Origin of the sequence: Novosphingobium sp., from assembly GCF_036803765.1 — a bacterium.
Lineage (GTDB): Bacteria > Pseudomonadota > Alphaproteobacteria > Sphingomonadales > Sphingomonadaceae > Novosphingobium.
In genome coordinates, this window is sequence record NZ_DAIRTS010000010.1 from 56,117 (window position 1) to 110,424 (window position 54,308).

57 protein-coding genes (1 of these 57 cut by a window edge) are annotated in these 54,308 nt (G+C 67.1%); 17 read left to right on the plus strand and 40 right to left on the minus strand.

The genetic code is table 11. The features are described 5' to 3' along the window. The 4 genes from rpoD to V7Q48_RS08755 form a co-directional block, all read right to left on the minus strand. On the minus strand, positions 1–759 hold the beginning of the coding sequence (gene rpoD, locus V7Q48_RS08740; protein ID WP_333837573.1) for an RNA polymerase sigma factor RpoD. 1,242 nt of this gene lie to the left of the window's left edge; only the first 759 of its 2,001 coding nucleotides appear in the window; it begins with the start codon at positions 757–759; its stop codon lies beyond the left edge, outside the window. Between the two features lie 84 nt (positions 760–843). After that, positions 844–2,721: a DNA primase gene (dnaG, locus tag V7Q48_RS08745; RefSeq protein ID WP_333837574.1), complete on the minus strand. Its 1,878-nt coding sequence runs from the start codon at positions 2,719–2,721 to the stop codon at positions 844–846. Positions 2,722–2,841: 120 nt separating this feature from the next. Then, the gene (locus V7Q48_RS08750) at positions 2,842–3,234 is read right to left on the minus strand and encodes an endonuclease domain-containing protein (RefSeq protein ID WP_333837575.1); all 393 of its coding nucleotides are present in this window, start codon (positions 3,232–3,234) and stop codon (positions 2,842–2,844) included. 115 nt (positions 3,235–3,349) lie between these two features. After that, entirely contained in the window at positions 3,350–3,802 is a 453-nt protein-coding gene (locus V7Q48_RS08755; RefSeq protein WP_333837576.1) for a GatB/YqeY domain-containing protein, read from the minus strand. A gap of 159 nt (positions 3,803–3,961) precedes the next feature. On the opposite strand from V7Q48_RS08755, the gene carA reads away from it, so the two are divergent. The 3 genes from carA (at position 3,962) to greA (ending at position 9,123) form a co-directional block, all read left to right on the plus strand. Further along, positions 3,962–5,137 carry a glutamine-hydrolyzing carbamoyl-phosphate synthase small subunit gene (carA, locus tag V7Q48_RS08760; RefSeq protein WP_333837577.1) on the plus strand — a complete coding sequence of 392 codons (1,176 nt, stop codon included), beginning with the start codon at positions 3,962–3,964 and terminating at the stop codon, positions 5,135–5,137. A gap of 75 nt (positions 5,138–5,212) precedes the next feature. Continuing rightward, positions 5,213–8,527 (plus strand): carbamoyl-phosphate synthase large subunit, encoded by a 3,315-nt coding sequence (carB, locus tag V7Q48_RS08765; RefSeq protein ID WP_333837579.1) that lies wholly within the window; start codon positions 5,213–5,215, stop codon positions 8,525–8,527. A 119-nt stretch (positions 8,528–8,646) separates the two neighbouring features. Beyond that, positions 8,647–9,123: a transcription elongation factor GreA gene (gene greA, locus V7Q48_RS08770; RefSeq protein ID WP_333837581.1), complete on the plus strand. Its 477-nt coding sequence runs from the start codon at positions 8,647–8,649 to the stop codon at positions 9,121–9,123. A gap of 73 nt (positions 9,124–9,196) precedes the next feature. Here the strand turns inward: greA and V7Q48_RS08775 are convergent, their stop codons facing one another. From V7Q48_RS08775 to V7Q48_RS08795, 5 genes are all read right to left on the minus strand, one after another. Further along, positions 9,197–9,418 (minus strand): DUF4170 domain-containing protein, encoded by a 222-nt coding sequence (locus V7Q48_RS08775; RefSeq protein ID WP_333837582.1) that lies wholly within the window; start codon positions 9,416–9,418, stop codon positions 9,197–9,199. Positions 9,419–9,535: 117 nt separating this feature from the next. After that, a complete protein-coding gene (locus tag V7Q48_RS08780) occupies positions 9,536–10,075 on the minus strand; it encodes a hypothetical protein (protein ID WP_333837583.1) in 540 nt (179 codons plus the stop codon). Further along, a complete protein-coding gene (locus V7Q48_RS08785) occupies positions 10,072–10,404 on the minus strand; it encodes a hypothetical protein (RefSeq protein WP_333837585.1) in 333 nt (110 codons plus the stop codon). The genes V7Q48_RS08780 and V7Q48_RS08785 overlap by 4 nt, the downstream gene beginning before the upstream one ends. Further along, positions 10,401–10,823 (minus strand): hypothetical protein, encoded by a 423-nt coding sequence (locus V7Q48_RS08790; protein WP_333837586.1) that lies wholly within the window; start codon positions 10,821–10,823, stop codon positions 10,401–10,403. The genes V7Q48_RS08785 and V7Q48_RS08790 overlap by 4 nt, the downstream gene beginning before the upstream one ends. A gap of 57 nt (positions 10,824–10,880) precedes the next feature. Beyond that, positions 10,881–11,504, minus strand: coding sequence for a hypothetical protein (locus V7Q48_RS08795; RefSeq protein ID WP_333837588.1), 624 nt, complete (start codon positions 11,502–11,504; stop codon positions 10,881–10,883). 262 nt (positions 11,505–11,766) lie between these two features. Between V7Q48_RS08795 and eno the strand changes: the two genes are divergently transcribed. Then, positions 11,767–13,047, plus strand: a complete 1,281-nt coding sequence (eno, locus tag V7Q48_RS08800; protein ID WP_333837590.1) for a phosphopyruvate hydratase — start codon at positions 11,767–11,769, stop codon at positions 13,045–13,047. 502 nt (positions 13,048–13,549) lie between these two features. On the opposite strand, the gene V7Q48_RS08805 is transcribed toward eno, so the two are convergent. The 5 genes from V7Q48_RS08805 to trpB are packed head-to-tail and all read right to left on the minus strand — an operon-like array spanning position 13,550 to position 18,217. Next, entirely contained in the window at positions 13,550–14,872 is a 1,323-nt protein-coding gene (locus tag V7Q48_RS08805; RefSeq protein WP_333837591.1) for a bifunctional folylpolyglutamate synthase/dihydrofolate synthase, read from the minus strand. A gap of 43 nt (positions 14,873–14,915) precedes the next feature. Further along, positions 14,916–15,764: an acetyl-CoA carboxylase, carboxyltransferase subunit beta gene (accD, locus tag V7Q48_RS08810; protein ID WP_333837593.1), complete on the minus strand. Its 849-nt coding sequence runs from the start codon at positions 15,762–15,764 to the stop codon at positions 14,916–14,918. After that, the gene (gene trpA / locus V7Q48_RS08815; protein ID WP_333837667.1) at positions 15,761–16,561 is read right to left on the minus strand and encodes a tryptophan synthase subunit alpha; all 801 of its coding nucleotides are present in this window, start codon (positions 16,559–16,561) and stop codon (positions 15,761–15,763) included. The genes accD and trpA overlap by 4 nt, the downstream gene beginning before the upstream one ends. After that, positions 16,561–16,950 (minus strand): endonuclease domain-containing protein, encoded by a 390-nt coding sequence (locus V7Q48_RS08820; RefSeq protein WP_333837596.1) that lies wholly within the window; start codon positions 16,948–16,950, stop codon positions 16,561–16,563. Before V7Q48_RS08820 ends, trpA begins: the two co-directional genes overlap by 1 nt. A gap of 52 nt (positions 16,951–17,002) precedes the next feature. After that, positions 17,003–18,217 carry a tryptophan synthase subunit beta gene (gene trpB / locus V7Q48_RS08825; protein WP_333837599.1) on the minus strand — a complete coding sequence of 405 codons (1,215 nt, stop codon included), beginning with the start codon at positions 18,215–18,217 and terminating at the stop codon, positions 17,003–17,005. A gap of 404 nt (positions 18,218–18,621) precedes the next feature. On the opposite strand from trpB, the gene V7Q48_RS08830 reads away from it, so the two are divergent. Then, positions 18,622–19,080 (plus strand): outer membrane protein, encoded by a 459-nt coding sequence (locus V7Q48_RS08830; RefSeq protein ID WP_333837600.1) that lies wholly within the window; start codon positions 18,622–18,624, stop codon positions 19,078–19,080. A gap of 69 nt (positions 19,081–19,149) precedes the next feature. Here V7Q48_RS08830 and V7Q48_RS08835 read toward each other — a convergent pair whose 3' ends face one another. The 5 genes from V7Q48_RS08835 to V7Q48_RS08855 form a co-directional block, all read right to left on the minus strand. Continuing rightward, on the minus strand, positions 19,150–19,794 hold the full coding sequence (locus tag V7Q48_RS08835) for a phosphoribosylanthranilate isomerase (protein WP_333837601.1): 645 nt from the start codon (positions 19,792–19,794) through the stop codon (positions 19,150–19,152). A 24-nt stretch (positions 19,795–19,818) separates the two neighbouring features. Then, positions 19,819–20,589, minus strand: coding sequence for an SIMPL domain-containing protein (locus V7Q48_RS08840; RefSeq protein WP_333837602.1), 771 nt, complete (start codon positions 20,587–20,589; stop codon positions 19,819–19,821). A gap of 82 nt (positions 20,590–20,671) precedes the next feature. Further along, positions 20,672–21,190 (minus strand): GNAT family N-acetyltransferase, encoded by a 519-nt coding sequence (locus V7Q48_RS08845; RefSeq protein WP_333837603.1) that lies wholly within the window; start codon positions 21,188–21,190, stop codon positions 20,672–20,674. A 4-nt stretch (positions 21,191–21,194) separates the two neighbouring features. Then, positions 21,195–21,878 (minus strand): orotidine-5'-phosphate decarboxylase, encoded by a 684-nt coding sequence (gene pyrF, locus V7Q48_RS08850; RefSeq protein ID WP_333837605.1) that lies wholly within the window; start codon positions 21,876–21,878, stop codon positions 21,195–21,197. Positions 21,879–21,882: 4 nt separating this feature from the next. Beyond that, complete coding sequence (locus V7Q48_RS08855; RefSeq protein ID WP_333837606.1) at positions 21,883–22,368, minus strand: LapA family protein; 486 nt, start codon at positions 22,366–22,368, stop codon at positions 21,883–21,885. 99 nt (positions 22,369–22,467) lie between these two features. Here V7Q48_RS08855 and V7Q48_RS08860 point away from each other — a divergent pair, with 99 nt between their 5' ends. Then, the gene (locus V7Q48_RS08860; protein WP_333837608.1) at positions 22,468–22,971 is read left to right on the plus strand and encodes a hypothetical protein; all 504 of its coding nucleotides are present in this window, start codon (positions 22,468–22,470) and stop codon (positions 22,969–22,971) included. 147 nt (positions 22,972–23,118) lie between these two features. Beyond that, positions 23,119–23,556, plus strand: coding sequence for a hypothetical protein (locus V7Q48_RS08865; RefSeq protein ID WP_333837610.1), 438 nt, complete (start codon positions 23,119–23,121; stop codon positions 23,554–23,556). A gap of 65 nt (positions 23,557–23,621) precedes the next feature. Here V7Q48_RS08865 and V7Q48_RS08870 read toward each other — a convergent pair whose 3' ends face one another. Next, positions 23,622–24,080 (minus strand): MaoC family dehydratase, encoded by a 459-nt coding sequence (locus tag V7Q48_RS08870; protein ID WP_333837612.1) that lies wholly within the window; start codon positions 24,078–24,080, stop codon positions 23,622–23,624. A 51-nt stretch (positions 24,081–24,131) separates the two neighbouring features. Then, positions 24,132–25,232: a redox-regulated ATPase YchF gene (gene ychF, locus V7Q48_RS08875; protein WP_333837613.1), complete on the minus strand. Its 1,101-nt coding sequence runs from the start codon at positions 25,230–25,232 to the stop codon at positions 24,132–24,134. A 185-nt stretch (positions 25,233–25,417) separates the two neighbouring features. Between ychF and V7Q48_RS08880 the strand changes: the two genes are divergently transcribed. Continuing rightward, a complete protein-coding gene (locus tag V7Q48_RS08880; protein WP_333837614.1) occupies positions 25,418–26,956 on the plus strand; it encodes a tetratricopeptide repeat protein in 1,539 nt (512 codons plus the stop codon). A gap of 62 nt (positions 26,957–27,018) precedes the next feature. On the opposite strand, the gene V7Q48_RS08885 is transcribed toward V7Q48_RS08880, so the two are convergent. The 6 genes from V7Q48_RS08885 to V7Q48_RS08910 form a co-directional block, all read right to left on the minus strand. Then, entirely contained in the window at positions 27,019–27,381 is a 363-nt protein-coding gene (locus V7Q48_RS08885) for a PEP-CTERM sorting domain-containing protein (protein WP_333837615.1), read from the minus strand. A gap of 190 nt (positions 27,382–27,571) precedes the next feature. Next, positions 27,572–28,141 carry an aminoacyl-tRNA hydrolase gene (pth, locus tag V7Q48_RS08890; RefSeq protein ID WP_333837618.1) on the minus strand — a complete coding sequence of 190 codons (570 nt, stop codon included), beginning with the start codon at positions 28,139–28,141 and terminating at the stop codon, positions 27,572–27,574. A 132-nt stretch (positions 28,142–28,273) separates the two neighbouring features. Continuing rightward, the gene (locus V7Q48_RS08895; protein ID WP_333837620.1) at positions 28,274–28,882 is read right to left on the minus strand and encodes a 50S ribosomal protein L25/general stress protein Ctc; all 609 of its coding nucleotides are present in this window, start codon (positions 28,880–28,882) and stop codon (positions 28,274–28,276) included. Between the two features lie 212 nt (positions 28,883–29,094). Next, complete coding sequence (gene ppdK / locus V7Q48_RS08900) at positions 29,095–31,758, minus strand: pyruvate, phosphate dikinase (protein WP_333837622.1); 2,664 nt, start codon at positions 31,756–31,758, stop codon at positions 29,095–29,097. Between the two features lie 72 nt (positions 31,759–31,830). Further along, complete coding sequence (gene glyS / locus V7Q48_RS08905) at positions 31,831–34,146, minus strand: glycine--tRNA ligase subunit beta (protein WP_333837623.1); 2,316 nt, start codon at positions 34,144–34,146, stop codon at positions 31,831–31,833. A 136-nt stretch (positions 34,147–34,282) separates the two neighbouring features. Continuing rightward, on the minus strand, positions 34,283–35,188 hold the full coding sequence (locus V7Q48_RS08910) for a glycine--tRNA ligase subunit alpha (protein WP_333837624.1): 906 nt from the start codon (positions 35,186–35,188) through the stop codon (positions 34,283–34,285). 100 nt (positions 35,189–35,288) lie between these two features. On the opposite strand from V7Q48_RS08910, the gene V7Q48_RS08915 reads away from it, so the two are divergent. Then, positions 35,289–36,197 carry a TraB/GumN family protein gene (locus V7Q48_RS08915; protein ID WP_333837626.1) on the plus strand — a complete coding sequence of 303 codons (909 nt, stop codon included), beginning with the start codon at positions 35,289–35,291 and terminating at the stop codon, positions 36,195–36,197. A 5-nt stretch (positions 36,198–36,202) separates the two neighbouring features. Here the strand turns inward: V7Q48_RS08915 and V7Q48_RS08920 are convergent, their stop codons facing one another. The 3 genes from V7Q48_RS08920 to argJ are packed head-to-tail and all read right to left on the minus strand — an operon-like array spanning position 36,203 to position 38,853. After that, positions 36,203–37,018 (minus strand): inositol monophosphatase family protein, encoded by an 816-nt coding sequence (locus V7Q48_RS08920; RefSeq protein ID WP_333837627.1) that lies wholly within the window; start codon positions 37,016–37,018, stop codon positions 36,203–36,205. Beyond that, positions 37,015–37,620, minus strand: coding sequence for a glutathione S-transferase family protein (locus tag V7Q48_RS08925; RefSeq protein WP_333837628.1), 606 nt, complete (start codon positions 37,618–37,620; stop codon positions 37,015–37,017). The genes V7Q48_RS08920 and V7Q48_RS08925 overlap by 4 nt, the downstream gene beginning before the upstream one ends. Positions 37,621–37,626: 6 nt before the next feature. Further along, complete coding sequence (gene argJ / locus V7Q48_RS08930; protein WP_333837630.1) at positions 37,627–38,853, minus strand: bifunctional glutamate N-acetyltransferase/amino-acid acetyltransferase ArgJ; 1,227 nt, start codon at positions 38,851–38,853, stop codon at positions 37,627–37,629. Between the two features lie 139 nt (positions 38,854–38,992). Between argJ and V7Q48_RS08935 the strand changes: the two genes are divergently transcribed. From V7Q48_RS08935 to V7Q48_RS08950, 4 genes are all read left to right on the plus strand, one after another. Further along, a complete protein-coding gene (locus V7Q48_RS08935) occupies positions 38,993–39,616 on the plus strand; it encodes an energy transducer TonB (protein ID WP_333837632.1) in 624 nt (207 codons plus the stop codon). 99 nt (positions 39,617–39,715) lie between these two features. Beyond that, on the plus strand, positions 39,716–39,982 hold the full coding sequence (locus tag V7Q48_RS08940) for a hypothetical protein (protein WP_333837634.1): 267 nt from the start codon (positions 39,716–39,718) through the stop codon (positions 39,980–39,982). Positions 39,983–40,114: 132 nt separating this feature from the next. After that, entirely contained in the window at positions 40,115–42,853 is a 2,739-nt protein-coding gene (gene secA, locus V7Q48_RS08945) for a preprotein translocase subunit SecA (protein WP_333837635.1), read from the plus strand. Between the two features lie 22 nt (positions 42,854–42,875). Next, a complete protein-coding gene (locus tag V7Q48_RS08950; protein ID WP_333837638.1) occupies positions 42,876–43,076 on the plus strand; it encodes a hypothetical protein in 201 nt (66 codons plus the stop codon). 190 nt (positions 43,077–43,266) lie between these two features. Here the strand turns inward: V7Q48_RS08950 and rlmN are convergent, their stop codons facing one another. Then, positions 43,267–44,508 (minus strand): 23S rRNA (adenine(2503)-C(2))-methyltransferase RlmN, encoded by a 1,242-nt coding sequence (gene rlmN / locus V7Q48_RS08955; RefSeq protein ID WP_333837670.1) that lies wholly within the window; start codon positions 44,506–44,508, stop codon positions 43,267–43,269. 305 nt (positions 44,509–44,813) lie between these two features. Between rlmN and V7Q48_RS08960 the strand changes: the two genes are divergently transcribed. Beyond that, positions 44,814–45,500, plus strand: coding sequence for an outer membrane protein (locus V7Q48_RS08960; RefSeq protein ID WP_333837639.1), 687 nt, complete (start codon positions 44,814–44,816; stop codon positions 45,498–45,500). A 63-nt stretch (positions 45,501–45,563) separates the two neighbouring features. Here the strand turns inward: V7Q48_RS08960 and V7Q48_RS08965 are convergent, their stop codons facing one another. Genes V7Q48_RS08965 through bla form a run of 7 tightly spaced genes read right to left on the minus strand, consistent with a single transcriptional unit; the run spans position 45,564 to position 49,492 of the window. Then, entirely contained in the window at positions 45,564–46,058 is a 495-nt protein-coding gene (locus V7Q48_RS08965; RefSeq protein ID WP_333837640.1) for a hypothetical protein, read from the minus strand. After that, complete coding sequence (locus V7Q48_RS08970; RefSeq protein ID WP_333837641.1) at positions 46,034–46,237, minus strand: hypothetical protein; 204 nt, start codon at positions 46,235–46,237, stop codon at positions 46,034–46,036. The genes V7Q48_RS08965 and V7Q48_RS08970 overlap by 25 nt, the downstream gene beginning before the upstream one ends. Next, the gene (locus tag V7Q48_RS08975) at positions 46,237–46,425 is read right to left on the minus strand and encodes a DUF4169 family protein (RefSeq protein WP_333837642.1); all 189 of its coding nucleotides are present in this window, start codon (positions 46,423–46,425) and stop codon (positions 46,237–46,239) included. Before V7Q48_RS08975 ends, V7Q48_RS08970 begins: the two co-directional genes overlap by 1 nt. After that, complete coding sequence (locus tag V7Q48_RS08980) at positions 46,425–47,087, minus strand: histidine phosphatase family protein (RefSeq protein ID WP_333837644.1); 663 nt, start codon at positions 47,085–47,087, stop codon at positions 46,425–46,427. Before V7Q48_RS08980 ends, V7Q48_RS08975 begins: the two co-directional genes overlap by 1 nt. Next, positions 47,084–47,572 (minus strand): transcription elongation factor GreB, encoded by a 489-nt coding sequence (gene greB, locus V7Q48_RS08985; protein ID WP_333837645.1) that lies wholly within the window; start codon positions 47,570–47,572, stop codon positions 47,084–47,086. Before greB ends, V7Q48_RS08980 begins: the two co-directional genes overlap by 4 nt. 31 nt (positions 47,573–47,603) lie before the next feature. Next, positions 47,604–48,560 (minus strand): 50S ribosomal protein L11 methyltransferase, encoded by a 957-nt coding sequence (locus V7Q48_RS08990; RefSeq protein WP_333837646.1) that lies wholly within the window; start codon positions 48,558–48,560, stop codon positions 47,604–47,606. After that, positions 48,557–49,492 (minus strand): subclass B3 metallo-beta-lactamase, encoded by a 936-nt coding sequence (bla, locus tag V7Q48_RS08995; protein ID WP_333837647.1) that lies wholly within the window; start codon positions 49,490–49,492, stop codon positions 48,557–48,559. Before bla ends, V7Q48_RS08990 begins: the two co-directional genes overlap by 4 nt. 170 nt (positions 49,493–49,662) lie before the next feature. Here bla and sdhC point away from each other — a divergent pair, with 170 nt between their 5' ends. The 3 genes from sdhC to sdhA are packed head-to-tail and all read left to right on the plus strand — an operon-like array spanning position 49,663 to position 52,311. Next, positions 49,663–50,088 carry a succinate dehydrogenase, cytochrome b556 subunit gene (gene sdhC, locus V7Q48_RS09000; RefSeq protein WP_333837648.1) on the plus strand — a complete coding sequence of 142 codons (426 nt, stop codon included), beginning with the start codon at positions 49,663–49,665 and terminating at the stop codon, positions 50,086–50,088. Between the two features lie 30 nt (positions 50,089–50,118). After that, positions 50,119–50,502: a succinate dehydrogenase, hydrophobic membrane anchor protein gene (gene sdhD, locus V7Q48_RS09005; protein ID WP_333837649.1), complete on the plus strand. Its 384-nt coding sequence runs from the start codon at positions 50,119–50,121 to the stop codon at positions 50,500–50,502. Between the two features lie 3 nt (positions 50,503–50,505). Beyond that, complete coding sequence (gene sdhA, locus V7Q48_RS09010; RefSeq protein ID WP_333837650.1) at positions 50,506–52,311, plus strand: succinate dehydrogenase flavoprotein subunit; 1,806 nt, start codon at positions 50,506–50,508, stop codon at positions 52,309–52,311. A gap of 81 nt (positions 52,312–52,392) precedes the next feature. Here the strand turns inward: sdhA and V7Q48_RS09015 are convergent, their stop codons facing one another. Both V7Q48_RS09015 and ypfJ read right to left on the minus strand, forming a co-directional pair. Then, a complete protein-coding gene (locus V7Q48_RS09015; RefSeq protein WP_333837651.1) occupies positions 52,393–52,989 on the minus strand; it encodes a hypothetical protein in 597 nt (198 codons plus the stop codon). Positions 52,990–53,048: 59 nt separating this feature from the next. Further along, positions 53,049–53,963 carry a KPN_02809 family neutral zinc metallopeptidase gene (gene ypfJ, locus V7Q48_RS09020; protein ID WP_333837652.1) on the minus strand — a complete coding sequence of 305 codons (915 nt, stop codon included), beginning with the start codon at positions 53,961–53,963 and terminating at the stop codon, positions 53,049–53,051. Positions 53,964–54,308 lie beyond the last annotated feature (345 nt).

Here is a 54,308-nt window from a genome sequence, read left to right on the forward strand (position 1 = left end):
CTCCATCTGCGCGAGGCTGAGGGTGTTGTCCTCTTCCTCTTCCTCGGCGGGACGGGCGCGGCGTTCACGCAGTTCGTCGTCCTCGTCCTCGGCCTCTTCCTCCTCGACGTCTTCCTCTTCCTTGAAGGTCGGGCCGGCGGTGGCTTCGCTGATCTCGCCGTCGGCTTCCTCGCCGTCCTCGGACAGGTTCTCGGGCTGCGGCTCCTTCGACAGCATCGCGTCGAGATCGAGGATCTCGCGCAGCTGCATCTCGCCGGCGTTCAGCGCCTCGGACCACTGGATGATCGCGTGGAAGGTGATCGGGCTCTCGCAAAGGCCCATGATCATGGTGTCGCGGCCGGCCTCGATGCGCTTGGCGATGGCGATTTCGCCCTCGCGGCTGAGCAGTTCGACCGCGCCCATCTCGCGCAGGTACATGCGTACCGGGTCGTCGGTACGCTCGATGGTTTCCTTGCGCTTTTCGACGACCGGGCGGTCGTCCATCCCGGAATCGGAATCGTCCGGCTCTTCGGCTTCGCGCTCTTCGGGATCGACCGCGTCCTCGTCGCTCTCGACGATGTTCACGCCCATTTCGGAGATCGCGGCCATGATGTCCTCGATCTGCTCGGAGGACATCTGGTCTTGCGGGAGCGCTTCGTTCAACTCGTCGTACGTGATGACCCCGCGCCGCTTGGCGCGTGCGATGAGCTTCTTGATCGAAGCCTCGTTCAGGTCGATCAGCGGCGCGTCACCGCTATCGTTCTTGTCGTTGGAAGCCATTAACCCCGATACCACCCTATGACCGTGCCGCCTTGGGACCGTGTGCCGGCCACCGACGAGGCGGCCGAGTCCAATAGGTTCCTATTATAACGATGCACGAGTGCGACCCATTTGCCCCAACCGGGCCAGCAACGCCAGCCTTCGTTGTAGCAATCGTTGCTGTTCGGCGAAGCTTTCGTCGGATAATTCCGTTTCGAGCCGCTCCGTCGCTTGCGCCAGCGCCGTTTCCACCGCCGGAAGATCTACAATCAGCTCGATCGCCTCGGCCAGTTCACCCTGCGCGGTTGCGCTGCCGGGCGAGAGAAAGCCGAATCGCAGACCGTCGTAGTGCTCTGCCGACGGCACCTGGAGCTGCCGCTGGTCCAATATGGGGCGCAGCGCCGTGCTTTCAAGCGGGGCGCCGCTCTCGGCATAGACCAGCAGCGCATCGAGCAGCGCCGCCTGCGCCGGGTCGGCGGGGTGGATCCGCGCCAGCGCCTCGCCATGCCGGGCAAGGGCGGCGGGATGCGTCACCAGCCCGGCGAGGACTGCCGCCAGCAGCGCATAGCCCGATCCGACCTTTTGTTGCAGGCGGCTGGCGGCCTCGGCGGGCAAGGGCGGTGGACCAGGCTTCCACGGCCCGCGCCCGCCGCCTTGTCGCTGGGCAGAGGGGCGCTGGCCGGCGGGGCGGGGGGTGAAGGCGGGGCGTTCCTTGCGCGCAAAGACCAGCTCGCCGAAGCGGTCGAGCAGTTCGCGGCGATAGAGCGTCTTGATGTCGGGGTGCTGGATCGTCTCGCAATGCTGGAGCAGCCGGGCCTTGAGGCCGGCCTTGTCTTCCGGCGTCGCCAGGGGCGCTGCGTCGCGCTCGCCTTCCCACAGCACTTCGACCAGGCTGCGCGCGGTGCCGAGCAGGCCCAGCATGGCGTCGCGGCCCCGTTTCTTGACCACGTCGTCGGGGTCCATGCCGTCGGGGAGGGTGACGATGCGCAGCGAATGGCCGGGGCGCAGCAGCGGAAGAGCGCGCGTGACGGCGCGCATCGCCGCGCGCTGTCCCGCAGCATCGCCGTCGAAGCAGAGCGTCGGGCATTCGGTCACGCGCCACAGCCGCTCGATCTGGTGTTCGGTCAGCGCGGTGCCCAGCGGTGCGACCGCTTCGGCGATCCCTGCCGCGGCAAGCGCCACCACGTCCATGTAGCCCTCGACCACGACGATGCGCGAGGCCGAGCGCGCCGCGGGCGCCGCGCGGTGCAGGTTGTAGAGCGTGCGGCCCTTGTCGAACAACGGCGTATCGGGAGAATTGAGGTACTTGGGTGCGTCGGTCTTGTCGGCAGTCAGAATGCGCCCGCCGAACGCGATCACGCGTCCGCGCTGGTCGGCGATCGGCAGCATCAGGCGCCCGCGGAAGCGGTCGTAAGGCGTCTTGCCCTCGACCGCTATCTGCAGCCCGGCCTCGATCAGCATCGCTTCGGGAAACTGCGCCAGCGCCTCCTTGAGGGCGGTGCGGCTGTCGGGCGCATAGCCGAACCCGAACTCGCGCTGCACGCGGTCGGGAAACCCGCGCGAGGCGAGATAGGCACGCGCCTGCTCGCCGCCCGGACCCTTGAGGCTGGCGACGAAGAAATCCTGCGCGGCCTGCATCACGTCGTGCAGCGACTTCTGCGCCTCGGCGCGCTTGGCCGCCTGCCGGTCGAGCGCGGGCATTTCCATTCCCGCCTCGGCCGCCAGTTCCTTGACCGCCTCTATGAACGGCAGGCCCTGGTGGTCGGTCATCCAGCGGATCACGTCGCCATGCGCGCCGCAGCCGAAGCAGTGGTAGAAGCCCTTCTCGTCGTTGATCGTGAAGCTGGGCGTCTTTTCGTTGTGGAACGGACAGCACGCCTTGAACTCGCGCCCGGCTTTCTGGACGCGCACCGACCGCCCGATCACGCCCGAGAGCGCGATGCGGCTGCGCAGTTCGTCCAGCCATTGTGGGGTGAGACTCATGGGGTGGGGGCTTCTCTGCCACAGGCGCTCGCCCCGTTTCTCCCACAAGCGGGAAGGGGGCGGGTTGCGCTGTATTCTCCCCTCCCGCCTGCGGGAGGGGTTGGGGGAGGGCATGTTACGTCAAAAATCACCCTCTACCCCCAGCTCACGCAGCACCCGCATCACTTCCAGGACCACGCCATCACGGTTGTTCATCACCTCGGTGTTCCAGAACCGCACCACGCGCCAGCGTTCACTTTCCAGGTACGCCGTGCGACGCACATCATATGGCTCTGCGACCGCATGGGTGGCACCGTCGATCTCGATCACCAACCGCGGCGTGCGTGCAGCAAAGTCGCAAATATAGGGGCCGACCGGAAACTGGCGATTGAACCGTACACCCAGCACCTGCCGGCTGCGCAGCGCCTGCCACATATGGCGTTCCGGCGTGGTGGCGTTGATCCTCAGCTGGCGGGCGCGGGCGGTGGGGCGTTGGTCACCCTTGTCGTTCGCGCGATGCCAGGCGGAGCTCATGGTATCCAACATGCCCTCCCCCGACCCCTCCCGCAAGCGGGAGGGGAGTTGGTAGCGCTGTATTCTCCCCTCTCGCAGGCGGGAGGGGTCGGGGGAGGGAATGTTATAAAAAATCTCAGCCCAGCGCCGCCTTCACCAGGCCGCTGGCCTTGCCCATGTCGATCTGCGTGCCGTGGCGCGCCTTCAGTTCGCCGACCACGCGGCCCATGTCCTTCATGCCGGTGGCGCCGAGTTCGTCCTTGATCGCTGCGATCGCGGCCTTGACCTCGTCTTCCGACATCTGCGCGGGGAGGAATTCCTCGATCACCACCAGCTCGGCCTTCTCGATGTCGGCCAGTTCCTGGCGGCCGCCCTGTTCGTAGAGCGTGATCGATTCGCGGCGCTGCTTGACCATCTTCTGCAGGACGTCGATCACCAGCGCGTCGTCGTCGGGCACGCTCGCGGCGGTGCGCAGCTCGATGTCCTTGTCCTTCAGCTTGGCGAGGATCAGGCGGACGGCGGCGAGGCGGCTCTTGTCGCCGGCCTTCATGGAAGCCACTTGCGCGGCCTTGATCGTGTCACGGATCATCTGGGGTTCCTGTGGGTGAAAAGCGGCCGGAAAAGGCCGCAAAGGAGTCCCTCTAGGACAAACTTTCTTGAACCGCTAGGTTGACGCTGCGACCATTGGGGCGTAGCGGCCGGGCCTTAGCAACATCGCCAGAACCCCTGCCAACGGAGCGCCCCCATAATGGCCGACCCCGCCCTTTCGCTTGCGTCCCAACCAGAAGGAGCAACGGGTGTTCTCGTCCTTGCCGATGGTTCGGTGGCCTGGGGCCGCGGCTTCGGCGCTGTCGGTGCCGCCGTGGGGGAGGTGTGCTTCAACACGGCGATGACCGGCTATCAGGAAGTGATGACCGATCCGAGCTACGCCGCGCAGATCGTCACCTTCACCTTCCCGCACATCGGCAACGTCGGCACCAATGCCGAGGACATGGAAAGCCATGGCGTCCCCGGCGCGGTCGGCTGCGTTGTGCGCGAGGATGTCACCGCTCCCGCCAACTTCCGCGCCGAGGGCACCTTCCAGGAATGGATGGAGCGCCAGGGCCGCATCGGCCTGTCGGGCATCGACACCCGCGCGCTGACCCGCCGCATCCGCGTCTCGGGCGCACCCAACGCGGTCATCGCGCATAGCCCCGACGGCACGTTCGACCTGCCCGCGCTGCTCGAACAGGCGCGTGGCTGGCAGGGCCTCGAGGGCCTCGACCTCGCCCGCGTCGTTACGCGCGAGGGCAAGCACGACTGGCAGGGTTCGATCTGGCGCCTGGGTGAGGGCTATACCCGTCCCGAGGGCACCGGCCGCCCGCACGTCGTGGCGATGGACTTCGGCGCCAAGGACAACATCTTCCGCAACCTGGTCAAGGCCGGCGCCGACGTCACGGTGGTTCCCGCCCAGACCAGCTACGACGCGATCATGGCGCTCAATCCGGCGGGCGTGTTCCTGTCGAACGGCCCGGGCGACCCGGCGGCGACCGGCGCCTATGCCGTGCCGGTGATCCAGCAGCTACTGGCCGCAGACGTGCCGATCTTCGGCATCTGCCTCGGCCACCAGATGCTCGGCCTTGCCGCCGGTGCCCGCACCACCAAGATGAACCAGGGTCACCGTGGCGCCAACCACCCGGTCAAGCGCAATGCCGACGGCGTGGTCGAGATCACCTCGATGAACCACGGCTTCGCGGTCGACAACACGCCCGGCGCGCTGCCCGAGGGTGTCATCGAGACGCATGTCTCGCTGTTCGACGGCTCGAACTGCGGCATCGCCATCGCCGGCAAGAAGGCCTTCGGGGTGCAATATCACCCGGAAGCCTCGCCCGGCCCGCAGGACAGCTTCTACCTGTTTGAAAAGTTCGTGAGCATGCTGGGCTAAGTCCCCGCATCCGTTTGTGAACTCCTCCGCCGTGCCCGGCACGGTCGACGCCAGATACAAGACAAAGGCCCTCGTATGCCCAAGCGCACTGACATCTCCTCGATCCTGATCATCGGCGCCGGGCCGATCGTCATCGGCCAGGCCTGCGAGTTCGACTATTCGGGCACGCAGGCGGTCAAGGCGCTCAAGGAAGAGGGCTACCGCATCATCCTGGTCAACTCGAACCCGGCCACGATCATGACCGACCCGGACATGGCCGATGCGACTTATGTCGAGCCGATCACGCCCGAGGTGGTCGCCAAGATCATCGCCAAGGAGCGCCCCGACGCGGTGCTGCCGACGATGGGCGGGCAGACCGCGCTCAATACCGCACTGGCGCTGGCGCAGGACGGAACGCTCGAAAAGTTCGGCGTGCTCATGATCGGCGCCGACGCCGAGGCGATCGACAAGGCCGAGGATCGCCAGAAGTTCCGCGACGCGATGGACAAGATCGGGCTGGAATCGGCGCGCTCTGGCGTGGCGCACACCGTCGAGGAAGCGCTTGCGGTGCTCGAGACCACGGGTCTTCCCTCGATCATCCGTCCCAGCTTCACGCTCGGCGGCACCGGCGGCGGCATCGCCTACAACAAGGACGAGTTCATCAAGATCGTCCGTGGCGGCTTGGAAGCCTCGCCGACCACCGAAGTCCTGATCGAGGAATCGCTCCTCGGCTGGAAGGAATACGAGATGGAAGTCGTCCGCGACCGGAACGACAATGCCATCATCATCTGCTCGATCGAGAACGTCGACCCGATGGGCGTCCATACCGGGGACTCGATCACCGTCGCGCCGGCACTGACGCTGACCGACAAGGAATACCAGATCATGCGCAATGCATCGATCGCGGTCCTGCGCGAAATCGGTGTTGAAACAGGCGGTTCGAACGTACAGTTCGCAGTCAATCCCAAGGATGGGCGGCTGATCGTCATCGAGATGAACCCGCGCGTGTCGCGCTCGTCGGCGCTGGCGTCGAAGGCCACCGGCTTCCCGATCGCCAAGGTCGCGGCCAAGCTCGCGGTCGGATACACGCTCGACGAGATCACCAACGACATCACCGGCGCCACCCCCGCCAGCTTCGAGCCGACGATCGATTACGTCGTCACCAAGATCCCGCGCTTCGCCTTCGAGAAGTTCAAGGGCTCCGAGCCGCTGCTCTCGACGGCGATGAAGTCGGTCGGCGAGGTCATGGCAATCGGCCGCAACCTCAAGGAATCGCTGCAGAAAGCGCTGCGTGGCCTCGAGACCGGGCTCGACGGCTTCAACCGCTACGAGGCCCTCGAAGGCGCCAGCCGCGACGAGATCAACGCCGCGCTGAGCCGCGCCACGCCCGAGCGCCTGCTCGTCGTCGGCCAGGCCTTCCGCGAAGGTTTCACGGTCGAGGACGTCCACGCCGTCACCAAGTACGAGCCGTGGTTCCTGCGCCACATCGCCGAGATCATCGCCGAGGAAGAGGTGATCAACACCAACGGCCTGCCGCGCGATGCCGCCGGCATGCGCCGCCTCAAGGCCATGGGTTTTTCGGACAAGCGCCTTGCCAAGCTGGCGGTCGCGTCGGTGTCGCTCGCCGGTGGTCCCAACCACGCGCGTTCGGGCCTCGTCCACGATGTCGTCTCGGCCATGGCCGGCGCGACGAGCGAGGCCGAAGTGCGCGCGCTGCGCCACAAGCTGGGCGTGCGCCCGGTGTTCAAGCGCATCGACAGCTGTGCGGCCGAGTTCGAGGCGGTCACGCCCTACATGTACTCGACCTATGAAGGCGGGCTTTTCGGCGAGCCGGAGAACGAGGCGGCGCCCAGCGATCGCCGCAAGATCGTGATCCTCGGCGGCGGTCCCAACCGCATCGGCCAAGGCATCGAGTTCGACTACTGCTGCTGCCACGCCTGCTTCGCGCTCGAGGAAGCCGGGTTCGAGACCATCATGGTCAACTGCAACCCGGAGACCGTCTCGACCGACTACGACACGTCCGATCGCCTCTATTTCGAGCCGCTGACCGCCGAGGACGTGCTCGAGATCCTCGACATCGAGCGGTCGAACGGCGAACTGGTCGGCGTGATCGTCCAGTTCGGTGGCCAGACGCCGCTCAAGCTGGCGCAGGCGCTCGAGGATGCCGGTATCCCCATCTTGGGTACGTCGCCCGACGCGATCGACCTTGCTGAGGACCGTGAGCGCTTCGCCGACCTCGTCGAGCGGCTCAAGCTCAAGCAGCCGGCCAACGGTATTGCGCGTAGCCGCGACGAGGCGATCGCGGTGGCCAACCGCATCGGATATCCCGTGCTGATGCGCCCCAGCTACGTGCTCGGCGGCCGCGCGATGGAGATCGTCGACAGCCAGGCGCAGCTCGAGGATTACATCGCCACCGCCGTTCAGGTCTCGGGAGACAGCCCGGTGCTGATCGACCAGTACCTGCGCGATGCGATCGAGTGCGACGTCGACGCGCTGGCCGACGGCGAAACCGTGCGCGTCGCGGGCGTGCTGCAGCACATCGAGGAGGCGGGCATCCATTCGGGTGACAGCGCCTGCACGCTGCCGCCCTACAGCCTGCCGGCCGATATCGTTGCCGAGATGGAACGCCAGGCGGTCCTGCTGGCCGAGGCGCTGACCGTGCGCGGGCTCATGAACATCCAGTTCGCGGTCAAGGACGGCGAGGTCTACCTTATCGAGGTCAACCCGCGTGCCAGCCGCACCGTGCCTTTCGTCGCCAAGGCCGTGGGCCAGCCGATCGCCAAATACGCCGCGCGCGTCATGGCCGGCGAGCGCCTCACCGACCTGCCGGAAATCCGCCGCGAGATCGACTACATGGCGGTCAAGGAAGCGGTGTTCCCCTTCGCGCGCTTCCCCGGCGTCGACCCGGTGCTCTCGCCCGAGATGAAGTCGACCGGCGAAGTCATGGGCATCGACGACACGTTCGCGATGGCCTTCGCCAAGTCGCAGCTGGGCGCCGGCGTGCGCTTGCCGCAGGCGGGCACGCTGTTCGTCTCGGTCAAGGACACCGACAAGCCGGTCGTCCTGCCCGCCGTGCGCAAGCTGTCGGCGCTGGGCTTCACGATCGTCGCCACGGGCGGCACCGCCCGCTACCTCGCGGACGAGGGCGTGAGCGTGGAACAGGTCAACAAGGTGGCCGAAGGGCGCCCGCATATCGTCGACCGCATCATCGACGGCGATATCGCGCTGATTTTCAACACCACCGAGGGTTGGCAGAGCCACAAGGACTCCCAGTCGATCCGCGCTTCGGCGCTCAACGCCAAGGTGCCCTACTTCACCACGGCGGCGGCGTCGGTTGCTTCGGCCGAGGCGATCGAGGCCATGCGCAGTGCCGAACTTGAAGTGAAGTCGTTGCAAGACTATTATCGCTGATCGTCCCAGGGTTCTCCAACACACTGCAGGCGCATCGTGCCGGGCTGGCGTCAGCCCGGCAGGGGAACGATTTTCCCGTGAACCCGCATAGGGCAGGGATTGAAAGAGAAGGAATACGGATGGCCAGTGTCGAAAAGCTGCCGATGCTCCAGGAAGGCTACGAAAAGCTGACCGGCGAGCTCAAGCTGCTGCGCGAGGAGCGTCCCAAGATCGTCGACGCCATCGAGGAAGCGCGCGCGCACGGCGACCTTTCCGAGAACGCCGAATATCATGCGGCCAAGGAACGCCAGGGCCAGGTCGAGGCGACGATCGCGGATCTCGAGGACAAGATCAGCCGCGCGCACATCATCGACCCGACCACGCTGTCGGGCGACCGCATCGTGTTCGGGGCGACCGTCACGCTGCTCGACGAAGATGAGAAGCCGATCCGCTACCAGATCGTGGGGCAGGCCGAGGCCGACGCCAAGCGTGGGCGGATCAGCTACAGCTCGCCGCTCGGCCGCGCGCTGATCGGCCGCAAGGTCGACGAGGAAGTCGAAGTCACCGTTCCGTCGGGCGACAAGTTCTACCTCGTGCAGAAGATCGAATTCATCTGATCGACGGCAGAACGCACGAAAAAGGCCCCGGAAGCGCAATGCTTTCGGGGCCTTTTTCGTTTGCGGGGACGTCTCAGGCTTCGGCCTGGGCCGGGTCCAGCAGCTTGTGCAGGTGAACGACCACGTAGCGCATTTCCGCGTCGTCGACCGTGCGCTGCGCAGCGGCGCGCCACGCTTCCTCGGCAGCGGCATAGTTGTCGTAGACACCGACGAGGTCGATGGCGTTGAGATCGACGAAATCGAGGGTCTGCGGGTCCTTGACCCGGCCACCCATGACGAGGTGAAGTTTAGGCATAGTGGCGCTTCCTGGAAAGGATGAGCCACAGCCGATGGCAAACTGCCAGCCTTTGCGCAAGACCATTGCGCTTGGTTGCAGATGCAATAAGCGCAATGGTCCCTTCGCGTTGCCGGATCAGCGCCTCACTTTCGTCGCGATGTCGTGGGCGCGGGCCAGCGCAGCCTCGGCGGCGTTGCGTGCGAACGATGCCGCAAAGTCTGCGAGGTCGCCGGCCTTGCGGCGGGCTTCACCCGCGCCCTCGACGATCTTGCTTCCGGCCTCGCTGCCGGCATCCTTGATGTCGTGCGAGGCTTCGCGCCCGGCCTCTGCCGCCTTGCCGGCATAGCTGACCGCAAGTTCGGCGGCCATGGCTGCCAGCGCACTGGCCTTGCGACCCAGGTTGCTGTGGTCGATCCGGTCGACGATGGTGGGGGCAGGGCGGCGACGTGTCGCCAGACCGCCGAGCACCACGCCCAGCGCGATGCCGCCGGCCAGCGCTGCCAGCGGATGCTGCTCGACGAGATCGCGCGCCGTGGTGCCAAGGCTGACCGCCTTGTCCCGCGCAGCGCCGGCCGCCGACGCAGCGCGCTCGCCGATGGTGGCCTCGGTGTCGTGGATCGCATCGCTCACTTCGGGGAGCGTGTCGTGTGCGGCGTCGTGAATGGTATCGGTCATTGCCAGAAATCTCCAAAACGCTTGCGGCGCGGGCGCATCCAGCGCGGGCGCTGCGTCCAAATCCAGTCGGCGAACTCGCCCAGCGGTTCGCGCAGCGACCATACGGCGAGCAGGCCGATCGTGATGCCGATTGCAGGGCCAGTCTCGCGGATGACGCCGCCAGCGCCATCGACCGCATCGACCATTTCGTGAACGACGCGATCGCGGAAGCGAATGCCCAGGGGCCTTGAGACCAGATCCGACTTCAGTCCGGACAACTGGTCGCGCAAGCCTTGCCAGGCATCGGCGCGGGTCTGTGCTGCGGCGAGCAGATCATGTTCGGCACTCATTCAGCGCCCTCCCGTGCCACGACCGCCCGATCCGGGCCTTCACCGACGACGACCGAGCGGGCCTGCCGGAACGCGGTGACGGCGGACCGGAAACAGAGGAAGCTGAGCAGGGCCAAGCCCAACCCAACGACGGCCAGGGCGCCCCAGGCGGTGATCAGGGGAGCAAGGGCGATGAGCAGGCCCACCACCAGCGCCACCAGGGTGAGGCCGCCGAAAGCTGCTGCAAGCGCGAGAAACGCTACGACGCGCTTGCCACGGCTCCATCCAAAGCCGACCCGTGCCTTCTGGTAGGCGATCTCGGCCATGACGAGGTCTTCGCCATGGCGCAGGATCGCCTCCAGCCGGGCGCCGAGCGAGCCGTTGGTTTCGGCCTTCGCCGGATCATCCTCGGCCGCCCGGTAAGCGTCCTGTTCCGTCATGCGTCAGCCCCTTCCGTCCCGCAACGTCGTTCGAACCCCGGACGGGGCTGCCCTTGATCAGGCATCCTTGCTGTCGCTGCCCCGGAACAGGCGAGCGAGCACGTAGCCTGTCACAGCCGCGATGCCGAGGGCGGTCGCGGGGCTCTTGCGCACGAACGACTTCAAGTCCTCGCCGAGTTCCTCGAAGTTCTTGACGTTGAGGGTGTCGGCAGTTTCAGTCACGCTCTGTCCGGCAGCACGGGCATAGTCGCCATACTTCACGCCCAGCTTTTCATCGATCATGCCGGCCGAGCCGGAGATCGCGTTGCCGACGGCGGTCAGCGCGTCGCTGGCGCGGGCCTTGCCTTCGTGCGCGAGTTCGATGCCCTTGTCACGGGCCTGTGCGGCCATGGCCTTGGCCTCGTCGCTCCACTCGGCAGCGGTGTCGGTGGCCTTGTCCTTGTAGGCCTGGCCCTTTTCGGCGGCTTCGGCCTTCAGCGTTTCGGCGCCGGCCTTGGCATCCTCGACGGCCTGGGCGAAGCGGGTCTTGGCCTTGTCGGCCAGATCACGCGCCGTGGCGGCGAGGTCGGTGGTCTTGGCGTCGACTGCTTCGGTCGCCTTGGTGCCGGCATCGACCAGGTCGTTGCCCGCGTCCTTCATGGCGGCGGTGGTGCCGTTGGTTTCGGGTGCGGTGTCGGCCATGAGAATCCCTTTCTCTTTCGACAAATTCGTATGCCACAATCGTATGCCATGGCGGGCAAGGCGATGTGCAGGCGGAGCAGGTGTTGCACTGCGGCATATTTGCCGTTCTACGCCATCCTGCAAGCCAACGCGGCTTGCTTGCCAAGGTTCCACTCGATAGGAGCGCGGCAGGCAGGCGCTGTCCAGTGAAACTTGCGCCGTCGTTCGCTGCGCGTGGCGGGCCGTGTCGGCCCTGCTGCCGCAAGCCAGGAGGAAGCCGATCATGACCGCGATCATCGATATCCACGCCCGCGAAATCCTCGACAGCCGGGGCAACCCCACCGTCGAAGTCGACGTTCTCCTCGACGATGGTTCGTTCGGCCGCGCCGCCGTGCCCTCGGGCGCATCGACCGGCGCACACGAAGCCGTCGAACTGCGCGACGGCGACAAAAGCCGCTACATGGGCAAGGGCGTGACCAAGGCGGTCGAGGCCGTCAATGACGAGATCGCCGACGCCATCCTTGGCCTCGACGCCGAAGACCAGCGCGACATCGACCATACGATGATCGCCCTCGACGGCACCGAGAACAAGAGCCGGATCGGCGCCAACGCCATCCTCGGTACCTCGCTCGCGGTGGCCAAGGCCGCAGCCGACGCGCGCGGCCTGCCGCTCTACGCCTATGTCGGCGGTGTCTCGGCGCATGTCCTGCCCGTGCCGATGATGAACATCATCAACGGCGGCGAACATGCCGACAACCCGATCGACTTCCAGGAATTCATGATCATGCCCGTCGGTGCGCCGACGCTGGCCGAAGCGGTGCGCTGGGGCTCGGAAGTGTTCCACACCCTCAAGAAGGGCCTGTCGGAAAAGGGCCTGGCGACGGCGGTGGGCGACGAAGGCGGCTTCGCGCCCAACCTTGCCAGCACGCGCGACGCACTCGACTTCATCATGGCCTCGATCGAGAAGGCCGGGTTCAAACCGGGCGAAGACATGGTGCTCGCGCTCGACTGTGCCGCCACCGAGTTCTTCCGCAATGGCAAGTACGAGATCAGCGGCGAGGGCCTCTCGCTCAGTCCCGAAGCCATGGCCGACTACCTCGCCGCGCTGTGCGATGCCTATCCGATCAAGTCGATCGAGGACGGCATGGGCGAAGACGACTTCGAGGGCTGGGCCGCACTGACCTCCAAGGTCGGCAAGCGCGTCCAGCTGGTCGGTGACGACCTGTTCGTGACCAACCCGAAGCGCCTGCAGATGGGCATCGGCAAGGGCCTGGCCAACTCGCTGCTGGTCAAGGTCAACCAGATCGGCACGCTGACCGAAACGCTCGAGGCGGTCAGCATCGCCCAGCGCAACGGCTACACCGCCGTGATGAGCCACCGTTCGGGCGAGACCGAGGACGCGACGATTGCCGACCTCGCGGTTGCCACCAACTGCGGCCAGATCAAGACCGGCTCGCTCGCGCGTTCGGACCGGCTCGCCAAGTACAACCAGCTGATCCGCATCGAGGAAGAGCTGGGCCAGGCCGCACACTTCGCCGGCGCTGGCTGCTTCGGCCGCCTCTGACACTGTTTGCTGCGCGGGGAGGGTAGCCTCTCCGCGCGGTCGCTTTCGTAAAACGGCACGCCTGGGATGACCGGGCGTGCCGTTTCGTTTTTGCTGCGGGCAGTCGGACCTGCGAGGCTTACAGATGGGGGTAGGCCTCACAAGAAAGCTGGACCCCGGATCAAGTCCGGGGTGACGAACTGATAGATTTACATTTCTACCGTCACCCCGGGCTTGACCCGGGGTCCAGCTGTATCTCCAGAGCCCTACCGCAGTAGTACCCTGGTCCGGAATCTCGCCATTGCGGCGCAAGACGTCGCCGGCCAGATAGAGCGACCCGACAATCAGCACGTCTCCGCCTGCCGGCAGCGCGGCGAGCGCGCCTGCAACTGAGTAGGCGTAACAAGAAAGCTGGACCCCGGGTCAAGCCCGGGGTGACGAGGATATGGTCAGATAGGCGCACCCCGTCACCCCGGGCTTGACCCGGGGTCCAGCTGTATCTCGAGAACTTCGGCCGCGTACCCTAGTCCGGAATCTCGCCATTGCGCCGCAAGACGTCGCCGGCCAGATAGAGCGATCCGACGATCAGCACGTCGCCGCCTGCCGAAAGGGCGGCGAGGGCGCCTGCAACGTTGTCGAAGCTGCGCACCGGCAGCGCGCTGTGGGCGGCGAAGTCCTCTGGCCGGTGGGCGTCGTGACCCGGTGCCGGCACCACCGAGATCGACAGCGCATGCCCCCCCAGCGGCGCGAGGATGGCGCCGGGATCCTTGTTCGCCAGCATGCCGATGATGACGTGGACGGGCGGTTGGGCGGCGAGATGACGCGCGATGGCAAGGCCCGCATCGGGGTTATGCCCACCATCGAGCCAGACGGTCCGCCCCGGGACGAGCGCGGTCAGCGGCCCATCGCCAAGACGCTGCAGGCGCGCCGGCCAGCGCGTGGCGGCAATGCCGCGCGCCATGGCCTCGGGCGATACAGCGACGACGCTCTGGTGCCGCAGCATTGCGACCGCCAGGGCCGCGTTCTCCGCCTGGTGCATCCCGGCCAGCGCCGGCAGTGGCAGGTCCAGCGATCCTTGCGCATCGCGATACGCGATTGCCTCCGCCACGGTCATCTCCCACGCGCTGCCACGTGCGAACACCGGCGCGCCATGACTGGCGGCAGTCTCGGCCACGGTCGCGGCGATCGGGTCGGCATAGCGCATCGTCACCAGGGGGACGCCGCGCTTGGCGATACTGGCTTTTTCGAAGGCGATGCGCGCGAGCGGCGAGGCTTGCGCCGAAGCCGGCAGGCCCGGATCGTCCGTCAGCAGAAAAGCCTCGTGATCGAGGCCCAGCGTCGCGACGCCGGTGGCGGCGGCAGTCGGGAGGATGTTCGTGGCATCGAGGCGGCCGCCCAGCCCGGTCTCGATGACGCAGGCGTCCGCCGGCACGCGCGCAAAGGCCAGAAACAGCGCGGCGGTGGTAACCTCGAAGAAGCTCGGCTCGAGATCGCTGCCGGCCGCATCGAGTGCGGTCTCCAGCAATTCGGCGAGCAGCGCGTCGTCGATCAGCGTGCCGGCCAGGCGGATGCGCTCGTTGTAGCGCACCAGGTGCGGCTTGGTCGCGGTGTGGACCTTGAGCCCTTGCGCCTCGAGCATGGCGCGAAGGTAGGCGCAGGTGGAACCCTTGCCGTTGGTGCCGGCAACATGAAACACGGGGGGAAGGTGGTTCTGCGGATCGCCCAGCCGGCGGCACAGCTCGCGCACCGTATCGAGGCCGAGACGCCCCTGCGGCAAAGACAGCGCGCCCAGCCGGTCAAGCTGGGCCTGCACGGCCGCATTCTCCGAAATCGCGAAGTCCTTCACCCGCGTCTCTCCCCCCGCGTGCGTTCCGCCGGTCTTGTGCCGGTCAGGCGGCTCTGGCGGCCGTCAGGTAATCGATCACCTCGGCTAGCGTGGCGCGCAGCTGGTGGCGATGGGTGACCATGTCGATCATGCCGTGGGCATGGAGATACTCGGCACGCTGGAAGCCTTCGGGCAGCTTCTCGCGGATCGTGTCCTGGATCACGCGCTGGCCGGCAAAGCCGATGAGCGCACCCGGCTCCGCGATCTGGACATCGCCGAGCATCGCGTAGCTGGCGGTGACGCCGCCGGTGGTCGGATCAGTCAGCACGACGATGTAGGGCAGGCCGGCGGCATGCAGACGGCTGATCGCCACGGTCGAGCGCGGCATCTGCATCAGGCTGAGGATGCCCTCCTGCATGCGCGCACCGCCGGCGGCGGTGACGATGATGTAGGGCGCCTTTTCGCGGATCGCCCGCTCGGTGCCGGCGATGAAGGCATTGCCCACCGCCATGCCCATCGAGCCACCCATGAACGCGAATTCCTGAACGCCGACGACGGCCTTCTTGCCCTCGATCCGGCCAACCGCGGTGGTCAGCGCATCGGGGTGCGGGTTCGCGGCGCGCGCGGCCTTGATGCGGTCGGTATACTTCTTGGTGTCGCGGAACTTGAGCGGGTCTTCCTTGACCTTGGGGGCCGGAAGCAGCTCGAATCCTGCGTCCATCAGCTGGTTGAGGCGCGCGTCGGCACCGATGCGGCCGTGATGGTCACAGCGCGGGCAGACCGACTGGTTGTCCTCGTACTCCTTGGTGAACAGCATCTCGCCGCACGAAGGGCATTTGGTCCACAAGTTGTCGGGCGTGTCGCGCTTGGGCGTGAAGGGGAGCGCGTTGCGAACGCGGTTGAGCCAGCTCATGCGATTTCCTTTCGGGCGGCATGCACGGCGGCGCTCAGCGCGGAGGTCAACTCACGCACGGGGCCGGCGGCATCGGCGCCATGTTGCGCCACGAGGTCGACCAGGGCCGAGCCGACGACGACCCCGTCGGCCACGGCGGCAATGCCACCAGCCTGTTCGGGGGTACGCACGCCGAAGCCCACGGCCACCGGAATCGTGGCAGTCTGCTTGATCCGCGCCACTGCCGCCTCGATCGAGGCGAGAGCGGCGGACTGTTTGCCGGTGATCCCGGCGACGGAGACATAGTAGAGGAACCCGCCCGAGCCCTCGAGCACCGCGGGCAAGCGCGCGGCATCGGTGGTCGGCGTGGCGAGCCGGATCGGCGCGATGCCACGGCTGCGCAACGCGGGGCCGAGTTCGGGGTCTTCCTCGCTCGGGATATCAACGCAGATCACGCCGTCGACGCCGGCATCGGCGCAGGCCTGCGCGAACCATTCGGCGCCGCGGGTGATCATCGGGTTGGCGTAGCCCATCAGCACCAGCGGCACTTGCGGGTGCCTTGCGCGGAAACCCTTGGCGATCGCCAGGATGTCGGCGGTCTTGGTACCAGCGGCAAGTGCGCGCAGGTTGGCGTTCTGGATCGCCGGGCCATCGGCCATCGGATCGGTGAACGGCATGCCCAGCTCGATCACATCGGCGCCGCCTTCGACCAGCGCATCGAGAATGGCAGGCGTCGCCTCGGGCGTCGGATCACCACCGGTGACGAAGCAGACGAGCGCGGTGTGGCCCTTGGCAAAGGCGGCTTCCAAGCGCGACATCATGCCCTCTCCCCTTGAGGGGAGAGGGTTGGGAGAGGGGCTGTCCGCGCCTTTGCCAATGCCTGCGAAAGCATGATCAAAACACCTTCCATATTCTTCATCACGTCATCGTTCGAAAAGCGCACTACGTGATAACCCAGCCGATGCAAAGCCACCGTGCGGATTGCGTCCGCCTCGCCCGTAGAACCGTGGCTTTCGCCGTCGATCTCAACGACGATCCGGGGATCGTTGGCGGCAAAATCGGCGATGTAGTGGCCAATGACCTTCTGGCGCCGGAATTTGACGCCCTCGAAGCGCCCGGCCCGCAAAGCAAGCCACATCCGGGTTTCGGGTTCGGACATGTGCTTGCGATTGTCGCGCGCATAGGCGGTCAATCGCGGGTCGCGCATGTCGAGCCCCTCTCCCAACCCTCTCCCCTGAAGGGGAGAGGGCTGTTGCCCGTCAGAGCTTCACCCCAAGATGCTCGGCGACCGAGAAGATGTCCTTGTCGCCGCGTCCGCACAGGTTGGCGAGGATGATCTGGTCCTTGTCCATGGTCGGCGCCAGCTTGCGCACGGCGGCGATGGCATGGGCGGGCTCCAGCGCCGGGATGATGCCCTCGGTGCGGCAGAGCAGCTGGAACGCGTCGAGCGCCTCGGTGTCAGTCACCGAGGTGTATTCTACGCGGCCGATGTCGCGCAGCCAGGCATGTTCGGGGCCGATGCCGGGATAGTCGAGGCCTGCGCTGATCGAGTGGCCCTCGGTGATCTGGCCGTCCTCATCCTGCAGCAGGTAGGTCTTGTTGCCGTGGAGCACGCCGGGGCGTCCACCCGCCAGCGAGGCGGCATGTTCCTTGTCGAGCCCGTGGCCCGCAGCCTCGACGCCGAGCATCTTGACCGAGGCGTCGTCGAGGAAGGGGTGGAACAGGCCGATCGCGTTCGATCCGCCACCGATCGCGGCGACGAGCACGTCGGGCAGGCGACCGGTGCGGGCCAGCATCTGCGCGCGCGCTTCGCGGCCGATCACGCTCTGGAAATCGCGGACCAGCTCGGGATAGGGGTGCGGGCCGGCCGCCGTGCCGATGATGTAGAAGGTGTCGTGGACATTGGCGACCCAGTCGCGCAGCGCCTCGTTCATCGCGTCTTTCAGGGTGCCCGCGCCCGCCGTCACCGGCACGACTTCGGCGCCGAGCAGCTTCATGCGGAACACGTTGGGCGCCTGGCGCGCAACGTCGGTCGCGCCCATGTAGACCACGCAGGGCAGGCCGAAGCGCGCGCAGACCGTGGCGGTCGCGACGCCATGCTGGCCGGCGCCGGTCTCGGCGATGATGCGGGTCTTGCCCATGCGCATCGCCAGCAGGATCTGGCCGATGCAGTTGTTGATCTTGTGCGCGCCGGTGTGGTTGAGCTCGTCGCGCTTGAACCAGATTTGCGCGCCGCCCAATTCCTCGGTCAGTCGTGGCGCGAAATAGAGCGGGCTCGGGCGACCGACATAGTGTTCCAGCAAGTCGTCGAACTCGGCCTGGAAAGCCGCGTCGGCCTTGGCCTTGCGGTATTCGGTCTCGAGATCGAGGATCAGCGGCATCAGCGTTTCGGCGACATAGCGGCCGCCGAACTGGCCGAAGTGGCCACGGTCGTCGGGCTGGTTGCGGAAGCTGTTCGGGGTCTGGACAGTCATGGCATGCCGCTTGGCAGAGCCCGCCGCGCTTGTCCAGATTCGTGCCCCTTGGGCCACACCGCATGGCTGCAATGCGCGCGACCTGCGCGGCAGGACCGAAATCGATCGGCCATTCATCGTGGCGCAAGGAAGGCGATCCTACCCGGGCACCGCTACGTCGTGAAGGCGGTCTCGGTCTGGGGCCGCCTTTTCTCGTCTGTTGCAAGCCAGTATTGTTTCGTAAGTCGACCGAAATATTTGCTGACAAGCTTTCTGGATATTCAGAAACTGTGGCATTTTTGTCATGCGTTCTATTGTCTTGGCGTGTGAAGCTCGATTGAGACTTGTCCGTGACTGCCCTTGACCCCTAACCGCTGGGCCGACGGCCGCCCCGATACGGTGGCCTCAATTCAAGGAGGTTTATCATGCGTCTCATTCTTCTCGCCCTTGCCGGCAGCCTGGTGGCAGCAGCCCCGGCCATGGCCAATGAGACCCGTGTCGAAGCGCACACCGGCGTGATCTGGAACCACGGCACGACCGACGCCACGGCTGGCGTCGCCGCGGGCTACGACTTCAACCTGGGCCCGGCTTTCGCCGGCGCCGAAGTTTCGGCCGACAAGATCCTCAACGGCAGCACCAACAAGGTTTCGGTCGGCGTGGTCGGTCGCCTCGGCGCGGGCTTCCTCGGCACCAAGGCCTATGCACTCGGCGGCTATGCCACCGAACCCTGCAGCGGCTGCGCGGGCGCCTGGCAGGTCGGCGGCGGCATCCAGAAGTCGTTCCTGATGAAGTTCTACGGCAAGCTGGAATACCGTCACTACATGTCGGACGACAACTTCCCCAACGCCGATGCGGTCACCGTGGGCGCGGGCGTGAAGTTCTGATCGCCCGGCCCTTGCAGACCCGATGATCGCGACGGGCGGTGCCACTGCGGCGCCGCCCGTTTTTCATGATCACCCGGCGCGGGCCGCGCGGCAGAAGGCGGCGATCCGGCCCTCGTCCTTGACTCCGGGCGCGCTTTCCACGCCCGACGAGACATCGACCAACCCGGCGCCGGTGCGGGTGACGGCATCGGCGACGTTTTCGGGGGACAGCCCTCCGGCCAGCCCCCAGGCGGTCGCGCCGCGATAGGCCGCAAGCAAGGACCAGTCGAACACCAGGCCGAGGCCGCCGGGCATCGCCGCGCCCTTGGGCGCCTTGGCGTCGAACAACAGCAGGTCCACCGCCCCGGCATAGCGTTCCGAGGCGGCAATGTCGGCGGCAGAGGCGACCGAGAGCGCCTTCCACACCGGAACGCCGAATTGGGCGCGCAGGCGGGCAGCGCGCTCGGGCGTTTCCTTGCCATGAAGCTGGAGGACGTCGAGCCGCGCCGCCTGCATGGCTGCGGCAATCGTGGCGTCGTCCGCGTCGACAAACAGGCCGACGAGCCGGGTGCGGCCATCGTTGCGCGCCGCCAGCGTGGCGGCCTGCGTCATCGTGACGTTGCGCGGAGAGGCCGGGAAAAACACCAGCCCCGTATAGTCGACGCGCGCGGCGATAACGGCGTCGAGGGTCGGGGCGGTGCTGATCCCGCAGATCTTGATGGCAGGGGCTGGCATAGCCCCTGCCATGTGGCGTTTTGCTTAAAGCGGTGCAAGCTCGAAGGTGATGGTGACCTGTGCGGTGAGGTCGAGTTCGCCGGCTGCGACCGGGCTCGGTGCGGGCGAGGACATCATCATCTTGTCCGCGCGCGCATAGAGCATCGGCGGCTGGGCCGAATAACCGCCGGCTTCCGAGATGGTCAGCACGCGCACGACCTTGAGGCCGGCCGCGCGGGCATAGAGTTCGGCACGGGCGCGGGCCTTGGTCACGGCGTTGACCCGCGCTTCGTCCATCGCGGCGTCGGCCTTGTCGAGCTGGAAGCTCGGGCCATCGACCTGGTTCGCGCCGGCCTTGACCAGCGTGTCGATCGTCTGGCCGTAGCGGGCGAGGTCGCGCTGCTTGACCTGGACCTGGTTGGTCGCGCGATAGCCGACGATCACCGGGTCGCCCTCGGTGGTGCCGTCGGGCAGGCGGCGCGGCTGGCCATAGACCGGGCTGACCGAGAGGTTGCTGGTCTGGATGTCGCGCGCGGCGACGCCGGTGGACTTCAGCGCGGCGAGCGTGGCGTTCATCTGACGGGCATTGGAGGTCAGCGCCTCGCTGGCGGTCTTGCCTTCGGTGGTGACGCCGGCGGTGAACACAGCCAGGTCGGGAACGCGCGTGCTGCGCCCCTCGGCGGAAACGGTCAGCACGGAATCCCCGGCGGCGACAACCGGTGCGGTCTGCAGCGACTGCGCGCTGGCGGCGCCGGGAAGGGCAAGGGCGGCCAGCGGCAGGGCGGCGGCGCTGGCGGCAAGAAGAATACGCTTCATCGGTGATGGTCTCCCTTGGTGATGGCACGCGGTGTGGACGAGCCGACGTTTCCGCGCGCTGAACCGATGCGCCGACAACCGTTCAGGCAATCCGTCGTTCCAAGACGACCATGTCGAACGCGACAGGGAGGGCATAGGGAAAGGGGCGTCGCTCCCCGGTCTGGACATAGCCGCGACGCTCGTACCAGGCGATGAGGTCGACGCGCGGTGCGATGACCGTCATCTCGATCGACCGCGCCGCGAACGCCGCGATGGCGACGCGCTCCGCCTCGTGCAGCAGCGCGCGGCCGATGCCGCCGGCCTGCTGCACCGGGTCGACGCAGAACATGCCGAGATAGGCCACCCCGCCATCACGCCTGGTCAGGCTGAGCGTTCCAACCAGCGCTGGTTCCCCACCATCCGCCATGTGCTCCGCCAGCACGACGCGCATGTCGGGTGAGGTCAGCGCGTCGCTCAGCTCCGCGTCCGAAGTGCGCTCGTCATGCAGCAGGTCTGCTTCGTGCGTCCAGCCCCGGCGGGCCGTATCGCCGCGATAGGCGCGCTCGACCAGCTGGCGCAGCGCCGGCAGATCGTCCGGCGTCCCGAAACGGAACCGCAGCATAGCCTCAGAGCGTGGCTTCGATCGCGCGCGCGGCGGCGACCGGGTCCTCGGCGCGGCTGATCGGGCGGCCGATGACCAGCACCGAGGCGCCGGCATGGCGCGCCGCACGCGGCGTCACGGTGCGCTTCTGGTCGCCGAGCGCGGCGCCGCTGCCATCCGCGGGGCGCAGGCCGGGCACGACGAGGTAGCCGTTCTTCCAGCGGCGGTGGATGTCGCCCACTTCATGGCCTGAGCAGACGATGCCATCCAGGCCCGCTTCCTGCGCAAGGTCGGCCAGACGCAGGACCTGGTCGTGCGACGATCCCGACACGCCCGTGCGCGCCAGATCGCGATCATCGAGGCTGGTCAGGACGGTGACGGCCACGACCTTGCAGTTCTCGCCGGCGGCGGCCTTGGCATCTTCCATCATCGCGCGCCCGCCGGCCGCGTGGATCGTCACGATCGCCGGCTGGAGGACGTGGATCGACTGCATCGCGGCGGCGACGGTGTTCGGAATGTCATGCAGCTTGAGGTCGAGGAAGATCGGCAGCCCGATCTTGGCCATCTCGTGGACGCCGTGGTGGCCATGGGCGCAGAAGAATTCGAGGCCGAGCTTGAGCCCGCCGACATGCCCCTTGACCTTTTGGCCCAGCGCGATGGCGGCGTCGAGGCGGGGGGTATCGACGGCGAGGAAGATCGGGTTGCTCACGGTGTCACAGATCCGTCTGGGCCGCATCGAATGCGGCATCGTGGGTGGGATGGGCGCCCGGCGTCGGGGCGATGCTGGATTCGAGCGCGGCGATGCGCCGCTTCAGTCGCCAGCGACGCACGCGACCTGCGAGCCAGGGCGGAAGGAATCCGGCCAGGAAGAAGACCAGCGCGACGAACCCGACCGGCCACTCGAAGTGCAGGTATCCCGGGCCCAGCGGCCAGAAGTTCACGCGGGCCGGATCGGCGTTCATGGCGATGAACCCGGCGAAGGCGGCAAGCAGCAGCAGCCAGAGAACCATGCGAAGTTGCTTCATCGGTGGCGGCGCGTCCCTGTATCCTAGCGGCGTTTTCTGGCGGCGTTTGTGGACGGCATCGCTGCCGGTCGAACGGTCCTTATCGCCCATGCCCGCCCGGCGGCAAGCCGCAGGCAGATCATGGTCGGGGCGAAACCATAGGGAGATTGCCACAGGAGCGCCAGCCTGAACCACGAACCATCATGGTCGGTCGGCTTGCGCACCCCGCAGGTGCCGTGCATCGTCGCGGCGGGGCCCTTCAAGCCGCCCCCGACCCTGGAGATTGCCATGCGCGTGCCCCTGCTTTCCCTCAGCCTTGCCGTCGCCCTCGCAGGTCCGCTCGGCGCGTGCAGCAAGCCGCCCCGGCAGAGCGACGAGGCCGCGATCGCGCAAGTCGAGGCCGCGCAGAAGGAGCGGGCACCGGTGCGCCCGATCACTCCGCAGCCGATCCTCTATCCCGACATCACGAAGGCCAAGCTGCTCGACGCGGGATGTGCCTTCGTCGCGGATGGCGGCGGCATGGGCGCGGTGTTCATGGGGCAGGGGGATCGCGGCGCGATCAAGCTGGCAGACGCCATCGTGATCCTTGCGGCCGACAAGGGCAGTGCGCGCCTGCCCCAGACGGCGTGGTCGCGCTATTCGGGGCGTGACTATGCACTGACGCTGACCCGGATCGACGGCAGCGACGCGAAGACCCAAGGCACGGTGGAAAGCTTTGCAGGGCAACTGGTGATCACCGATCCCGACGATCGCCCGGTCTATTCCGCCCACGGTACGGTGCAATGCCGGCCTGGCTGACCAAATCAGCGGCAATGTTGCGAAACAATTGCGCATTGCCGCAGATAATAACCGTTCTGGCGATCATTGGTGGGCTTCGCCGTAGACTCGCGACGCCTTGTCGCGCCACTGGGTCGGTGGGGGCGCCAATGATTAAGGGACTTTCCTATGACCAAGGGTCGCCATATCGTACTTCTTTCCGCAATCCTGCCCATGGCGCTGGCAGGTTGCGCGACAACCGGATCGGTGAAGCGTGCCCAGGCTGCGGCAGATAACGCGCAAGTGCGGGCGGACGAGGGGCTGACTGCCGCACAGCGGGCGCAAGGATCGGCCGATCAGGCGAACGGTGCCGCATCGCAGGCGCAAGGGACCGCCAACAACGCGCTGGCTGCGGCGCAGAACGCGGGTTCCGCCGCCCAGGCCGCGACGATGGCCGCGCAGGCATCGGGTGGGCGCCAGACCGAACTGGAATCGCGCCTTGCCAAGCTGGAGCGCTGGAAGTGGGCCCAGACCCACAAGAAGAAGGGCAAGAAGCGCCACCACGCCAAGCGTCATGCGGCCAAGCAGCCGTCGAACGTGATGCCGGCGACCGCGCGCCAGATGTAATCGCGAAGGAAAGGGCAGGAGTGAATATCCTGCCCTTTTTCATGCCGGACAATGGGGCGCCGGCTTCAGTCCGTACCGGATGCGTCGCGGGTGCGGACCATGGCATTGCTCTCCATCGACAGCACCATGACGTCGTCCTGGTTGAAGACGCGGGTCACGGCGCGGAACAGGCCCATTTCCGGGCGCGAGCGGCTGCGGCGCTTCTCGAGGATTTCGGTCTCGACCCGCAGTGTGTCGCCGGGATAGACCGGGTGAGTCCAGCGCAACTGGTCGATGCCGGGGGAGCCGAGGCCTTGATGCCCGGCGCGGTCCTGTTCCTCGACGATCATTCCCATCGTCATGGCGCAGGTGTGCCAGCCGCTGGCCGAGAGCCGGCCGAAATGCGTCTTAGCCGCCGCCTCTTCGGAAAGATGGAACGGCTGCGGGTCGTACTTCGCCGCGAACGCGATCACTTCGTTGCGGGTGACTTCGCGGTGGCCGAACCGGCTGACCGCACCGATCTCGAGATCTTCATAATAGCGCATGGCGCGGAGCCTGCCTTGGCTCGCGCCATGCGTCAACCGATCGGTTAAATTTCAGACGTTGAACTTGAAGTGCATCACGTCGCCGTCCTTGACGACGTATTCCTTGCCTTCCTGGCGCAACTTGCCCGCGTCGCGCGCAGCGGACTCACCGCCCAGGCTGACGAAATCGTCATAGGCGATGGTTTCGGCGCGGATGAATCCGCGCTGCATGTCCGAGTGGATCTCGCCGGCGGCATCGGGGGCCTTGGCGCCCTGATGCACGGTCCAGGCGCGCGCTTCCTTAGGGCCGACGGTGAAGAACGTCAGCAGATGCAGCAACTCGTAACCGGCGCGGATCACGCGGTTGAGCCCGGTCTCGGTCAGGCCGAGCTCCGCCAGGAACGCGAGGCGTTCCTCGTTGTCCATGCCGATGAGGTCGGCCTCGATTGCGGCAGAGACCACCACGGCCTCGGCGCCTTCGGCCTTGGCCTTTTCGAATACCTTGGCCGAAAACGCATTGCCTTGCGCCGCGCTCTCTTCCTCGACGTTGCAGACGTAGAGGACCGGCTTTGCGGTGAGCAGCTGGGCCTGGCGGAACAGGCGCTCTTCCTCGTCGTCCTTGGGCTGCGTCAGGCGGGCAGGCTTGCCCTGGCGCAGCAGTTCGAGCGCCTGGCCGAGCACCGAGGCCATGGCCTTGGCTTCCTTGTCGCCGCTGGTCGCCTTCTTGGCGGCGGCCGGCACGCGCTTTTCCAGGCTTTCGAGGTCGGACAGCATCAACTCGGTCTCGACCGTGTCGGCGTCCGACAGCGGATCGACCTTGTTGTCGACGTGCTGGATGTCGTCGTTCTCGAAGCAGCGCAGGACGTGGATGATCGCGTCGACTTCGCGGATGTTGCCGAGGAACTGGTTGCCCAGGCCTTCACCCTTCGATGCACCGCGCACCAGGCCGGCGATGTCGACGAAGCCCAGCTGCGTCGGGATGATCTTCTGGCTGCCGGCGATCTTAGCTAGGGTGTCGAGCCGGGCATCGGGCACGCCGACGTTGCCGACGTTGGGCTCGATCGTGCAGAACGGATAGTTGGCGGCCTGCGCCGCCTGCGTCTCGGTCAGCGCGTTGAACAGCGTCGACTTGCCGACATTGGGAAGCCCGACGATCCCGCAACGAAAACCCATTTTCCAGTCCTTGGCTTTGACGAGGGGGCCGCGAATTCGCAGCGCCCCGATCCGATGTGCTTTGCGGCCCGCGATGATGGCTGGCGCCCGCAAGGTCAAGGGGCAGGGTGCGCCCCGGCCGGGATTTGCCGCGGCGGTTCTCGATCTTCACCGAAGTTTCAGGGCTTGCTGGCACTCCGGCCAGGATGATCCGCCGTCCTCCTGCCCTCGTTCTGGCCCTGACACTCGCGCTCGCACCGATGCTTTCGGCCTGCTCCGAAAGCCCGGCCACTCATGCCACGGCCGCGCGGCGCGCCTATGATGCCATGGATTACCCGACGGCGCGGATCGAGGCCCTCGCGGCGCTCGATACCGGCAAGCTGGACGATGCGGCCATGCGTGATCTTCTGGCGTTGCTGGCGCGCACGCAGCTGCGCCTCGGCGATGGCGATGGCGCCCAGACGACCGTGGCGCGGCTTGAGGCGAGCGGTCAGCACGGCGCCGCCGTCAATCGCATGAAGGCGGAAGCGGCGCTGCTGCGCAACCTGCCGCAGCAGACGCTGGCGATGCTGGGCAACGATCCCGATGCTGACGCGTGGCGCCTGCGCGCCGCCGCGTACCAGGCGCTTGGGCAGGGGCCCTCGGCCGTCGATGCCTTCCGCCGCGGCATGGCGGCCGGAGACAACGTCCAGCTCGCGCGCGACTATGCCACGTTCCTGATGACGGCGGAGGATATCCCTGCTGCCGAGCGTGTTCTGGCGCGCCTGCGACGCATCGATCCAGGCGGGCTCGATGCCGCGATGGTCGAAGGCATGCTGTACCAGAAGCAGGGCCGCCTCGATGCCGCGGCGACGACGTACGATCGCGCCATCGCCGCGCATCCCAAGCGGATCGAACCCCTGCTCGAACGGGCCAATGTCGCCGACATGCAGGACCAGCTCGATCGCGCGATTGCGTTCGCCGGCCGCGCAGCGCAACTGGCGCCGTCGGATCCGCGCGTCCTTGCCCTGCAGGTGCAGTTCGCCAGCGAGAAGGGTGATTGGGATGCGGTGCGCCGGTTGCTGGCCCCGCGCGAGGCGGACCTCGATCCGCGCACGCCCGAAGGACTGGCTTATGCAGAGGCGCTGCTGCGACTGGGGCATCCCGAGCAAGCGCGGGTGATCTTCGCACGCGCGCTGCTGCTTTCGCCGCAAAATCCCTATGCGCGGATGATGCTGGCCGAGGCGCAACTGGCGGGCGACGATGCGGCCAACGCGTTGAAGACGGTGCAGCCTCTTGCCGATTCGCTGCTGGCCGGTGCGCGCGAACTGGAGCTGGCACAGCGCGCGGCGCGCGCGGCGGGTGATCCGCGCGCCGACGCGCTCGCGCAGCGCATGCGCTCCGCCCGATTCGACGACAACCAGCGCCTCGCCCGTACCGGCGAAGCAGCAATGGTGCGGCGCGATTGGCCCGGCGCGATCGAGGCCTATCGCGCGCTGCTGGCACAGGGCGACGACGGCGAGGTCCTCAAGCGGTTGGCCGTGGCCTGCAGCAATGCCGGGCGCCATCGCGAGGCGATTGCCTATGCCGACCGCGCGCTCGCTACCGCGCCGCGCGATCCGGACATGGTCCATGCGGCGGGGCTGGTCCGTCTCAACGCCGGGGAGGACCTCGCCACCGCGCGCCAGCTGCTGCGCCGCGCCAGCGACAGCGAGCCCGGCAACGCCCTGTTCCGCGCCGATCTGGCGCGCGCCGGGGCAGGCTGAAGACGCGAGAAGGCCGCCGGTTGCTCGAACCGGCGGCCTTGTATCTGCCAAATGTCAGCCGATCAGCGGCGACGGCGCCGGCGCGCGATGGCGAGGCCCGCCAGGCCGGCAGCCATGAGGCCCAGCATGCCGGGCTCGGGCACTGCGGTGCTGCCGCCGGTCGAACCACCTGTGCTGGTGGAGCCGCCCGTGCTCGTCGATCCACCGGTGCTCGTCGAGCCGCCCGAAGTCGTCGATCCGCCGGACGTGGTCGTCCCGCCAGAAGTGGTGCTGCCACCCGACGTCGAGCTGCTGCCCCCGCACTTGGCAGCGCCGGCCGAGTGGCCGCAGCCGCAGTAGTGCGAATGGAAGAACGTGGCGTGCGCGGGCGCTGCTGCCATGGTGGCGGTGAGCATGGCGGCGGCGAGGGCTGTGAAACGCTTCATCGATGGGTCCCCTGTTCAACGGACGATGGTGTGGCCCAAGGTCTTGGTCGTCAAAGGCCCTGGTTGACGAAGCCCAGAGCAAAACCGGTGCCACTCGCGCATTCTCTAGCATCTGGGTGGTTAATGCATGTTTTCGCAGGGGCGCTTGTAAAGATGCTCGACGCGGATAGTAACATTTTGACTTGGTTGGTTAATCCTGCTGACGCATGGCGACATCGTTCATGAAGCGGGTGTCGTCGCCAGCTGCCAGCCGGTCGGCTTCCCCAGCCACCGCGCCCAGCATGGTCACGAGGTCGTTCTGCTCGGCCTTGGCGAAGGGGCCAAGCACGTAGCCGGTGACCCGATCCTTGTGCCCGGGATGGCCGATGCCAAGGCGCACGCGGCGAAACTCGGATCCGCTATGCTGGTCGATCGAGCGCAGCCCATTGTGGCCGGCATGCCCGCCGCCCTGCTTCACCTTCACCTTGAACGGCGCGAGATCGAGTTCGTCGTGGAACACGGTCAGCGCCTCGGTGCCGAGCTTGTAGAAGCGCAATGCCTCGCCCACCGCGCGGCCGCTTTCGTTCATGAAGGTCGCGGGCTTGAGCAGGATGACCTTCTGCGTGCCGATCCGCCCTTCCTGGACCCATCCCTGGAACTTCTTCTGTACCGCGCCGAAGCGATGGACCTCGGCGATCGTGTCTAGCGCCATGAAGCCCACGTTGTGGCGGTGCAGGGCATATTGCGGACCGGGATTGCCCAGGCCGACCCAGATTTGCATGGCATGTCGCTCCGGTGAAGGGGAGGGGTGCGCCGCCTATGGCGCGGCCGTGGCCAAAAAAGAACCCCTCCCGGGCGGGGAGGGGTTCCTTGGTTCGTCACTGCACCGGCACTGGCGCCGGTGAGCGGCCGATCACGCCTCGGGGGCGGCCGGGGCTTCTTCTTCCTCGGTCAGCACCGTCGGGGTGGCGATCGTGGCAATGGTGAAGTCGCGGTCGGTGATCGCCGAACGCGTGCCGGCGGGCAGGGTCACGGCGCTGATGTGCACCGAGTCGCCCACTTCGAGACCGGCGAGATCGACGACGATCTCATCGGGGATCTTGCTGGCTTCGCAGACCAGTTCCAGCTCGTGGCGAACCACGTTGAGCACGCCACCCTGCTTGATGCCGGGGGCCGAGTCTTCGTTCTGGAACACCACCGGCACGTTCACGTGCACTTCGGCATTGGCCGAAACGCGCAGGAAGTCGGCGTGCTGGGGACGATCGCTGACGGGGTGGAAGGCCACGTCCTTGGCGAGGGTGCGGACGGTCTTGCCGTCGACGGTCAGTTCCACGATCGCGTTGAAGAAGTGGCCGGTGCCGAGCGCCTTCGACAGCGCCTTTTCTTCGATGTGGATCGCAACCGGGTCCTGGTTGCCGCCATAGATCACGGCAGGGGTACGGCCTTCGCGACGCAGAACACGGGAGGCTCCCTTGCCAGCCCGTTCGCGCAGCTCAGCCGACAGGGTCAGCGTCTCGCTCATGTTGAATACCTTCCAAAAGAATATCGTTCGTAGCTTTCCGCCGCCACGCCTCCAGGGATGACCATGACGGGGAAGCGGCGGCCCATACCGGATCGCACCGAAAATGCAAGCCGGCACGGGCACGCCGTGGCCAGGAGCGGCCCCCACGCTCCTCCCCATCGCCGATGGGGAGGTGGCAGACGCATCAGCGGCTGAAGGAGGGGTTCCCCCCCTCAGCCCAGCGCGGCCTGCGCCGCTGCAAGCCGCGCGATCGGCACGCGATAGGGGCTGGCCGAGACGTAATCGAGGCCGACCTTTTCGCAGAACGCGATCGAGGCTGGGTCGCCGCCGTGCTCGCCACAGATGCCCAGCTTGATTTCGGGGCGCGTCTTTCGGCCGCGTTCCGCCGCCAGTTCGACCAGCTGGCCGACGCCCTCGATGTCGAGGCTGACGAAGGGATCGCGCGGGTAGATGCCCTGCTCGACATAGGGGTTGAGGAACCGGGCGGCATCGTCGCGGCTGACCCCCAGCGTCGTCTGCGTGAGGTCGTTGGTGCCGAACGAGAAGAACGTGCCTTCCTCGGCGATCTCGCCCGCCATGAGCGCGGCGCGCGGCAGCTCGATCATCGTGCCCACGAGGTAGTCGAGCGTCTTGCCCTTGTCGGCGAAGACCTGCGCCGCGACGCGATCGACGAGGGCGCGCAGGATCTGCAGCTCCTTCTTGGTCGCGACGAGCGGGATCATCACCTCGGGCACGACCGCCTCGCCCGAACGCGTGGCGACCTCGACCGCCGCTTCGAAGATCGCCTGCGCCTGCATCTCGTAGATCTCGGGGAAGGTGATCCCGAGGCGGCAGCCGCGATGGCCGAGCATCGGGTTGAACTCGTGCAGTTCGCCCGCGCGGCGCTTGAGGTGGTCGACGCCCAGGCCGGTCACTTCGGCCAGTTCCTCGAACTCGGCATCGCCGTGCGGCAGGAATTCGTGCAGCGGCGGGTCGAGCAGGCGGATGGTGACGGGCAGGCCGGCCATGACCTCGAAGATCGCGATGAAGTCGCTGCGCTGTTCGGGCAGCAGCTTGGCCAGCGCGGTGCGGCGGCCGGCTTCGTCTTCGGCGAGGATCATCTGGCGCACGGCCGAGATGCGGCCCGCGTCGAAGAACATGTGTTCGGTGCGGCACAGGCCGATGCCCTCGGCGCCGAACTGGCGCGCGACCTGGCAGTCGACCGGGGTTTCGGCGTTGGTACGCACCTTCATGCGGCGATGCTTGTCCGCCCAGACCATCAGCGTGGCGAAATCGCCGACCAGCTCGGGCTCGACCATCGGGACTTCGCCCCACATGATGTCGCCGTTCGAGCCGTCGAGCGTGATGACGTCGCCCTCGGCGACTTCGCGCGAACCGATGCGGGCCTTGCGTGCGGCCATGTCGATCGACAGGCCCGACGCGCCCGAGACGCAGGGACGGCCCATGCCGCGCGCGACCACCGCCGCGTGGCTGGTCATGCCGCCGCGGGCGGTGAGGATACCCCGCGCGGCGTGCATGCCGTGGATGTCCTCGGGGCTGGTCTCGACACGCACTAGGATGACCGCGTCACCCCGCTCTGCGCGTGCCTGCGCGGTATCGGCATCGAACACCACCGCGCCCGAGGCTGCGCCTGGCGAGGCGGGCAGGCCCTTGGCCAGCACGTCGCGCGGGGCCTTGGGATCGAGCGTCGGGTGCAGCAGCTGGTCGAGCGCCATCGGGTCGATGCGCCTGATCGCGGTCGCCTCGTCGATCAGGCCTTCGCCGACCATGTCGACTGCCATCTTGAGCGCGGCCTTGGCGGTGCGCTTGCCCGAGCGGGTCTGCAGCATCCACAGCTTGGTCTTCTCGACCGTGAACTCGATGTCCTGCATGTCCTTGTAGTGCTTTTCCAGCAGCTCGAACACGGCCGCCAGTTCGGCATAGGCCTCGGGCATCGCCTCTTCCATCGACAGCGGCTTGGCCCCGGCACGCTCGCGCGCGGCCTTGGTCAGGTACTGCGGGGTGCGGATGCCGGCGACGACGTCCTCGCCTTGGGCGTTGACCAGCCATTCGCCGTAATAGGCCTTCTCACCGGTGGCGGGGTCACGCGTGAAGGCGACGCCGGTGGCCGAGGTGTCGCCCATGTTGCCGAAGACCATCGCCTGGACGTTGACCGCGGTGCCCCAGTCGGCCGGAATGTCGTTGAGCCGGCGATAGACCTTGGCGCGCTCGCTTTCCCAGCTGTCGAACACCGCGCCGATCGCGCCCCAGAGCTGTTCGTGCACGTCCTGCGGGAAGGGGTGGCCGAGTTCGTCGGCGACGATCGCCTTGTACTCGCCGACCAGCTTCTGCCAGTTCTCCGCGGTCATCTCGACGTCGGCATAATAGCCGTTGTCTTCCTTGGCGATCTCCAGCGCATCCTCGAAGCGGTGATGGTCGACGCCGAGCACCACGTCCGAATACATCTGGATGAAGCGGCGATAGCTGTCCCACGCGAAGCGCGCATCGCCCGAATCCGCCGCCAGCCCCTCGACGGTCGTGTCGTTGAGGCCGAGGTTGAGCACGGTGTCCATCATGCCCGGCATCGACACCCGCGCGCCCGAGCGGACCGAGACCAGCAGCGGCGTCGCGGCGTCACCGAAGGTGCGGCCGGTGGTCGCCTCGATATGGGCGAGGCCCGCCGCAACGCCCGCCTTGAGATCGGCGTCGAAGCTCTTGCCTGCGCTGTTGTATTGCGCGCAGACTTCGGTGCTGATGGTGAAACCCGGCGGCACCGGCAGGCCGATGCCCGCCATCTCGGCAAGGTTCGCGCCCTTGCCGCCGGTGATGGTCTTGTCCCTGGCCCGGGGATCGTCGTTTCGTGCGCCACCGCCGAAATGGAATACGTATGCACTCATCGTTACAGCCCGTTCCTTGCGCCAGGTATGAATAACAAAAAATCGTCCGGAGAGGGGGACGGATCGAGGGGCTCAGCCCTCGATCCGGGAGAAGTCCGCCACTTTGTGCACCGCAGCACGAACTTGGTCAAGCAGTGACAAGCGGTGATGCCGCTTGCGCGCGTCGCCATCGTTGACGGTAACGCTATCGAAGAACGCGTCGATCGGGGCGCGCAGCGAAGCGAGCGCTGCCATGGCTGCGGTATAGTCCTCCGCCTCCACCGCGCGCTCCACTTGCGGCACGGCGGCATCGAGTGCTGCCATCAGCGCAGCTTCCGCCGCTTCGGGCTCGTAGCCCAGGCCGGGCTGGCCGTGCACGAATTCCGCGGCGATGTCGCGGAACTCGGGATCGTCGACCAGCACCAGCGGGTCTTCCTCGCCGGTGGGCGGCGAGACGCCTTCGCCATGTGCGCCGGCGTTGGGCGAGCCTTCCTTCTTGAGGATGTTGGCGGCGCGCTTGTACCCGGCGAGCAGGTTGGTGCCGTCCTCGGTGCCGACGAAGGCCTGGAGTGCGGCGACGCGGGCGAGCAGGCGCACGAGATCGCTTTCGCCGCCGAGCGCGAAGACCGCGTCGATGAGGTCGTGGCGCACGCCCGCCTCGCGCTGCTGGACCTTGAGGCGGTCGGCGAAGAAGCCGAGCAAAGCAGGTACTGCATCAGATATGCCGGCATCGCACAACGCGAAAGCTAGATACTCAGCTTTTGATGGAAATTCGAACAGATCGTTATCTTCCGCCGATGGCATCCGATGTTGACTTTCGAAGAAGCTGCGACGTTCAAGATACGCTTCATGATCAATAGTTTCATGAAATGAGTGAGTGCCCGCTAAAAACGTCGCTATAGTTTGCAAAACTACGTGCCGAAGATCTAATCGTAAGTTATTTTTGTGAATTATGGCAATGATGCCTATGGCATAGCGGCGCAATGCAAATGGATCTTTAGACCCGGTTGGCGCCATCGACTTATAAAAAAAGCAACAAACCGTATCGAGCTTGTCCGCCAGCGCGACGCAGACCGAAACCGGCGCCGTGGGCACGTCGTCGCCCTGGCCGACCGGCTTGTAGTGATCGCGGATCGCATCGGCGACGGCATCGGGCAGGCCCTCGGCACGCGCGTAATAGCCGCCCATCAGGCCCTGCAGTTCGGGGAATTCGCCGACCATGTCGGTGACGAGGTCGGCCTTGCACAGCTCTGCCGCCTGGCGGGCGAGGGCGGGGTCTGCCCCCGGCACCACGCCTTCGCGCGCGAGCCACTCGGCCAGGTCGGCGACGCGCGCGACCTTGTCGGCCACGGTGCCCAGCTTCTCGTGGAAGGTGATGCGCGCCAGCTTCTGCGCCTGCTGCGCCAGCGGAACCTTTTTGTCCTGCTCCCAGAAGAAGCGGGCGTCGGACAGGCGCGCGGCAAGGACCTTGCGATTGCCGGCGACGATCGCCGTGCCGCCGTCGGTCGCCGCGATGTTGGCGGTGCAGACGAAGGCATTGGCCAGGCGCCCTTCGGCGTCGCGGCAGATGAAGTACTTCTGGTTGACGCGCGCGGTCAGCTGGATGACCTCGGGCGGCACTTCGAGGAACGCCTCGTCGAAGCGGCCGAGCAGCGGCTGCGGCCATTCGGTGAGGCCGGCGTTCTCGACCACCAGTCCTTCGTCGTCGACCAAGACCAGGCCGGCTTCGGCCGCCGCGGTGCGGGCCTTGTCGCGCACGATCGCCTCGCGCTCGGCATGGTCGACGATGACATGGGCATCGCGCAGCTTGGCGGCATAGTCCGACACGCCAGTGATCGTGATGTCGCCCTGGTGGTGGAAACGGTGGCCGCGCGTGATCGTGCCCGAACGCACGCCGCCCACTTCGCAGTCGATCGCCACATCACCCAGGATCGCGATGATGCCCGACAGCGGGCGCACCCAGCGCAGGCTCTCCGGGCTGAACGAGCGCGCGCCCCAGCGCTGCGACTTGGGCCAGGGGAAAGCGCGCACGATCGCGGGGATCGCTTCGGCGAGCACGTCGCTAGTTGCGCGGCCGGGCTTCTCGGTGATCGCGAAAAGCACGCCGTCGCGCTCGGTCAGCTGCTCGCGCGTCAGGCCGGTCTTGCGCAGGAACCCTTCGAGCGCCTGCGGCGGCGCCGAGGCGCGCGGGCCCTTGACCTCTTCGCTGACCGCTTCGGTCGCCAGCGGCAGGTCGCGCGCGATCAGCGCAAGGCGGCGCGGTGTGGACCATACGGTCACGGCGCCGGCGCTGAGGCCGGCGGCGGTGAGTTCCTTGCGGAACAGCTTTTCCAGATCGGCGCGCGCGCCGGCCTGCATCCGCGCGGGGATTTCTTCCGAGCGCAATTCGAGCAGGAAATCGGCGGTCATGCGGCGTCTCGTGTTGATGCTGGGTTGGTGCTTTTGCGCTTCGACAGGCTCAGGGCGAACGGGGGGCGGGGATGAACCCTGTAACCTACACCCGTTCGGGCTGAGCTTGTCGAAGCCCTCCTCAGGCCAGGCCTGCTCACGCGCTCCACCCCGGGTACTTCTGCGCCCACTCGTCCTTGAACTTGTCCATATAGGCCTCGCACGAACCACGCGCGAGGTCGCGGACCTTGCCCATGTAGCTGGCGCGTTCCTGGACCGAGATCACGCCACGCGCCTGGAGCAGGTTGAAGACATGGCTGGCCTCGATCGCCTGCTCGTAGGCCGGGATCGGCAGCTTCGCGTCGAGGCAGTTGCGGCACTCGGCCACGGCCTTGTCGAACAGGTCCAACAGCGCGGTGGTATCGGCCACCTCGAAGTTCCACTTCGACATCTGCTTCTCGTTCTCGAGAAACACCTGGCCATAGGTCACGCCCTGGCTGTTGTACGCCAGGTCATAGACGTTATCGACGCCCTGGATGTACATCGCGAGGCGCTCCAGGCCGTAGGTCAGCTCGCCCGCGACGGGCTTGCAGTCGAAGCCGCCCATCTGCTGGAAGTAGGTGAACTGGGTCACTTCCATGCCGTCGCACCACACTTCCCAGCCGAGGCCCCAGGCGCCCAGCGTCGGCGATTCCCAGTCGTCTTCGACGAAGCGGATGTCGTGGCTCAGCGGATCGACGCCGATCGCGCGCAGGCTGTCGAGGTAGAGGTCCTGCATGTCGGCCGGGCTTGGCTTCATGATGACCTGATACTGGTAGTAATGCTGCAGCCGGTTGGGGTTCTCGCCATAGCGGCCGTCGGTAGGACGGCGGCTGGGCTGCACGTAGGCCGCGTTCCACGGCTCCGGGCCGAGCGAGCGCAGCGTGGTGGCGGGGTGGAACGTGCCGGCGCCGACGCGCATGTCGTACGGCTGCAGGACGAGGCAACCCTTCTCGCTCCAGTAGGCGTGAAGGCGCAGGATCATGTCCTGCAGGCTGAGCGGCTGTGATGCGATTGCGGCCATGATGGCCCTGCCCATGGCCGATGGCGCAGGGCAAATCAACCGCCAGCGCAGCGCAAGTGGAGACTTCCCATCACGCGTTGGCCCATGCATGGGATGTCCCATGCACCCGCTTTCCCGCATCGCCGCGTTTGGTCTCCTGCTCGTCGCCCTGCCGCCGACGCTGGCCGCCTGCCACAAGCCGCCGGCAAAGGCGGAAGCGGCCGCTCCCGCGCACGTCGCCTTGTGGGAAATTTCCGACACCTCGGGCACCCGCGGCTGGCTGTTCGGCACGGTCCACGCGCTGCCGGCGGGGCTGCAGTGGCGCCGCCCGGCGATCGACACCGCGCTGGCCCGGGCCGACCGCCTCGTGCTCGAGATCGCGCAGCCGCTCGATGGCAATGTGGCCGGCGTGGCGCTGGCACGGCTGGCCTACACCCCCGGCCTCCCGCCGCCCTCGGCGCGTGTCGCGATGAAGTACCGCGATGCGCTGGCCAAGGTCTACAAACAACTCGGCCTCACCGACGCGCAGTTCCAGAACGAGGAATCGTGGGCCGTGGCGCTGCAGATCGCGGCGACCGGGGGGCAGAAGGAAGGCATGGACCCGGCCAGCGGTGTCGAGCCGCAATTGCGTCGGCTGATCGGGACGAAGCCGGTCGAAGGGCTGGAAACCCTCGACGGACAATTCGGCATCTTCGATTCGCTGCCGGAGCCCGCACAGACTACGCTGCTCGAACAGGTGGCGGTGGAAGCCGCGGACGACCGCGACGACGAGGCCGACATGCTCAAGCTGTGGCTGCGCGGCGATGACCTCGGCATCGCGCGCGAGAGCGAGACGGGTTTCCTCGGCGATCCGCAATTGCACCAGGCGCTGCTCAGCGGCCGCAATTCCGCGTGGGCCACCAAAGTCGACGCGATGCTCAAGGCCGGCGCCATGCCCTTCGTCGCCGTAGGGGCGGCGCATGTGGCAGGCAGCGACGGCCTGCCCGAACTGCTCAAGGCGCGGGGCTGGCAGGTGCGCCGGGTCGACTGAGCCGGCTATTCCGGCAGGGACGCCAGCCGCTCGGCCATCGCGGCGAAGAGGGCAGGGGTGGAGGCGCCGATCAGGCCACGTTCGCCGATCTGGTCCACCCGGTAAGGGCGGCCATCGGGACGCGCGGCCTTGCCGCCCGCCTCGTTGACGAACAGCACGCCCGCGGCATGATCCCAGGGCAGCGTGCGCTCGAAGATCGAGACGTCGTTCACGCCCAGCACCAGCCGGGGATATTGCTCTGCGGCACAGCGGGGGATGTCGACCACGCGATAGTGCGGCAGGATGTGCTGGCGCATCGCCTCACGCTGGGCGGCGTCCATGAACACCGTGGAGATCGCCGCGACGGGCGGTTGCTGCCCGGTGGCCGCTGCCGTGACCGGTGTGCCGTCGACGAAGGCGCCGCGGCCCCTCTGCGCCGTGCACAGGCGGCCTGACAGGACATCGTAGATCCAGCCGGCCACGCAGTCACCGTCCTCGGCAAGCGCGATCAGAACGCCAAACGGCGGCTTGCCGGCCGCGAAATTGTTGGTGCCGTCGAGCGGGTCGATGATCCAGCACAGCCCCTCGCGCAGGCGCTCCATGATGGCGGGCTCAGCATGGGCGGCTTCCTCGCCGACCACTGCGGCCTCTGGCAGCAGTGCGGAGAGCCCCTCGGTCAGCAGGCGCTCGGCATGGGTGTCGGCCACGGTGACGACATCGTCCGCGGCCTTGGCGGTCACGTCCTGGGCCGAAAGCTGACGATATCGCGGTGCAATCGCCTCGGCCGCGACGTGGCGGATCAATGCAGCGACGGCAGTGTCGAGGTGCGGCGTCCAGCTCATGTGAACGGCACCGCCGCGATCGTCTGGAAGCCGGGGCGCTGGCGCAGCCGGTCCATCCACGCCTCGACATGGGGCAGGCTGGGCCGCTCTATAGGCAGGCTGAACCAGGTGTGCGCGTAAGTGCCCATCGGGATGTCGGCGATGCCGAAGGCCGTGCCGGTCAGGAACGGCGTGCGCGCCAACCGGTCATCGAGCATCGCCATCAGCGCGGCGCAGGTCTCGGCCGATTTCGCCACCACGGGATCGCTGCCATCCTTGCCGCCGCGCACGCAGCCCAGGAACGCATCGCGTTGCGCATCGGCGTAGAGGAACTGCCAGTCCATCCACTGGTCGCCCATCGCCCGCGCGGCGGGATCGGCAGGCCACAGCGCCGGCGCATGCGCCGCCGCCAGATAGCGCAGGATCGCGTTCGATTCCCAGACGGCGACCTCGCCATCCTCGATCATCGGCACGAGGCGATTGGGGTTCTTCGCCAGATACTCCGGCGTGTAGCCGAAGGAGCCGCCCATCTCGCGCCGTTCGTAGGCGAGGCCGCATTCGATCGCGCCCCACATCACCTTCTTGACGTTGTGCGAGTTGATGCGCCCCCAGATTACCAGCATCGCGGCTCAGCTCCGGTAGTCGGCGTTGATCGAGATATAGCCGTGCGTCAGGTCGCAGGTCCACACCGTCGCGCGGCCCTCGCCGAGGCCGAGATCGACCTCGATCGAGATCTCGCGGCCCTTGAGGTGCGCGGCGACCGGCGTCTCGTCGTAATCGGCCAGCGGCTGGCCGTCGCGCGCCGCCCAGGTTCCGCCAAAGCCGATCGACAGCCGGTCACGGTCGGCAGGTTCGCCCGCCTTGCCCACGGCCATGACGACGCGGCCCCAGTTGGCATCCTCGCCGGCGATGGCGGTCTTGACCAGCGGCGAGTTGGCGATGGCAAGGCCGACCCGGCGCGCGCTGGCGTCGCTCACCGCGCCCGAGACGCTGACCGCGATGAACTTCTGCGCGCCTTCGCCATCCTTGACTACGAGATGCGCCAGCTCGCGGCAGACCTGTTCGATCGCCGCGGCGAACGCCTCGCCGCCCGTGTCGCTGCGGCTGCTGATGCGTGCGTTGCCGGCCTTGCCGGTGGCGAAGGCCAGCACGGTGTCGCTGGTCGAGGTGTCGCTGTCGACCGTGATGCACGAGAACGTGCGTTCGTTGGCGGCCGAGAGGCATTCCTGCAGATACGCGGGGCTGACCGCGGCATCGGTGAAGACGTAGCCCAGCATCGTTGCCATGTCGGGCGCAATCATGCCCGAGCCCTTGATGATCGCCGACAGCGTGACGGTGGTATCGCCAACGATCGCCGTGGCGGTCGAGCCCTTGGCGAAGGTGTCGGTGGTACCGATGGTCTCGGCCGCTTCCTGCCAGGTGCACGGCGCCGCGACCAGCGCGGCCTCGATCCCGGCGCGCGCTTTATCCTTGGGCAGCGGCACGCCGATGACCCCGGTGGACGAGACGAAGACCTCCTCGCGCGCGCAACCGGCGTGGGCCGCGACCTGGCCCATGATCGCCTCGACGGCCTCGCGTCCGCGATAGCCGGTAAAAGCGTTGGAATTGCCGGCATTGACCACCAACGCCCGGGCACGGCCCTGGGCCAGGTTCTGCCGGCCGATCTCGACCTCGGACGAGCAACAGACGTTGCGCGTGAAGACGCCGGCTACGGCAGTGCCCTCGGCCAGCTCCACGTACGTCAGGTCGCAGCGACCCCAGTCCTTGTATCCAGCGCGGGCAATGCGCGGTGTCACACCGGCGATCGCGGGCAGGGCGGGGAAGGGCGTGGCGAGCGGGGAAGTGGCGTCCGACATGGGGCGGGTGCCTAGCGATTTGCGATGCGCTCGTCCACGGCGCCGTCGGCTTTCGAAACGGTGTGAACACGCGTTGACAGGGCCAAGGCTCGCATTCATCCCGGTCATTGCAGAAAATCAGGGGGGTGCGGCAATGACTATGATGGGGCGGGGCCTATCCGCCGTTGGCGGTCTGACATTTCTGGCGGCCCCGGCACTTGTAGCTGCGGCAGCGACGCCCGCTTTGCCGGACTCGCCACCGCAGCCATCGGGAAATCCCGGCGGCTGGGTTACGGCAAACGACTATCCCCACACCAGCGATCCCTATGCCAGCGGCACGACTCAATTCCAGCTGGCCGTCGATGCCTCGGGCAAAGTCATGGATTGCACGATTACCCAAAGCAGCGGCCACGCCGAACTCGATGCCGCAACCTGCCGGCTGCTTCGTGAGCGCGCCGCGTTTGTCCCCGCGATGCACGCCGGCAAGCCCGTGCCCGGCACTTATTCGAACAGCGTCCTTTGGCAGAAAAGCCCGGATTCCGGCGAACCGCGGATGCCGACGCCCTATCGCCAGCAACTTATCTACACGATTGCGGCCGATGGCACGGTCGCGGGGTGTGAGGGCGTCGACAACGAGGGCAATCACCGGACGGCGGGACCAGGTACCGGGCTGATCGAATGCCCTGCCGGCAAGCAATTCCCCATTCCGCGCGATGCGGCGGGCAAGCCTGTGGCGCGCCGCGTGACGGCGACTTTCACCCTCACGGTCGATGACGTGCGCTGACAGGTAGAGGCCGGCGCCGTTCGGAGCGCCGCCGTGTCGTATGCGGCATCTGCCGTTTGCACTTTACGTGCGGCGAGCCGTTCCCTATCTCGGCTCGCGATGCGGTTTCTGCTCGTCCTGTTTGCGCTGCTCAGCGGCCTTTCCCTGCCGGAGGCGGCGAATGCCGTGCCGCGCACCGAGGTGGCCGGGCCGCAGCATGTGGGCACGGCCCTCGTGCCGGTGGCCGTGCATTGCGTGGTCCAGGCCGCGCGCGTCGAGGCTGCCCGGCCCAGTTTCCATGTCGCGCAGCAGGCGCCGCACCCGGTGCTCGAGCCGGTCGCACTGGGCTTTGCCGCCACGCAGCGTTCCGACCGCGCCCGCGAATAGCGCGCCGGAACAGCCTGACCTGCCGGCGTGATTTCGCCGGCACCAAATCCCGACATCTGCGTTTGCCGCCCGAAGCGCCTGACCGGCGCCGGCGTTCGCGCCCCATACTTCGACAGACAGGAACCACCCGCCATGTTCGGCGCCCTCGCCAAGTCCCTCTTCGGTTCGTCCAACGACCGCTACGTCAAGTCGCTCGACAAGCTGGTCAAGCAAATTTCCGCCTTCGAACCCGCCGTCCAGGCGATGAGTGACGAAGAACTGGCTGGCCAGACCGTCAAGTTTCGCGCCCAGCTGGAAGCCGGCACAAAGCTAGACGACCTGCTGCCCGAAGCCTTCGCCACCGTGCGCGAGGCGGCCACCCGTACCATGGGCATGCGCCACTTCGACGTGCAGATGATCGGCGGCATCGTGCTCCATCGCGGCGAGATCGCTGAAATGCGCACCGGCGAGGGCAAGACCCTGGTCGCGACGCTGGCGGTCTATCTCAACGCGCTCGAGGGCAAGGGCGTTCACGTCGTGACCGTCAACGACTACCTCGCCAAGCGTGACGCTGAGACCATGGGCGTGCTCTACAAGTTCCTCGGCCTGACGGTCGGCGTGATCGTGCCGAACCTCAACGAGTATGAGCGGCGTGAGGCCTACGAGGCCGACATCACCTACGCGACCAACAACGAGCTCGGCTTCGACTACCTGCGCGACAACATGAAGCACGAGCGCAGCCAGATGGTGCAGCGCGCCTTCAACTACGCGATCGTCGACGAGGTCGACTCGATCCTGATCGACGAGGCACGCACCCCGCTGATCATCTCCGGCCCGACCGACGACAAGAGCGACCTCTATATCTCGGTCGACGCGGTGGTGAAGACGATCGACCCCTCGCTCTACGAGGCGGACGAGAAGACCAAGAGCATCACGCTCACCGAAGACGGCGTCGAGTGGGTCGAGCGCGCGCTGGAAACGGCGGGGCTGCTGGTCGGCACCAACCTCTACGACGTCGAGAACACGATGGTGGTCCACCACCTCGACCAGGCGCTCAAGGCCAATGTCATGTTCAAGCGTGACATCGACTACATCGTCAAGGACGACAAGGTCGTCATCATCGACGAGTTCACCGGCCGCATGATGGACGGCCGGCGCTGGTCGAACGGCCTGCACCAGGCGGTCGAGGCCAAGGAAGGCGTCAAGATCGAGCCCGAGAACCAGACGATGGCCTCGATCACCTTCCAGAACTACTTCCGCATGTATCCCAAGCTTTCGGGCATGACCGGCACCGCCGCGACCGAGGCGCCCGAATTCTTCGACATCTATAAGATGAACGTCGTCTCGATTCCGACCAACGTGCCGGTGCGCCGGATCGACGAGGACGACGAGTTCTACAAGAACACCAACGACAAGTTCGCCGCCATCGCGCGCCTGATCCGCGAGAAGCACGAGATCGGCCAGCCGGTGCTGGTCGGCACCGTGTCGATCGAGAAGTCGGAACTGCTGAGCGAGTTCCTGACCCGCGAAGGCGTCAAGCACGCGGTGCTCAACGCCCGCTTCCACGAGATGGAGGCGCACATCGTCGCGCAGGCCGGCGGCCTTGGCGCGGTGACGATCGCCACGAACATGGCCGGTCGCGGTACTGACATCAAGCTGGGCGGCAACCTCGAATTCCGCGTCGAGGACGAGCTGCGCGACATGCCCGAGGGGCCGGAACGCGATGCCGCGATCGCGCGCATCGCCGCCGAGATCGAGGTGCAGCGTGCCAAGGTGCTCGAGGCCGGCGGCCTGTGCGTCATCGGCACCGAGCGCCACGAAAGCCGCCGCATCGACAACCAGCTGCGCGGCCGTTCGGGCCGCCAGGGCGACCCCGGCCTGTCGAAATTCTACCTCTGCCTCGAGGACGACCTCCTGCGCATCTTCGGGCCGGACACGCTGTTCGCCCGCATGATGAACTCGAACCTCGCTGATGGCGAGGCGATCGGGTCGAAGTGGCTGTCGAAGGCGATCGAGACCGCGCAGAAGAAGGTCGAGGCGCGCAACTACGACATCCGCAAGCAGGTCGTCGAATACGACGACGTGATGAACGACCAGCGCAAGGTCATCTACGAGCAGCGCGCCGACATCATGGACGCGGGCGCGGTGGACGACGTGGTGATCGACATGCGCCACGACACGATCAACGCGATGGTCGCCGATGCCTGCCCCGCCGGCTCCTATCCCGAGCAGTGGAACATGGCCGGCCTTGCCGAGCGCACAGCCGACGTGCTGGGCCTGACCCCGCCGTTCGACCACTGGCTGGAAGAAGACGCGATCGAGCCGGACCTCATCGCCGAGCGCCTGATCGCGCTGGCCGATGCGCACATGGCAGCCAAGCTCGACACGGTGGACAAGGACTCGTGGGGCAACCTCGAGAAGTCCATCCTGCTCGAGCGGCTCGACCACCACTGGAAGGAACACTTGGCGACGCTCGACGCGCTGCGCCAGGTGGTGTTCCTGCGCGCCTATGCGCAGAAGACGCCGATCAACGAATACAAGCAGGAAGCCTTCGGCCTGTTCGAGAAGATGCTCGACGCGATCCGCGAGGACGTGACGCGCATCCTGATGATCAGCGAGATCCAGATGCAGCCGATGCAGGATTTTACCCTGCCCGAACTGCCCGATTTCCTGACCAGCCACATCGACCCGTTCACCGGCGAAAACGACGCCACGCCGCAGGTTCCGGGCGCGGCGGCGATGCTCGGCGCGATGGGTGGCGGTTACGGCGCCGCGGCGGCCGCGCCGGTTGCGGGCGAAGACCCCTATGCCGGCCAGGGCATCAATCGCAACGCCCCGTGCCCCTGCGGCTCGGGCCAGAAGTACAAGCACTGCCACGGCGTGGCAGCGTAAGATCGATCAAGAGGATATTGCAGTGGACAAGACCATCAAGCTGACGCTGACCGAAGACGAGGGCGAGATGATCGTCGACGCGCTCGAGGTCGATCTCGAAGGCTACCTTGAATCCGCCAAGGAAGCGCGCGGCAACAACAACCGTGCCGACGTGGAAACCTTTACCGAGGCGGCCGAGCGCATCCAGAAGCTGATCGCCAAGATCCGCGCGCTGCTCGACTGATCGTCGAATAAGGACGCAAAAAAGGGGCGGGAGCGCTTGGCTCCCGCCCCTTTTTTGTGCCCGCTCTCCCCTCCCGCCTGCGGGAGGGGTCGGGGGAGGGCATGTTCGATCCGCCGTAGCGGACAAAACGCCGCCCCCCCTCCGACCGCCTGCGGCGGCCACCTCCCCCCGCGGGGCGGAGGGAGGATCTTCAGCCTAGCGCGGCCTGCTTTTCCGCGGCCAGCCGGTCAAGTTCGGCACGGCTGCGCTTTTCGGCGGCGGTCTTGAGCTGGCCGCACGCGGCGTCGATATCGCGGCCGCGCGGAGTGCGCACCGGGGCGGAGATGCCCGCCTCGAACACGATCTCGGCGAAGCGCTTGATGCGCTCGGGCGTCGAGCATTCGTAAGGAGCGCCCGGCCAGGGGTTGAACGGGATCAGGTTGACCTTGGCCGGCAGCTTGTAGTGCTTGAGGAGGCGCACCAGTTCGCGCGCATCGTCGTCGCTGTCGTTGCGATCCTTGAGCATCACGTATTCGAACGTGATGCGCCGCGCGTTGCTCGCACCGGGATAATCGGCGCAGGCCTGGAGCAGTTCTTCCAGCCCGTACTTGCGGTTGATCGGCACGATCTCGTCACGCACATCCTTGGTCACCGCGTGGAGCGAGACGGCTAGGTTCACCCCGATCTCTTCGCCCGCGCGCGCCATGGTCGGCACGACGCCGGCCGTCGAGAGCGTGATGCGGCGCTTGGACAGCGCGAGGCCGTCGCCGTCCATCACCAGCTTGAGCGCATCGCGCACGTTGTCGAAATTGTAGAGCGGTTCGCCCATGCCCATCATCACGATGTTGGTGAGCAGGCGCCCGTCCGAGGTGTAGGTGCCTTCTTCCTCGTCGAGGTCGAGGCCGGCCATCGAGCCCTTGGGCCATTCGCCCAGCGCGTCACGCGCGAGCATGACCTGCCCGACGATCTCGCCCGGCGTCAGGTTGCGGACCAGGCGCATCGTGCCGGTGTGGCAGAAGCGGCAGTTGAGCGTGCAGCCGACCTGGCTCGACACGCAGAGCGTGCCGCGATCCGCATCGGGGATGAACACCATTTCATAATCGTGCGCATCGGAGGTGCGCAGCAGCCACTTGCGCGTCCCATCGGTCGAGACTTGCGCCTCGACCACGTCGGGCCGGCCGATGACAAAACGGTCGGCCAGCCAGGGGCGCATGGTCTTGGCGATGTCGGTCATCGCCTCGAACTCGGTCACGCCGCGATGATAGAGCCAGTGGAATACCTGCTTGGCACGCAGCTTGGCGGCCTTGGCGTCGAGCCCGGCTGCGGCAAAGAGTTCGGCGATGCGCGGGCGGGGCAGGCCGATGAGATCGACCTTGCCATCGCTGCGCGGCGTGACGTCGCGCGGCACGGGCACGGGATCGACATGACCGGGGATCGGCATCGAGGTCGGCATCGAGGTCGATGGGGAGGCGGGGCTCTCCGCAACAGGCGAAATGGGGGCGTTCATCCCGCGCCATATACGCATTTATCGGAAAATCGCCAGTGGTGGCGTCGATGCCTCATGCGCGCCGGTCTGCGGGATGGCTGTTGCAAAGATGCCACAGCATCTTGTTGTGTCACGTTCATGAAACTTATCGGGCCGCCGCGCCGTTCCTTGGCTGTCTGTCGGGTCGCACAACACCGATCGCCAAAATGGAACCTCGCAAGGTTTCGGTGATCGGCCGGCAAGACCAGAACAGTTCGCATGGAGTATGTTTTATGAAGATCATGATCGCCAGCCTGGCTGCCGCCTCGGCCCTCGCCGTTGCCGCTCCCGCCTTCGCGCAGGACACTGCAGGTACGCCGGAAATGCCGAACCGCACGTTCTCGGGCCCGCGCGTCGGCGCAGTGCTCGGCTATGACGTTAGCCGTTCCGGCAGCTCGGTCGACAATGACAACACCCGCAACCAGAAGCAGTCGATCAACGGCATGCTCTACGGTGGCGAGATCGGCTACGACGTGCCGGTCGGTTCCAATCTGGTTGTCGGCATCGACGGTGAAGTGACCGGCAGCACTGCCAGCTACCGCCGCACGGTCGAGCCCAACACCTTCAACCTCGGCCGCGTCGATGCCGGTCGTGACCTCTACGTCGGTGCGCGCGTCGGTTACGCCGTCTCGCCCAAGGCGCTGGTCTACGTGAAGGGTGGCTACACCAACGCCAGCTACAAGCTCCAGGGCCGCAACGGCACTGGTGACAGCACCGAAGACTACCGCATCACCACCGACGGCTACCGCGTCGGCGGCGGCGTGGAATATGCCTTCAGCCCGAAGACCTACGGCCGCATCGAGTATCGCTACTCGAACTACAGCCGCGCGAACTTCAACTTCGACGGCAACACCAGCGACCGCTTCGACGTCGACACCGACCGTCACCAGGTCGTCGCCAGCTACGGCCTGCGCTTCTGATCGCATGCTGATGGTTTGACGCAGACGGGCCGGGAGGGAGACCTTCCGGCCCGTTTCGTTAGTTCAGAGACCCGCGCAGCCCAGCGTCGCTGCGTCGAGCGCGGACGCCGCACCGCGCAAGGGGTATGTGTCGCGAAACGTGCGGCCGTCGCGGCTCTTTCCGGCAATGGTCAACGCAGGTGCGGAGCGCAGCTTGGCAAGGATGGCTGCGTCCATCCGCCGGTCCTGCGCCCAAGCGCTCGCCTCGGCTGCCATAACGGCGAAGCTCTCGCCGTCGAGCGTGGCGGTCACCTTGCTGCCGGGTGCGATGCGATGCGACAGCCGCCAGTGCACTTCGCCGCGGATGTTGCGACGCGGCCAGGTGCCAACCGTCATGAACGGCACGAGTTCGCGGTTGCGCCCCCCTGCGGCCGCCATGGCGATGGCATAGCAACGTGGCACGGCGGGATCGCGAAAGGCGCCCCACTCGTTCCACACCCCGAGCGAGTCGCGGGCGGATGCCGGAATGGCCCATGCGACGAGGGAAGCGGCGATCAGCCCTCGGACAAGTCGCGCCATGCGATCACGTCGTTGTCAGTGGCGATGAACAGCCCATCCTGCACCTCTTCGGGCTGCTGCGCGGCAAGCACCATGGCCTCGCCGAGCGGTCCGTAGAACAGCGTTTCGGCCGTTCCGATCTCGGGCCCATCGCCCAGGTAATAGAGCCGTACGGTCGCGCCTTCGCTGGTCGTGCGCATCAGGCGTCCCCCTCGTTGCGCAGGGCGTGGGCATCGACATGGCGGGCGAGGGCATCGCGGGCCGCGTCATCGGCCGCCTTCTGCGCGCGCGTCCGTCCGAACTTGGCGCGATTACTGGCGGCCTGTACGTCCGCGTCGCGCCGTGCCTTGGCCTTGCGCGCCATGCGCAGGTTGACGATCTCGGCCATCAGGCGTGTTCCGTCCCGCGGGCCGAGCCGAAGAACACGGTCTCGACACCATCCTCGATCAGCGCGATCGACCCCTGGACCAGCGAGGGCGCGATGGGGGCATGGTGTTCGGTATGGGGCGGCAGCCCCGCGAGCAACCCGCGGAGCACGCGGCTGGAAATGCCGTGCATGACGACGATATGATCGCCGCGATCCTCGCCGGCATCGCGCACCGCGTCGATCCAGCGCGTCAGGCGCGCGGCGATCGCGACGTAATCCTCGCCATCGGGCGCCGGGCGCAGCAGGTGGTCGGCCAGCGTGATCGGCCCGTGGTCGGCCTCGACGTCGTCGTAACCGCGTCCACACCACGATCCCATGTCGATCTCGAACAGGTCGGGCGTGCGGCTGGCGGCGAACCAGTCGATCCCGAGTTCCTCGGCGATGAGCGAGGCCGTCTGCAGCGCGCGGCCGGTGTCGGAGATGTGCAGCCGCACCTGAGGGCGCTCGCCCAGTTCCCCGCGCAGCGCCTGGCCCATCATCGTCGCTTGCTCGCAGCCCTGGCGAGTCAGCGGCGTATGCATCGCGTTCGACTGCAGTCGCTTCGCCGCGTTGTAGACGGTCTCGCCATGGCGCAGCACGAAGTAGCGTCCCCTGAGCAGCGGCTGGGGTCGTTGATCGCTCATGCCGGCACCGGATAGTCGATCGCCATGATTTCCCACTCCTTTTCGCCGGCCGGCAAGCGCACGATCCGCAGATCTCCCACCCGGGCGCCGCGCAGCGCCCGCGCGATCGGTGCGCCCCAGCCGATCAGCCCGCGCGAGGCATCCTGCTCGTCGTCGCCTACCAGCGTCAACGTGCGGCGGTTGTCGTCCTCGTCGGCGATCTCCACCGTTGCCCCGAACAGGACGCGCGTGCGATCCTCCTGCCGGGCGGGGTCGACGACGCGCGCCGCCTTCATGCGCCGTGCAAGGAATGCCAGCTCGCGGTCGATCTCGCGCATGCGCTTGCGGCCATAGAGATAGTCGCCGTTCTCCGAGCGATCGCCATTGCCTGCCGCCCAGCTGACGATCTCGACGATCGCCGGGCGCTCGGTGCCGAGCAGATGGTCGTAGCGCGTGCGCAGCGCCGCGAGCCCGGCGGGGGTGATCGGGTTGCCGTCGGGCTTCACGAACGGGCGGCTCCGACGCAGCAAGCCGCGTTCACCACTTTTGCGACCACGTCGGCAGCACGCCCGGCTTGCTGGCACGGATGCGGGTTGCGGCGCGGCGGCGCAGCCACAGGATCGACCAGTCCCCGCGGACCTGCCGTGCGGCTAGGCGCAAGCCGGCGCGCGCATAGGCGGCGCGCACCGCGCGTTCCTGCGTCGCCAGCAGACCCGCCAGCAGCACGTGACCGCCCGGCCGCACGGCCGCGGCGAAGGCTGGCGCCAGTTCGATCAGCGGACCCGCGAGGATGTTGGCGATCAGCAGGTCGTACGGCGCGGCGAGCTTCAGCAGCGGGTGATCCATTCCCGGCGCGATAACCATGGCGAGCTTCCCGGGGCCATCACCCAGGGGAACGCCGTTGGCATCGGCATTGGTGGCCACCACCGGGCCGCAGACCGCGTCGATGTCGCTGGCCACGGCGTGGGCGCGGGGCCAGAGATGCAGTCCGGCAAAGGCCAGCAGGCCGGTGCCCGTGCCGATGTCGGCAAGGTTGCGCACGACCGCGCCACTGGCCTTCATGCGTGCCAGCATCGCGAGGCAGCCCGCCGTGGTCGCGTGCTGGCCGGTGCCGAACGCCTGGCTCGTCGGGATCAGCAGGTTGCGCAGGCCGGGTTCGTCGCGCGGCGGATATTCGGGGGTGTGGACGTGGAACGGCCCCTCGAGGATCGGCTCGACGCCTTGCTGGCTCAGCGTGACCCAGTCTTCCTCGGGCAGCTTCTCGACCTGCATGTCGGGCGCCCCATCGGCGAAGAGTGCGGCGATCGCGGCGCGCTCGTCTTCGCCCGGCTCCTCGGCCATCCAGGCCTCGAGCTGCCAGTCCTCGGGCTTGTCCTCGGCGATCTCGCTCCCCGCGATGACGATGCCGGCGTCCCAGTCGAAGGCGTCCTCATGCGCGATGAGCGCAGCCTCGATAACCGGGCGCGGGGCGAGGATGGTGATTTTCCAGCTCATGGCGCGGGCTTTTGCGGCGCGCCGGCCTCCTTGGCAAGAGTCTCGTCCAGCCGTGCCGCACCGCGCGCGGCATAGGCACGGCAGGCGCCTGGATCGCGGGGCGGCGTGCCGTGCGCCAGCCGCGCGAAAAGATCGGAGGCTTCGGGATGCGGTGTCATCAGGATGTCGCATGGCAACGCCGCAACCGTCGTCAGCGCGCGACGGAATGACGCGACATAGGCCGGGTGGTCGGAAAAGCGCCACGACCCGCTGGCGAGCGCGGTGACGCTGTCGGCATAGGCCATCGCGCGGCAGTCTGCCCCAGCGCAACTGCGCCACGTCCAGCTTGTCGAGCCGGGCGAATGGCCCGGGGTCGCGTGGGCGGTCAGCCGCAAGGGGCCGACCGAGACCACGGCTCCATCATCAACGATGCGATCGGCCATGACGGCGGGGGATGGCCGCAGGCCTGCGGCCTGCGGATCGCCGGCGGGCACCGTGCCGCTTGCCAAGGCCTTTGCCGAGGGCGCGCGCAACGCAAGCCGCGCGCCAGTCGCCCGCTTGAGCGCGGCGAGCGCGCCGGCATGGTCCCAATGCTCGTGGCTGGAGACGATCCAGCGCACGTCCCGCGGGCGAAAGCCGGCTGCGCGGATGTTCGCCAGCACCAGTGGCGCCGCTTCGGGCACGCCGCCGTCGACGAGGATGTGCCCGGCGGTCGAGGTGACCAGCACGGCGCTGATCCCGCAGGTCCCGACGTACCAGGTATTGCCGAAGATGCGCTGCGGCGGAGCCGGGGCATCCCACGCATCGCGCCCCTCGCATGCTGTCGCCAGCGTTGGCATGGGGCCTGCGGTAGCGGGCCGGGCGGCGGCGCTGGCGGGCAGCGTTGCCATGGCGAAAAGCGCAGGGACGCCAAGCGCCGCGAGCGCGGTTGCGAAAGTCGGGAATCGGTGCATCGGCTGCACTTTGGTCGGTATCCTGCCGCAGGACAACATACGAATGTGCGGCGTTTGGCGGCATGCCCGTTCGCCGGCTTGCACCCGGGGGCTTTTCGACTAATAGCGACTCGATACGACGGGTGACCCGTTCGACGGTCGCCGTTTTTGCGAGAAGAAGGGGAAGTTCCATGGCGCTGGCGCGCAGCAACCGGCCACTTTCGCCGCACCTCCAGATCTGGCGCTGGGGTCCGGCCATGCTGGTCTCGATCCTCCACCGCGTGACCGGCAACGGCATGGCCTTCGTCGGCCTGTCGCTCCTGCTGTGGTGGCTGGGTTCGATCGCCAGCGGTCCCGAGGCCTACGAGACCTTCATGACCTACGTCTGGACGGGCGCCGCCGGCGGCCTGTCGTCGATCACCGCGATCCTCGGCAAGATCGTCCTCGTCGGCCTGACCTGGGCGTTCTTCCAGCATGCCGCGTCGGGCATCCGTCACCTCGTGCTCGACATCGGCGTCGGATACGAACTTTCGGCCAATGCCCGTTGGTCGGTCTTCACGCTGATCGTTTCTGTCGGTCTTACCGCCCTGTCCTGGGGTTTCGTGCTGCTGCGCTGAGCGCCGGCACGCACAATTTCGGAGGTTTGCATGGGTAACGGCACTTCGATCGGTCGCGTCCGCGGGCTGGGTTCCAGCCACGCCGGCACGCACCACTGGCTTGCACAGCGCCTGACGGCGGTGGGCAACCTCATTCTCATTCCCTTCCTCGGCGTCAGCCTCGCGCTGCTGCCCGCGCACGACTACGTGACACTGCACACCTGGGCGGCCAAGCCGCTCTCGGCGACCATGCTGGTGCTGCTGGTCCTCAACACGCTGTATCACGCGCGCCTCGGCGTGCAGGTCATGCTCGAGGACTACATCCACGAAGAAGGCGGCAAGGTCGCCGCGTGGATGCTCGTCAACATCGTGCCCGCCGCCGCTGCCGTGTTCGGCATCGTCTCGATCATCCGCATTGCACTCGGGGGCGCCTGAGCCATGACTGCTCCGTACAAGATCATCGACCATACCTACGACACCGTCGTCGTCGGCGCCGGCGGTTCGGGCCTGCGCGCCACGATGGGCGCGGCCCAGGCCGGCCTGCGCACCGCGTGCATCACCAAGGTCTTCCCGACCCGTTCGCACACCGTCGCGGCTCAGGGTGGCATCGCCGCCTCGCTGCAGAACAACACGCCGGACCACTGGACCTGGCACATGTACGACACCGTCAAGGGGTCGGACTGGCTGGGCGACCAGGACGCCATCGAATACATGGTGCGTGAAGCCCCGGCCGCGGTCTACGAACTCGAGCATGCCGGCGTGCCGTTCAGCCGCAACCCCGACGGCACGATCTATCAGCGCCCGTTCGGCGGCCACATGCAGAACATGGGCGAAGGCCCGCCGGTGCAGCGCACCTGCGCTGCTGCCGACCGTACCGGCCACGCCATGCTCCACGCCCTGTACCAGCAGAGCCTGAAGTACGACGCCGACTTCTTCATCGAATACTTCGCGATCGACCTGATCATGGAGAACGGTGAATGCCGCGGCGTCATCGCGCTGTGCATGGACGACGGCTCGATCCACCGCTTCCGCAGCCATGCCGTGGTGCTTGCCACCGGCGGCTACGGTCGCTGCTACTTCACGGCGACTTCGGCCCATACCTGCACCGGCGACGGTGGCGGCATGGTGCTGCGCGCCGGCCTGCCGCTGCAGGACATGGAATTCGTGCAGTTCCACCCGACCGGCATCTACGGCGCGGGCGTGCTCATCACCGAGGGTGCGCGCGGCGAGGGCGGCTATCTCACCAACTCCGAGGGCGAGCGCTTCATGGAGCGCTATGCGCCTTCCGCGAAGGACCTTGCCAGCCGCGACGTCGTCTCGCGCTCGATGGCGCTGGAAATCCGCGAAGGCCGCGGCGTCGGTCCGCACAAGGACCATATCTTCCTGCACCTCGACCACATCGACGCCAAGGTGCTGGGCGAGCGTCTGCCCGGGATCACCGAGAGCGGCAAGATCTTCGCCGGTGTCGACCTCACGCGCCAGCCGCTGCCGGTCGTGCCCACCGTCCACTACAACATGGGCGGTATCCCGACGAACTATCACGGCGAGGTCATGACGATCGGTGCCGACGGCAACCCCGAGACGGTCGTCCCCGGCCTGTTCGCGGTGGGTGAAGCGGCCTGTGTATCGGTCCATGGCGCCAACCGCCTCGGCTCGAACTCGCTGATCGACCTCGTCGTGTTCGGCCGCGCCACCGGCCTGCGCCTCAAGGAACTGATCAAGCCGGGCACCGCGCACGCTTCGCTGCCCAAGGACAGCGCCGACCTCGCGCTGACCCGCCTCGACCACTTCCGCAACGCCAAGGGCGGCTCGCCGACCGCGAAGATCCGCACCGAGATGCAGCGCGCGATGAGCCAGCACGCGGCGGTGTTCCGCACCGACGAACTGATGGCCGAGGGCAAGGAAAAGCTGACGCAGATCTATGCGCAGATGCAGGACATCGGCGTTTCGGATCGTTCGCTGATCTGGAACTCGGACCTGGTGGAAACGCTGGAACTCGACAACCTGATTGCCCAGGCCTCGGTCACCATGCATTCGGCATACAACCGCAAGGAAAGCCGCGGCGCCCACGCGCACGAGGACTTCCCGAACCGCGACGACGCCAACTGGATGAAGCACACCGTGGGCTGGTTCGACGGCTGGGGAGGCAAGAGCGGCGACATCAAGCTCGACTACCGCCCGGTGCACGAGTTCACGCTGACCGACGACGTGCAGTACATCAAGCCCAAGGCCCGCGTGTACTGAGCCACGGTCTTCACCGAACAACAAAAAGGCCGGAGCGGCGACGCTCCGGCCTTTTTCATGTCGTCAGGCTGAAAACCGGCCTCAGCGGCGGCGGCGGTCTTCCTTGGCCTGCTGCTTGGCGGCTTCGGCGGCAGCTTCCTCGCGGGCGCGATTGGCGGCGATCATCTTGGCATCGCTCGCGCGGGCGGCGCGGGCGGGGTAGGGGCAGCCCTTCGACTGGCCGATGCCCTTAAGGAACGAGCGGCGTGCGGTGCCGGCGTAGAGCGCAACCTGCCACTGGCGTTGGCTCTCGTTAGCACCGGTGACTTCGCGGATGACGCCGCCGAACGGGATGAGACCGCCGATGATCGACTTGGCGGTATTGCCCGCCTTCATGCCGCCCTTGGTGTAGTCGGCGATGTCGATGTCGTCGCCGAGCGCGGCGTCGAGGCGACGGATCTCGCCGGTGAGCGCGGCGCAGGTCTTGAGGCCCGACAGCGTGTAAGGCGCCTGACGCGCATTGAGCAGGATCGGCGGGATGTCCTGCTTCTTGAGGTTCACCGTCTCGAGCGGCGTGGCGGCGACATCACCAACCTTGGCGTCCTTGGGCGAGACGGCGGTCTGCGCGAGGGCCGATTGGCCGACCATGGCCAGCATGCCGGCAGCGGCGATGGAAAATGCGGATTTGAAAGCGGTCATCGTGAAAACTCCCCGGTTTGCCGCAATACGCCGCAACCGGGGCATTGTTCCGCGATCGATTACTGCACCGCGCCTTGCGCGAAGGTGTTGCAGCTTGCCGGGTCACCGCTGTCGAGGCCCTTGCGCAGCCAGGCCATGCGCTGCGCGGCGCTGCCGTGCGTGAAAGCAGCCTCCACCGGGGTGCGGCCGGCCGCGGCCATCAAGGTGTCGTCGCCGATCTGGTGCGCGGCGCGCAGGCCTTCCTCGACGTCGCCCGCCTCGATCCGCGCGCGGTTCTGTGCCGCCCATACGCCGGCGTAGCAGTCCGCCTGCAGCTCGAGCCGCACCGACAGCGGGTTGGCCGAGGACGGGTTGCTGCGCTGCGCCCGCGTCACCTTGTCCGATGTGCCGACGAGGTTCTGGACGTGGTGGCCATATTCGTGCGCCATGACGTAGACGCGTGCGAAATCGCCGCCAGCCCCGAGCTTCTTGTCGAGCTCGGTATAGAAGTCGGTGTCGATGTAGATGCCCTGGTCGCTGGGGCAATAGAACGGGCCCATCGCGCTCTGCGCGGCGCCGCAACCCGACGAGCCCTGGCTCGAATAGAACACCAGCTTGGGCGCGCGGAACTGGACCTGGCTGGCGGCGAGCAGCGGCTTCCAGGTCTTGTTGAGCGAGGACAGCGCGTTGCAGCTTTCATGGCTGAAGGCGTTGACGTCGCAGGCCTGCGCCAGCGTTTCGCCACCGGGCTGGCCGACCTGCTGCGACGGCGTGTCGCCGACGGGGGCGGTCAGATGGTGCGGCAGGCCGCCGAACAGGAACGATGCGCCCACGACAAGGATGATGCCGATGATGCCAAAGCGCGAGCCGACGAGGCTGAGGATCAGGCCAAGCGGAAAGCCGCCTCCGCCACCACCACCGCCGAGCGAGAAACCGCCGCCCCGGCCGCGCTGGTCCTCTACATCGATCGAATTGTCGTAGTCGTCGAGCCGCATCTATCCTGGTCCCTCTTGAGCGCTGCGCCGGGCTGCACATGTCGGTATCTTTGCCCGGATCGCGTGGATGGCAAGCCTCGGCAACGCGGAATGTTCCAGCCCCCACGCAGCAAACCCTGCGGCGCTGTGTCCGGGTCGCCACGCCCGACCCGTCATCTAGTGGGATTGACGGTATTTTGCAGTTCGGGAACTTGCGCCGCGCAAAGGGTTTTGTCAGCAGGAACGATGCGACGGGGCGTGTGGGGCAATCGATGAAGCGAGCGCGAACAAGGGCTGGAGCAGGGCGCCGGACGCTCCGCTCCGCCGTCGTCGGTGCCGCCGTCCTTTCGCTGACACTCGTGTCGC

What these genes read in the sequence shown, in the direction of transcription:
- V7Q48_RS08835 (WP_333837601.1), bottom strand. Translation starts at nt 19,794, where the DNA reads ATGCCAGCCCCTGCCATCAAGATCTGCGGGATCAGCACCGCCCCGACC.
- carB (WP_333837579.1), top strand. Translation starts at nt 5,213, where the DNA reads ATGCCCAAGCGCACTGACATCTCCTCGATCCTGATCATCGGCGCCGGG.
- V7Q48_RS08970 (WP_333837641.1), bottom strand. Translation starts at nt 46,237, where the DNA reads ATGCGCACGACCAGCGAAGGCGCGACCGTACGGCTCTATTACCTGGGC.
- sdhD (WP_333837649.1), top strand. Translation starts at nt 50,119, where the DNA reads ATGGGTAACGGCACTTCGATCGGTCGCGTCCGCGGGCTGGGTTCCAGC.
- V7Q48_RS08865 (WP_333837610.1), top strand. Translation starts at nt 23,119, where the DNA reads ATGACCAAGGGTCGCCATATCGTACTTCTTTCCGCAATCCTGCCCATG.
- greA (WP_333837581.1), top strand. Translation starts at nt 8,647, where the DNA reads ATGGCCAGTGTCGAAAAGCTGCCGATGCTCCAGGAAGGCTACGAAAAG.
- eno (WP_333837590.1), top strand. Translation starts at nt 11,767, where the DNA reads ATGACCGCGATCATCGATATCCACGCCCGCGAAATCCTCGACAGCCGG.
- bla (WP_333837647.1), bottom strand. Translation starts at nt 49,492, where the DNA reads ATGCACCGATTCCCGACTTTCGCAACCGCGCTCGCGGCGCTTGGCGTC.
- V7Q48_RS08965 (WP_333837640.1), bottom strand. Translation starts at nt 46,058, where the DNA reads ATGGCGCGACTTGTCCGAGGGCTGATCGCCGCTTCCCTCGTCGCATGG.
- glyS (WP_333837623.1), bottom strand. Translation starts at nt 34,146, where the DNA reads ATGACCGCCGATTTCCTGCTCGAATTGCGCTCGGAAGAAATCCCCGCG.
- ychF (WP_333837613.1), bottom strand. Translation starts at nt 25,232, where the DNA reads ATGGGTTTTCGTTGCGGGATCGTCGGGCTTCCCAATGTCGGCAAGTCG.
- V7Q48_RS08940 (WP_333837634.1), top strand. Translation starts at nt 39,716, where the DNA reads ATGCGGTTTCTGCTCGTCCTGTTTGCGCTGCTCAGCGGCCTTTCCCTG.
- V7Q48_RS08755 (WP_333837576.1), bottom strand. Translation starts at nt 3,802, where the DNA reads ATGATCCGTGACACGATCAAGGCCGCGCAAGTGGCTTCCATGAAGGCC.
- trpA (WP_333837667.1), bottom strand. Translation starts at nt 16,561, where the DNA reads ATGTCGCGCTTGGAAGCCGCCTTTGCCAAGGGCCACACCGCGCTCGTC.
- V7Q48_RS08790 (WP_333837586.1), bottom strand. Translation starts at nt 10,823, where the DNA reads ATGACGGAACAGGACGCTTACCGGGCGGCCGAGGATGATCCGGCGAAG.
- V7Q48_RS08960 (WP_333837639.1), top strand. Translation starts at nt 44,814, where the DNA reads ATGAAGATCATGATCGCCAGCCTGGCTGCCGCCTCGGCCCTCGCCGTT.
- ppdK (WP_333837622.1), bottom strand. Translation starts at nt 31,758, where the DNA reads ATGAGTGCATACGTATTCCATTTCGGCGGTGGCGCACGAAACGACGAT.
- V7Q48_RS08915 (WP_333837626.1), top strand. Translation starts at nt 35,289, where the DNA reads ATGCACCCGCTTTCCCGCATCGCCGCGTTTGGTCTCCTGCTCGTCGCC.
- rlmN (WP_333837670.1), bottom strand. Translation starts at nt 44,508, where the DNA reads ATGCCGACCTCGATGCCGATCCCCGGTCATGTCGATCCCGTGCCCGTG.
- V7Q48_RS08820 (WP_333837596.1), bottom strand. Translation starts at nt 16,950, where the DNA reads ATGCGCGACCCGCGATTGACCGCCTATGCGCGCGACAATCGCAAGCAC.
- V7Q48_RS08750 (WP_333837575.1), bottom strand. Translation starts at nt 3,234, where the DNA reads ATGAGCTCCGCCTGGCATCGCGCGAACGACAAGGGTGACCAACGCCCC.
- dnaG (WP_333837574.1), bottom strand. Translation starts at nt 2,721, where the DNA reads ATGAGTCTCACCCCACAATGGCTGGACGAACTGCGCAGCCGCATCGCG.
- accD (WP_333837593.1), bottom strand. Translation starts at nt 15,764, where the DNA reads ATGAGCTGGCTCAACCGCGTTCGCAACGCGCTCCCCTTCACGCCCAAG.
- V7Q48_RS08885 (WP_333837615.1), bottom strand. Translation starts at nt 27,381, where the DNA reads ATGAAGCGTTTCACAGCCCTCGCCGCCGCCATGCTCACCGCCACCATG.
- V7Q48_RS08935 (WP_333837632.1), top strand. Translation starts at nt 38,993, where the DNA reads ATGATGGGGCGGGGCCTATCCGCCGTTGGCGGTCTGACATTTCTGGCG.
- V7Q48_RS08975 (WP_333837642.1), bottom strand. Translation starts at nt 46,425, where the DNA reads ATGGCCGAGATCGTCAACCTGCGCATGGCGCGCAAGGCCAAGGCACGG.
- V7Q48_RS08920 (WP_333837627.1), bottom strand. Translation starts at nt 37,018, where the DNA reads ATGAGCTGGACGCCGCACCTCGACACTGCCGTCGCTGCATTGATCCGC.
- sdhC (WP_333837648.1), top strand. Translation starts at nt 49,663, where the DNA reads ATGGCGCTGGCGCGCAGCAACCGGCCACTTTCGCCGCACCTCCAGATC.
- V7Q48_RS08980 (WP_333837644.1), bottom strand. Translation starts at nt 47,087, where the DNA reads ATGAGCGATCAACGACCCCAGCCGCTGCTCAGGGGACGCTACTTCGTG.
- V7Q48_RS08795 (WP_333837588.1), bottom strand. Translation starts at nt 11,504, where the DNA reads ATGGCCGACACCGCACCCGAAACCAACGGCACCACCGCCGCCATGAAG.
- sdhA (WP_333837650.1), top strand. Translation starts at nt 50,506, where the DNA reads ATGACTGCTCCGTACAAGATCATCGACCATACCTACGACACCGTCGTC.
- ypfJ (WP_333837652.1), bottom strand. Translation starts at nt 53,963, where the DNA reads ATGCGGCTCGACGACTACGACAATTCGATCGATGTAGAGGACCAGCGC.
- secA (WP_333837635.1), top strand. Translation starts at nt 40,115, where the DNA reads ATGTTCGGCGCCCTCGCCAAGTCCCTCTTCGGTTCGTCCAACGACCGC.
- V7Q48_RS08845 (WP_333837603.1), bottom strand. Translation starts at nt 21,190, where the DNA reads ATGCTGCGGTTCCGTTTCGGGACGCCGGACGATCTGCCGGCGCTGCGC.
- V7Q48_RS08840 (WP_333837602.1), bottom strand. Translation starts at nt 20,589, where the DNA reads ATGAAGCGTATTCTTCTTGCCGCCAGCGCCGCCGCCCTGCCGCTGGCC.
- V7Q48_RS08925 (WP_333837628.1), bottom strand. Translation starts at nt 37,620, where the DNA reads ATGCTGGTAATCTGGGGGCGCATCAACTCGCACAACGTCAAGAAGGTG.
- argJ (WP_333837630.1), bottom strand. Translation starts at nt 38,853, where the DNA reads ATGTCGGACGCCACTTCCCCGCTCGCCACGCCCTTCCCCGCCCTGCCC.
- V7Q48_RS08780 (WP_333837583.1), bottom strand. Translation starts at nt 10,075, where the DNA reads ATGACCGATACCATTCACGACGCCGCACACGACACGCTCCCCGAAGTG.
- carA (WP_333837577.1), top strand. Translation starts at nt 3,962, where the DNA reads ATGGCCGACCCCGCCCTTTCGCTTGCGTCCCAACCAGAAGGAGCAACG.
- V7Q48_RS08895 (WP_333837620.1), bottom strand. Translation starts at nt 28,882, where the DNA reads ATGAGCGAGACGCTGACCCTGTCGGCTGAGCTGCGCGAACGGGCTGGC.
- V7Q48_RS08830 (WP_333837600.1), top strand. Translation starts at nt 18,622, where the DNA reads ATGCGTCTCATTCTTCTCGCCCTTGCCGGCAGCCTGGTGGCAGCAGCC.
- V7Q48_RS09015 (WP_333837651.1), bottom strand. Translation starts at nt 52,989, where the DNA reads ATGACCGCTTTCAAATCCGCATTTTCCATCGCCGCTGCCGGCATGCTG.
- pth (WP_333837618.1), bottom strand. Translation starts at nt 28,141, where the DNA reads ATGCAAATCTGGGTCGGCCTGGGCAATCCCGGTCCGCAATATGCCCTG.
- trpB (WP_333837599.1), bottom strand. Translation starts at nt 18,217, where the DNA reads ATGACTGTCCAGACCCCGAACAGCTTCCGCAACCAGCCCGACGACCGT.
- V7Q48_RS08775 (WP_333837582.1), bottom strand. Translation starts at nt 9,418, where the DNA reads ATGCCTAAACTTCACCTCGTCATGGGTGGCCGGGTCAAGGACCCGCAG.
- V7Q48_RS08785 (WP_333837585.1), bottom strand. Translation starts at nt 10,404, where the DNA reads ATGAGTGCCGAACATGATCTGCTCGCCGCAGCACAGACCCGCGCCGAT.
- V7Q48_RS08870 (WP_333837612.1), bottom strand. Translation starts at nt 24,080, where the DNA reads ATGCGCTATTATGAAGATCTCGAGATCGGTGCGGTCAGCCGGTTCGGC.
- V7Q48_RS08910 (WP_333837624.1), bottom strand. Translation starts at nt 35,188, where the DNA reads ATGGCCGCAATCGCATCACAGCCGCTCAGCCTGCAGGACATGATCCTG.
- V7Q48_RS08990 (WP_333837646.1), bottom strand. Translation starts at nt 48,560, where the DNA reads ATGAGCTGGAAAATCACCATCCTCGCCCCGCGCCCGGTTATCGAGGCT.
- V7Q48_RS08880 (WP_333837614.1), top strand. Translation starts at nt 25,418, where the DNA reads ATGATCCGCCGTCCTCCTGCCCTCGTTCTGGCCCTGACACTCGCGCTC.